Source organism: Pseudomonas sp. AP19, from assembly GCF_001728855.1.
Classification (GTDB): Bacteria; Pseudomonadota; Gammaproteobacteria; order Pseudomonadales; family Pseudomonadaceae; genus Aquipseudomonas; species Aquipseudomonas fluorescens.
Map to the genome: position 1 here is coordinate 1 of NZ_LXJP01000037.1, position 57,671 is coordinate 57,671.

Here is a 57,671-nt window from a genome sequence, read left to right on the forward strand (position 1 = left end):
GAGATAAACATAGACGATGGCATTGGGCGCGGCTTTGCCGGTCAGTAAGGGACGCAGTGAATTGACGGTGGTGGGGCTGGTGAGTTGAGGCGCGCTGCCGGAAGGCAAGGCGTTGCCAGAACCAGATAGTGCGATGTTAAGCGTATGGGCCGTATCGGCCGATAGCCTAGCGGATTGACTGAACTGGCCGAACTTCAACGTGACCTGGCCAGGAGCAAGATCTTGAGGAAATGGGTAGGTCCAGTTGCCGTTGGCGTCGGCATAACAATCGCCGTAGTAGACGTTGACGGCATCATTGTGCACACCAATCCTGGCGTTGGGCGCGGCTTTGCCGGTGAATGTTGGTCGGACTGTCTGGACGGAGCTGTTGTTGGCCGGGCTGTTGATGACAGGTGGGGTGCCATCGGCCATGGCGCCGTCCCCAGTGCTCGTCAATAAAACCGTCAACTGAACACCCACCCAAGGCGATAAAGCGTTGCCCCCGGCATCATTCGCGATCAACGCAAGGTCTACCCAGTTATTGGCATCAACGACAAGGTCAGTAGTCGGCGTGGCTTCCCAATAGCCATTACTGTCCGCACCCACTGAAGCGTAGTAAACGCTGCCACCCGAATGGGCAATCACCACAGTCGCATTCGGTGGTGCCGTCCCTGTAAGCCACGGGCGAAGGGAGTCAACGATAGTCAGGCTGGTGAGAACGGGGGAATTATCTGACTCGGAGGGGCCGTTTCCTGCCATTGGAGAAGGGTCGCCAACGTGAAAGGCAAGATTGGGTGCATACCCTTGGCTCAGGTCGTAATAGGCGGAGACAGAATAGGGGCCCAAAGGTAGCGCTATATCGGATTGAGTCAGCCAGTTACCGTTTTCATCGACGGTTGTTTGTGCAACGACTAGACCGGTACCTGATTGACATATGGAGACAGGTTGGCCTGGAGTTCCTTCGCCGAAGAAAATCGGGAAGCGCACAGGTGTCCATTCGGTAATTGGATAGAACAGAGTGGGAACGCCCATCATGTAAATCTCCGACGAGGGATAATTTCAGATGAGCTTTGTCCTTAATCGCTGGGACATCTACTGTTAGAAATACCAGTTACGACAGGCGGCCAGGTCATGATGTGAGTCGATACGTGCCCACTTTTTGGCACCGGCCGCGTCGCGACACAGGCATTCTGGACATACTCCTGGATCAAGACTGATATTGATTGAGCAACCGCTCCATCCGCGCATCCATCCGCCGTTTGATCTCGGCTTCAATATGCGGGGCAAAGTCGTCGATCACATCCTGCATGATCAGTTGCGCGGCGGCACGCAGTTCATTGTCCAGGTGCTGCAGCAACGCGTCGGGCGCTTTTTCTGCGGCGGGTGCCGGTTCGGCAGCGGGGGCTGGTGTGACAGGTTCAGGTGCGGCAGGTTTGCCACCGACCATGTCGAACAACAGCGGAATCTGTACCTCACCCTCGACCGTTTCGGTCAGCAGCGGCGGTTGCAAGTCGTCATCACCGAGCAATTGACGGATCGACTCCAGGTCGTCCAGCAAGTGGTCGTCTTTTTTAATCGGGTTGGGAGTGTCCATCATGTGCTCAAAGTCGTTGTAGCCGGTGATCTTGCAGAGGATAGCCCTGTTCGCGGTAGAAACGGAAACTCTCCCGCGCAGCCTGACGAATAGCCGGGTCTTCCACCACCACTTCCGCCACACGGGCAAAAGCCTTGGCAAAGGCCGGTACTTTCAGATCCAGGTTGACCAGCAGGTCATGGTGACTGCCGCAGTTGTCGCCCAGACCCAACACAATCAGGCCTTCGGGTTCGGACTCGGCGGGGCCGTGGGGCACGAAGCTTTCGCCCTTGAAGCGCCACAGGCGGGCGTCGAGGTCTTCACGCTGGGCGGCATCGCTGCAGTGCAGGTAGATGCGGTGGCCCATGCGCCAGGCTTTTTCGGTGAGTTTGCAGGCAAAGTCCAGGCGCGCAGAGGGATCGGCGCTGGGCAATATATAGAAGTCGACTTGGGTCATTGCGGTTCCTGAGACCGGAGCGGCGCGAGGGCCGCCCCGGAATCTTCAGTTTCAGGCTTTGGCGCGATCCAGCAGGTATTGGGTCAGCAGTGGCACCGGACGGCCAGTGGCGCCCTTGTCCTTGCCGCCGCTGGTCCAGGCCGTGCCGGCGATGTCCAGGTGGGCCCAGTTGAAGTTCTTGGCAAAGCGCGACAGGAAGCAGGCCGCAGTGATGGTGCCGGCTTTCGGCCCGCCGATGTTGGCGATGTCGGCGAACGGGCTGTCGAGCTGTTCCTGGTATTCGTCGAACAGTGGCAGCTGCCAGGCGCGGTCGTCGGCAGCCTTGCCGGCGCTGAGCAGTTGCTCGATCAACTCGTCGTTGTTACCCAGCAGGCCCGAGGTGTGGGAGCCCAGGGCGACGATGCAGGCACCGGTCAGGGTGGCGATGTCGATGACCGCTTGTGGCTTGAAGCGTTCGGCGTAGGTCAGCGCATCGCACAGCACCAGGCGGCCTTCGGCGTCGGTGTTGAGGATCTCGACGGTCTGGCCGCTCAGGGTGGTGACGATATCGCCCGGACGGGTGGCGCCGCCGCTCGGCATATTCTCGGCACACGCCAGGATGCACACCAGGTTGATCGGCAGCTTGAGCTCCAGCACGGCGCGCAGGGTGCCGAACACGCTGGCGGCACCGCCCATGTCGTACTTCATCTCATCCATGCCGGCGCCCGGCTTGAGGCTGATGCCGCCGGTGTCGAAGGTGATGCCTTTACCCACCAGCGCGTAAGGCTTCTCGGATTTCTTGCCGCCGTTGTATTGCATCACGATCAGGCGTGGCGGCTGGTCGCTGCCCTGGCCCACGGCGTAGAACGAGCCCATGCCCAGTTCCTTGATCTTTTTCTCGTCCAGCACTTCAACCTTCAAGCCCTTGAACTCTTTGCCCAGCGCCTTGGCTTGTTCGCCCAGGTAGGTTGGGTGGCAGATGTTCGGCGGCAGGTTACCCAGGTCGCGGGTGAACGACATGCCGTTGGCGATGGCAGTGGCGTGGGTGACGGCGCGCTCGACTTCAGCCTGGGCGGCCTTGATGGTCAGCAGGGTGATTTTCTTGATGGCGCGCGGTTCGGCCTTCTGGCTCTTGAACTGGTCGAAGACGTAACCGCCGTCCAACAGGCTTTCGGCCAGCAGGCGGGTCTTGCCGTAGCTGTCGCGGCCTTTTACTACGATTTCATCGAGGGCCAGTGCCGCATCGGCGCCGCCCAGGCCTTTAAGGGTGGTGAGAAGGGTGCTGATGATCTTGCGGAACGGGCGGTCGCCCAGTTCGGCGTCCTTGCCCACGCCCACCAGCAATACGCGGTCGGCTTTAAGGTTAGGCAGGCTTTGCAGCAGCAGGCTCTGGCCGACTTTGCCGGCCAGGTCGCCGCGCTTGAGGACCGCGCTGATGGCGCCGCCGCTCAGTTCGTCGAGTTGCTTGGCGGCGACGCCGAGCTTGCGCCCTTCGCCGACGGCGACCACGAGGGTGGCGGTTTTCAACGTTTCGGGGCTAACGCTTTTTACAACCAATTCCATTTTCGGGTCCCTTATATAAGGTCGGTGAGCCTGGAGTCTGTGTACCCAGGCTTAAAGCGAGGCAGCTGTGTAAACCGCCCGCGACAAAGGCCGCAGTTTGAACCTCGCCGGCGGAGCCTGACAACCCTTGCCGCACGCTTTGTGCACGTGCATGAGCAAGCACCGTGACAGGCGCGGTCAATCACAGGATAATGCGCCATCTTTTTAGCCGGCCCGTGTAAACGGGTCGACTCGGTATGCTTGCTTGTTTGGCCGCCTTAGCCTGACAACCCTGGAGTGTCTGGTTTGATCGTCTTCCGTTATCTGTCCCGCGAAGTCCTGTTGACCCTGAGTGCCGTGAGTGCGGTATTGCTGGTCATCACCATGAGTGGTCGTTTCGTCAAATTCCTCGCCCAGGCCGCCTCGGGCGCCCTGGACCCGGGCTCATTGTTCCTGATCATGGGCTTTCGCCTGCCGGGGTTTTTGCAACTGATCCTGCCGCTCGGCCTGTTCCTGGGCATTCTGCTGGCCTATGGCCGGTTGTACCTGGAAAGTGAAATGACCGTGCTTTCGGCCACCGGCATGAGCCAGCAGCGTCTGCTGGCCATGACCATGGTGCCCGCGACCGGCGTTGCCCTGCTGGTGGCGTGGTTGAGCATGAGCCTGGCGCCCCAGGGCGCCATGCAGTTCCAGCTGCTGCTGAACAAGCAGGATGCCATGACCGAGTTCGACACCCTCGAGCCCGGGCGCTTTCAAGCGCTCAACGACGGTACGCGGGTGACCTATACCGAAACCATGACCGATGACCGTTCCAACCTGGGCGGCGTGTTTATTTCCCAGAAAAACCTCGGGCAGAATCAGAAAGACCGTGGGATCTCGATTCTGGTGGCCAACAGCGGGCGCCAGGAAGTACGCCCTGACGGCAGCCGTTACCTGATCCTGGAAAATGGCTTTCGTTACGACGGCAGCCCAGGGCTGGCTGATTACCGGGCGATCAAGTACGACACGTATGGCGTAATGCTGGCCAAGCCGGAGATCAGCGAAGAGGTCACCGACCGCGACGCACTCCCGACGTCGTCGCTGTTCGGCAATACGGAACTGCGCTCCGTCGCGGAACTGCAATGGCGAATTTCCCTGCCGCTGCTGGTGTTTATCGTGACCTTGATGGCGGTGCCGCTGTCGCGCGTCAACCCGCGTCAGGGCCGTTTCCTCAAGCTGCTGCCAGCGATCCTGCTGTACATGGCCTACCTGACCCTGCTGATTTCCGCCCGTGGCTCCCTGGAGAAGGGCAACCTGTCGCCGGCGCTCGGCCTGTGGTGGGTGCACGGCGTCTTCCTGGCGATCGGCCTGGGGCTGCTCTACTGGGAACCTATCCGTTTGAACATGAAGAGCCGTCGTGGCCTGAAGGAGTTGGCTCGTGGCTAAGCTCGATCGCTACATTGGTAGCAGCGTACTGATCGCCATCCTGGCGGTATTGGGCATCATCCTTGGCCTGGCCTGCTTGTTCGCCTTCATTGATGAAGTCGGCAATGTCACCGACACCTATACGGTCACGGCCGTGCTGAGCTACGTGGCGCTGACCGCGCCGCGCCGTCTCTACGACATGATGCCGATGGCGGCACTGATCGGTTGCCTGATCGGCCTGGGCAGCCTGGCCAGCAGCAGCGAATTGACCATCATGCGCGCCGCCGGTGTTTCCATCGGCCGTATCGTCTGGGCGGTGATGAAGCCCATGCTGTTGCTGATGGCCTGCAGTGTGCTGATCGGCGAATACGTCGCGCCACCCACCGAAGCCACGGCCCAGGCCAATCGCGCCCTGGCCCAGGGGTCGGGGGATGCGCAGAGCGCCAAGCACGGCCTGTGGCACCGCCAGGGTGATGAATTTATCCACATCAACGCCGTGCAGCCGGGCGGTCTGTTGGTGGGTGTGACGCGTTATACGTTCGATAAAGAGCGGCACATGCTGACCTCCAGCTTCTCCAGGCGCGCGCAGTACGATGAAGGGAAGTGGGAGCTGTACGACGTCACCACGACTTATTTCCATAATGTAGGGCAGGGCAACAAGGCCAGCACCGAAGTCATCAATGTGCCGTCCGAGCAATGGGACATCGCCCTGAAGCCGGAGCTGCTCAACACCGTGGTGATGATCCCGGAAGCGCTGCCGATCTCCGGGTTGTGGAGCTATATCCACTACCTCAAGGACCAGGGGCTGAACAACGGCCGCTACTGGTTGGCATTTTGGGTCAAGGTGTTGCAGCCGGTGGTCACCGCCGCGCTGGTATTGATGGCTATTTCGTTCATCTTCGGCCCGTTGCGTTCCGTGACCCTTGGCCAGCGGGTGTTCACCGGCGTGCTGGTGGGCTTTACCTTCCGTATCGCCCAGGACCTGCTGGGCCCGTCGAGCCTGGTGTTCGGTTTTTCGCCGCTGTTTGCGGTGCTGGTGCCGACCGCCATCTGCGCCCTGGCCGGGTTCTGGCTGTTGCGTCGGGCCGGTTGATTCGGCGCTTATGAACAAAAAATGCCCCGTTCCCAGGAACGGGGCATTTTTGTTCTGGTCAGCAAAGATGACGCCCGGCCTGAGCATCAGGTACAATTCCCGGCTATTTTTCAGCGGGCAATCTGCCTGCAGCCTTTTTGAGTGTTGATCCGTGAGTGATTTGAGTCATATCCGCAATTTCTCCATCATCGCCCACATTGACCATGGCAAGTCGACGCTGGCCGATCGATTCATCCAGATGTGCGGCGGCCTTGCCGAGCGTGAAATGGAAGCCCAGGTCCTGGACTCCATGGACCTTGAGCGTGAACGCGGGATCACCATCAAGGCCCACAGCGTTACCCTGTACTACACCGCCAAAGACGGTATCAAGTACCAGCTGAACTTCATTGACACCCCCGGCCACGTTGACTTCACTTACGAAGTCAGCCGCTCGCTGGCGGCATGTGAAGGCGCCTTGCTGGTGGTTGACGCCGGCCAGGGCGTTGAAGCTCAGTCCGTTGCCAACTGCTACACGGCGATCGAGCAGGGCCTTGAGGTCATGCCGGTACTGAACAAGATCGACCTGCCCCAGGCCGATCCGGACCGTGTTAAAGAAGAAATCGAAAAGATCATCGGCATTGACGCCACCGACGCCGTCGAGTGCAGCGCCAAGACCGGCCTGGGCGTCGATGAAGTGCTCGAACGCCTGGTCAAGACCATTCCTGCGCCTACCGGCAACTACGAAGATCCGCTGCAAGCGTTGATCATCGACTCCTGGTTCGACAACTACCTGGGGGTTGTTTCCCTGGTACGTGTGCGCCACGGCCGGGTGAAGAAGGGCGACAAGATCCTGGTTAAATCCACCGGCAAGATCCACCTGGTGGACAGCGTCGGCGTGTTCAACCCCAAGCACACCGCTACCACTGACCTGAAGGCCGGTGAAGTTGGCTTCATCATCGCCGGTATCAAGGACATTCACGGTGCGCCGGTCGGTGACACCCTGACCTTGAGCTCCACCCCTGATGTAGACGTGCTGCCGGGCTTCAAGCGCATCCAGCCGCAGGTTTACGCCGGCCTGTTCCCAGTGAGCTCCGACGACTTCGAAGACTTCCGTGAAGCCCTGCAAAAGCTGACGCTCAACGATTCGTCGTTGCAGTACACCCCGGAAAGCTCCGACGCTCTCGGCTTCGGCTTCCGTTGTGGCTTCCTCGGCATGCTGCACATGGAAATCATCCAGGAGCGCCTTGAGCGCGAATACGACCTGGACCTGATCACCACCGCGCCAACGGTTATTTTTGAGCTGGCGCTGAAAACCGGTGAAACGATTTACGTCGATAACCCGTCCAAGCTTCCAGATCTGTCCTCCATTGAAGACATGCGCGAGCCGATCGTGCGGGCCAATATCCTGGTCCCGCAGGAACACCTGGGCAACGTCATTACCCTGTGTATCGAAAAACGTGGCGTACAGCACGACATGTTGTTCCTCGGTACCCAAGTGCAAGTGACCTACGATTTGCCGATGAACGAAGTGGTCCTGGACTTCTTCGACCGTCTCAAATCCACCAGTCGCGGCTATGCTTCGCTGGATTACCATTTCGACCGTTACCAATCGGCTAATCTGGTGAAGCTGGATGTGCTGATCAACGGCGACAAGGTCGATGCGCTTGCGCTGATCGTGCACAAGGACAACGCGCACTACAAAGGTCGTCAGCTGACCGAGAAGATGAAAGAACTGATTCCGCGCCAGATGTTCGACGTCGCGATCCAGGCCGCCATTGGCGGGCAGATCATTGCGCGAACCTCCGTCAAGGCACTCAGAAAGAACGTACTGGCCAAATGCTACGGCGGTGACGTAAGCCGTAAGCGCAAACTGCTTGAGAAGCAAAAGGCCGGTAAAAAACGCATGAAGCAAGTGGGCAACGTGGAAATTCCACAAGAAGCCTTCCTTGCGGTGCTCAGGTTGGATAGTTAGGTCCTATGTCACTAAATTTCCCGCTGTTGCTGGTCATCGCCGTTGCCGTTTGCGGTCTCCTGGCGTTGCTCGATCTGGTGTTCTTCGCCCCGCGTCGGCGGGCGGCTATCGCGTCCTATCAGGGCAGCGTCAGCCAGCCCGATGTCGTGGTGATCGAGAAGCTGAACAAAGAGCCCTTGCTGGTTGAATACGGCAAGTCGTTCTTTCCCGTGCTGTTCATCGTACTGGTGCTGCGGTCATTTCTGGTGGAGCCGTTTCAGATCCCTTCGGGGTCGATGAAACCTACCCTGGACGTCGGCGACTTCATCCTGGTGAACAAGTTTTCCTACGGGATCCGCCTGCCGGTCATCGACAAGAAAGTCATTCCGGTCGGTGATCCGCAGCGCGGCGATGTGATGGTGTTCCGCTACCCTAGCGACCCGAACGTCAATTACATCAAGCGCGTGGTCGGCCTGCCGGGCGATGTGATTCGCTACACCAGCGACAAGCGTCTGTTCGTCAACGGGGAGTCGGTGGCCGAGAAATTGATCGGTGCCGAGCCGAACACCCTGGGCAGTGCCGAGTTGTACCAGGAAAAACTCGGGGCGGTAGAGCACCAGATCCGCAAGGAAATGACCCGCTACCGTTCACCGCCTGACACCGAATGGAAAGTGCCGGCCGGGCACTACTTCATGATGGGCGACAACCGCGACAACTCCAACGACAGCCGTTACTGGGATGACCCCAACATTCCCAAGGACCTGCTGGGCATGGTTCCCGACGAGAACATTGTCGGCAAGGCCTTTGCTGTCTGGATGAGCTGGCCGGAACCCAAACTCAGCCACCTGCCGAACTTCTCGCGGGTCGGGCTGATCAAGTAATACAGGCGGCGCTGTGAACACAGCGCCGAATGCTTTTCTGGGGTGGGGACAATTCATGGCCCGGCCCCATGCGACACCAATCAGGATTTGAATTTGAACACTGCGTCAATCGTCGATGGCCGCCGGTGCCACCAAACAGATATGGGTAAACCGTGAGCGTTTCTTTAAGCCGTCTCGAGCGTCAGCTCGGCTACACCTTCAAGGATCAGGAATTGATGGTCCTTGCCCTCACACACCGCAGTTTTGCCGGGCGTAATAACGAACGCCTGGAATTCCTCGGTGATGCCATCCTTAACTTTGCCGCCGGTGAGGCGCTGTTCGAGCGTTTCCCTCAAGCGCGTGAAGGTCAGCTGTCACGCCTGCGTGCGCGCCTGGTCAAAGGTGAGACCCTGGCCGTGCTGGCCCGTGGTTTCGGCCTGGGCGAGTACCTGCGCCTGGGGTCGGGTGAGTTGAAAAGCGGTGGCTTCCGTCGCGAGTCGATCCTGGCCGATGCCCTTGAAGCGTTGATCGGTGCGATCTACCTCGATGCAGGCATGGAGACCGCCAAGGAGCGCGTAGTCGCCTGGCTGGCTTCGGAGATCGAAAGCCTGACGCTGGTCGACACCAACAAAGATCCCAAGACCCGCCTGCAGGAATACCTGCAGTCGCGTGGTTGCGAACTGCCACGCTACGAAGTGGTGGATATCCAGGGTGAGCCGCATTGCCGCGTATTTTTCGTGGAATGTGAGATCACCTTATTGAATGAAAAAAGCCGAGGTCAGGGTGTGAGCCGTCGTATTGCCGAACAGGTAGCGGCCGCTGCAGCACTGATTGCCCTGGGCGTGGAGAATGGCCATGACTGATTCAACCGCAACACGCTGTGGCTATGTTGCCATCGTCGGCCGCCCGAACGTGGGCAAGTCCACGCTGCTGAACCACATCCTGGGCCAGAAGCTGGCGATCACCTCGCGCAAGCCGCAGACCACTCGCCACAACATGCTGGGTATCAAGACCGAAGGCACTGTGCAAGCGGTGTATGTCGACACCCCGGGCATGCACAAAGGCGGCGAAAAGGCCCTTAACCGTTACATGAACAAGACCGCTTCGGCGGCGTTGAAAGACGTCGACGTGGTGATATTCGTGGTCGACCGCACCAAGTGGACCGACGAAGACCAGATGGTTCTGGAACGTGTGCAGTACGTCACCGGCCCTTTGATCGTCGCGCTGAACAAGACCGACCGTATCGAAGACAAAGCCGAACTGATGCCGCACCTGAGCTGGCTGCAGGAACAACTGCCGAACGCCCAGATCATCCCGATCTCGGCCCAGCACGGCCACAACCTTGAGGCCCTGGAACGCGTGATCGCCGAGCACCTGCCGGAGAACGAGCACTTCTTCCCGGAAGACCAGATCACCGACCGCAGCAGCCGTTTCCTCGCCGCCGAACTGGTACGCGAGAAAATCATGCGCCAGATGGGTGCCGAGCTGCCGTACCAGATCACCGTTGAAATCGAAGAGTTCAAGCAGCAGGGCAAAACCCTGCATATCCACGCGCTGATCCTCGTCGAACGCGACGGCCAGAAAAAAATCATCATTGGCGACAAGGGCGAGCGCATCAAGCGCATCGGCACCGAAGCGCGCAAGGACATGGAATTGCTGTTCGATTCCAAGATCATGCTTAACCTGTGGGTGAAGGTTAAGGGTGGCTGGTCCGATGATGAGCGCGCGTTGCGCTCTCTGGGCTACGGCGACCTGTAAGGACACCGCAGGGCAAAAATGTGGGAGGGGGCTTGCCCCCGATAGCGGTGGGTCAGTTAGCAAGTACGTGACTGACACACTGCCATCGGGCGCAAGCCCCCTCCCACATTAGGTTTGTGTAGTTTTCAAAAATGCATGCCAGCAGTGAGAACCCATGTCCCAATCCCCACCTCCCAGCCAACTCGCCTACGTCCTGCACAGCCGCGCCTACCGCGAGACCAGCGCGCTGGTGGACTTCATCACGCCCCAAGGTCGCCTGCGCGCGGTTTTGCGCAGCGCGCGGGGCAAGGCGGGGACGCTGGCGCGGCCGTTCGTGGCCCTGGACGTGGAGTTTCGTGGCAAGGGCGAGTTGAAAAACGTCGGCCGGCTGGAAAGCGTCGGCAACTCCGCCTGGCTCAATGGCGAGGCGCTGTTCAGTGGCCTCTACCTCAACGAGCTGCTGATCCGCCTGCTGCCCGCCGAAGACCCGCACCCGGCAGTCTTCGATCACTACGCCGCCACCCTGATAGCCCTGGCCGAAGGGCGCCCTCTGGAGCCGCTGCTGCGCGCCTTTGAATGGCGCCTGCTTGACGACCTCGGCTACGGCTTTGAACTGAGCAACGACCTGCACGGCGACCCCATCGCCGCCGACGGCATGTACCGTCTGCAAGTCGATGCCGGGCTTGAACGCGTCTACCTGCTGCAACCGGGCCTGTTCCAGGGCACCGAGTTGTTGGCCATGAGCGAAGCTGACTGGAGCGCGCCAGGTGCCTTGTCCGCCGCCAAGCGTTTGATGCGCCAGGCGCTGGCGGTGCATTTGGGCGGACGGCCGCTGGTCAGTCGCGAGTTGTTTCGAAAGCCCTGACATCCCCGTGTATGCTGTGCACCGTTTCTTTCCCTTTTCAGGAGCGCTTCCGTGACCACCAGCAATCGCATTCTTCTTGGCGTCAACATCGACCACGTCGCTACCCTGCGCCAGGCCCGGGGCACCCGTTACCCTGACCCGGTCAAGGCTGCGCTGGACGCCGAAGAAGCGGGCGCCGACGGCATCACCGTGCACCTGCGCGAAGACCGCCGGCACATCCAGGAACGTGATGTGTTGCTGCTCAAGGACGTGCTGCAAACCCGCATGAACTTCGAGATGGGCGTGACCGAAGAAATGATGGCGTTCGCCGAGCGCATCCGCCCGGCGCATATCTGCCTGGTGCCGGAAACCCGCCAGGAGCTGACCACCGAAGGCGGCCTCGATGTGGCCGGCCAGGAAGCGCGGATCAAAGCCGCGGTGGAACGCCTGTCGAAGATCGGCAGCGAAGTGTCGCTGTTCATCGACGCCGACCCGCGCCAGATCGAAGCCTCGCGTCGTGTCGGCGCGCCAGCCATCGAACTGCACACCGGCCGTTACGCCGACGCCACCACGCCGACCGAAGTCGCTGACGAGTTGCAGCGCATCGTCGAGGGCGTCAACTGCGGCCTGAATGAAGGTCTGATCGTCAACGCCGGCCATGGCCTGCACTACCACAACGTGGAAGCGGTCGCCGCGATCAAGGGCATCAACGAACTGAACATCGGCCACGCGTTGGTGGCGCATGCGCTGTTCGTCGGTTTCAAAGGCGCGGTCGCCGAGATGAAAGCCCTGATCCTCGCCGCCGCCAAGCACTGATCACACACAGGATATTTCCTGTGTGTGCGGGCTTGTGTGGGAGCGGGCTTGCTCGCGAATACGGTGGGTCAGCCAATACATGTGCTGACTGGCACACCGCATTCGCGAGCAAGCCCGCTCCCACATTGGCCCATTCTCATCTTTATACCCCTGTGTTTTCGCCATGCGGCAATGCGAAGCCTTACTGTTTAGCCGGGTCAGGTGTATCGTATCTGCCCTTTGCGGGCCTCTGGCGCGCGGCAGATACGTGAGGTTGTTGTGTCCCGATCCTTTTCCCGTCGACAAATCCTGGGTGGCCTTGCAGGCCTGGCCGTCGTGGGCGTCGGTGCCGGTGGCGCCTATCGCTACTGGCTGGGGAAAGTCGCCGAGGCCGAAGCCGGGCACGATTATGAGCTGATCGCGGCGCCCTTGGACGTGGAGCTGGTGCCTGGGCACACGACCCAAGCCTGGGCGTTCGGCCCCTCCGCGCCAGGCACCGAGTTGCGCGTGCGCCAGGGCGAATGGCTGCGGGTGCGCTTTATCAATCACCTGCCGGTGGCCACTACCATCCACTGGCATGGCATTCGCCTGCCCCTGGAAATGGACGGCGTGCCTTACGTCTCGCAGTTGCCGGTGTTGCCCGGTGAATATTTCGACTACAAATTCCGCGTGCCGGACGCCGGCAGCTACTGGTATCACCCCCATGTGAACAGCAGCGAAGAACTCGGCCGTGGCCTGGTTGGCCCGCTGATCATCGAAGAGCGCGAGCCCACCGGTTTCAAGCACGAACGCACCCTGAGCCTGAAAAGCTGGCACGTCGACGAAGAGGGCGCTTTTGTGGCCTTCAGCGTGCCCCGCGAGGCGGCCCGCGGCGGCACGGCCGGGCGGCTGTCGACGATCAACGGCGTGTCCCAGGCGGTGATTGATTTGCCGGCTGGGCAGATCACCCGCGTGCGGTTGCTCAACCTCGACAACACCCTGACCTACCGCCTGAACATTCCCGACGTCGAAGCCCAGATCTACGCGCTGGACGGCAACCCCATCGAGCCGCGGCCACTGGGCAAGGAGTACTGGCTGGGCCCGGGCATGCGTATCTGCCTGGCGATCAAGGCACCGCCAGCGGGTGAGGAATTGTCGATCCGCAATGGCCCTGTGCGCCTGGGCACCTTTCGCTCGGTGGCCAATGCCGACGCGCCCAGCGAATGGCCACCGGCGTTGCCCGCCAACCCGATTGCCGAGCCAGACCTGGCCAACGCCGAGAAACTCAACTTCAATTTCGAGTGGGTCGGCACGGTGTCGGTGGATGACGGCAAGCCGCCGAGCCTGTGGCAGATCAACGGCAAGGCCTGGGACATCACTGACAAGACCTGTGCCGACCGCCCAATCGCCAAACTGGAGAAGGGCAAGAGCTACATTTTCGAATTGAAGAACATGACCCAATACCAACACCCGATCCACCTGCACGGCATGAGCTTCAAAGTGATCGCGTCGAACCGCCATAAGGTGATTCCGTACTTCACCGACACCTACCTGCTGGGCAAGAACGAACGTGCCCGCGTGGCGTTGGTGGCTGATAATCCGGGGGTGTGGATGTTCCATTGCCACGTGATCGACCACATGGAAACCGGCCTGATGGCCGCCATCGAGGTGGCGTGATGCGCCAGATTCGCCCCGCCGCGATTATCGACCGCAGCCGTGACCAGGCGTTTATGCGCGAAGCGCTGGCCCTCGCGGCCCAAGGCGCGGCACTCGGCGAAGTGCCGGTGGGCGCCGTGCTGGTGCAGGACGGTGAAATCATCGGCCGAGGCTTCAACTGCCCGATCAGTGGCAACGACCCCAGCGCCCACGCCGAAATGGTCGCCATCCGCGCCGCTGCGCAAGCGATCAGCAACTATCGGCTGGTGGGCAGCACGCTGTATGTGACCCTGGAGCCGTGCAGCATGTGCGCGGGCCTGATCGTGCATTCACGCATCGCGCGCGTGGTGTATGGCGCACTGGAGCCGAAGGCCGGCATCGTACAAAGCCAGGGCCAGTTTTTTACCCAGGGGTTTCTCAACCACCGGGTGTTGTTTGAAGGCGGGGTGTTGGCTGAGGAGTGTGGGACGGTGTTGAGTGAGTTCTTCAAGGCTCGTCGAGCCAAACCCACACTCTGACCAACACTGAACACCAATGTGGGAGCTGGCTTGCCTGCGATAGCTATCTTTCAGTCAATTCATCAGTGACTGATACACCGCTATCGCAGGCAAGCCAGCTCCCACCTTTGAATCTCCATTTTTCCAGGGAGATTGGGGTTACTTCCTGGCGATAATCACCGCGCGCATCGGCGCCGGCAGCCCCTCAATGGTCTTGCTGTGATCATCCGGGTCCAGGAAGTCACTCAGCGACTGATACTTCATCCACGCCGTGCCACGCTGTTCTTCGACCGTGGTCACGCTCACGTCCACACAGCGCACATCACTGAAACCGGCCCGTCGCAGCCACAGCATCAGCGCCGGCACCGACGGCAGGAACCACACGTTGCGCATTTGCGCATAACGGTCTTCCGGCACCAGCACCTGCTGCTGATCGCCTTCGACGACCAGGGTTTCCAGGACCAACTCGCCGCCTTTGACCAAGGTGTCCTTGAGCGCCAGCAAGTGCTCAATGGGCGAACGACGATGGTAGAACACGCCCATGGAAAACACCGTGTCGAAGCCTTCCAGGTTCGACGGCAGGTCTTCAAACGGGAACGGCAAGTGCCAGGCCTTTGGCTCGTTCAGGTAGCGCTGCACGGCCTGGAACTGGCAGAAGAACAGCCAGTTCGGGTCCACGCCAATGACGCTGTCGGCCCCCGCGCCGAGCATGCGCCACATGTAATAGCCGTTGCCGCAACCCACATCGAGGATGCGCTTGCCCTTCAAATCCAGGTGCGGTGCAACCCGCGACCACTTCCAGTCTGAACGCCACTCGGTGTCCACATGCACGCCAAACAGGTTGAATGGGCCTTTGCGCCATGGGCTCAGGCCCATCAGCGCGGTGTGCATTTGCGCGCGCGTGGCGTCGTCGCAGTCGGTATCAAGGGTCAGGCCATTGAGCAAATCGACTTCGCTGGGCTGGATCTGCGGCAGCGCATCCAACGCACTCTGCCAGCGTTCGAGGTCGCCATGACCCTTTTCCATTTTGCTATCGAGCTGCGCTTGCAGGCCCTGGGCCCATACGGCCAGGGGAGTGCCGACCAAATGGCGGGCGAGAGGGGACAGATCAATCATGGCAAGGCAATCAACGAGGCAAAGTTAAGACACTGGAACCACGGCACGACTTTCGAGAACCCGGCCGCCAGCAGGCGTGCGCGATGTTCTTCGAGGCTGTCGGGCTTCATGACGTTTTCGATGGCGCTGCGCTTCTGGGCAATTTCCAGTTCGCTGTAGCCGTTGGCGCGTTTGAACGCGATATGCAGGTCGGTGAGCAGCGTGTGTTCTTCAGGGTCATTGAAGCGCAGCTTTTCCGAGAGGATCAACGCCCCGCCTGGCAGCAGCGACTGGCGGATACGGCCGAGCAATGCCAGGCGCTCATCGGGGGCGATGAATTGCAGCGTGAAGTTCAGCGCCACCACCGAGGCCGGCTGGAACTGCAGCGCGAGGATATCGCCCTCGACCACCTCGACCGGCAGCAACTCCTGGAACATCGAGTCCTGGCCATTGAGGTATTCGCGGCAGCGCTCGACCATCGCCGCCGAGTTGTCCACTGCGATGACCCGGCAACCGTCGGTGCGCACATGGCGGCGCAAGGCCTGGGTGACGGCGCCAAGCGACGAGCCAAGGTCGTAGAGCACGCTGTGGGGTTGGGCAAATTGCGCCGCGAGCACGCCGAGGTTCTCGACGATGGTCGGGTAACCCGGCACCGAACGCTTGATCATGTCCGGGAACACCCGTACCACGTCCTCGTTAAAGGCGAAGTCCGGCACCTGGGGCAGGGGCTGGGCGAATAGGCGATCGGGTTCTTTGCTCACGGTTGGTCCGGCGACGAGGGGGGAAAGGCCGGCATTTTAGCCAAGTTGGCCCTCGTGTGCGCGGGTTGTCTGATGGAAAGCAGACGCAGTGATGCCCCACTGGCCCAGCCAATACGTGATGATCAGCCAATACGGTGCTGCTTCGAACGCCAGCACAAACCGATTGATGCCGATCAGCGTGTCGGAAAACACAAACGACACCGCCCCCGCCGCCGCCAGCAGCGCCGAACGTTTTGGCACGTCGCTGCCCAGCCGGGCCAATGCCCGCCAGAGCATGGCGCTGATCACCAGGGCATACACCACCACCGGAATCAGCAAATCGCCCAGGCCATGGGCGATCAGAATGCTCAGCAGGATCGCGCCCACACCCAGCGCCAATACCAAGGGCAACACCGCCAGGCGGCGGCAATCGCTGAAATAGGCTTTTAAATACGCCAGGTGCGCGACCAGGAAGGCGCCGAGACCGAAGATAAACAGGTCGCCCGGCCAGGCGAGCAAGACATCGCCGAGCAGAGAGAAAATCAGCCCGAGGCTGATCCAGCGACGATAGTCAGTGGGCGGCGCATCATGCAGCCAGCCCAGCAGCGCGAGTACCGGCAGCGGCTTGACCAGCAGGCACAGCAACGCCGCATGGGTGGTCAGCCCGTAGATAAAGGTCCCGGCGCCCATCAACGCAAGAATCAGCCATGGCATATCAGTTCACCGTGATGGCGCAGTCGAAGGTTTCGGCAGGCTCGGCTTCCGGCTCCCAAGGTTGTTGGGAGGTCAGGCGCAAACGGCCCTGGCCGGCCGCGAAGGCCTGGAAACGCCAGGTGGAGTGGCCACCGCCGCCGATCACCCCGGATTCCGCGCTGCTGTAGACCTCCGGGCTCAAGGCGCGCAGCACACCGCCGGCGGAATCCTGGATGGCCCAGCGATAGCCGGTGGTGGGGTTGCTCGGCAAGGTGAGGATCAGGTTTTGCCCGGTTTTAAGCTGCAGCGGGCAGGCGCTCTGGTTGTCCACTGTGACGTTTTGCTTGGGGGCACTGGCGCAGGCGCCCAGCAGGGCAAGGCTCAAGGGGAGAAGCAGGCGGGCAGCGGTCATGGAGGCTCCGTTGTGTGGCGACGAAGGGCGAGCATAACCGAAGATGAGACAGGGTGTGACAAGCGGGGATTTTGTGGCGAATGGGCTGGCCCTTTCGCGAGCAAGCCCGCTCCCACATGTTGACCGTGTTCCAAACGATCTACTCGGTCAAGTGTGGGCGCGGCTCACTCGCGAAGAGGCCGGCTCAGGCGCTGGGGATCTATCAGAACAACACCTTCGCCACATCCGCAAAGCGCTTGGCAAAGTGCACGGTCATGCCTTCCTTCAAATACTCCGGCAACTCCTCAAAGCTCCCGCGATTCGGCTCCGGCAAGATCAGCTCGTGAATCTTCTGGCGGCGCGCCGCAATCACCTTTTCACGCACGCCGCCAATCGGCAGCACATGCCCGGTCAACGTCAGCTCGCCGGTCATGGCCACGCCTTTTTTCGGTGGCTGGTTGCGCGCCAGGGACAGCAGCGCACTGGCCATGGTCACGCCAGCGCTCGGGCCGTCTTTGAGCGTGGCGCCTTCCGGCACGTGCAAGTGCACGAAGGCTTCGTCGAAGAACTTCGGATCGCCGCCAAACGACTTCAGGTTCGAGCTGATGTAGCTGTAGGCAATCTCGGCGGATTCCTTCATCACTTCACCCAACTGCCCGGTGAGTTTGAAGCCGCGATTGAGCGTGTGGATACGCGTCGCCTCGATTGGCAAGGTTGCGCCGCCCATGCTGGTCCAGGCCAGGCCGGTAATTACGCCGGTGCCGGACAGCACTTGCTCGTTGCGGAACACTGGCATGCCCAGTGAGCTTTCCAGGTCCTTGTTGCCGATCTTGATGACCGTGTTCGGCTCATCCAGCAGCTTGACCACCGCCTTGCGCACCAGTTTGCCCAGTTGTTTCTCCAACTGGCGCACCCCGGCTTCCCGCGCATACCCGTCGATCAACGCGCGCAAGGCGCCGTCGCTGATGGTCAGGCTGGTTTTCGACACGCCGGCTTTTTCCAGCTGTTTTGGCCACAGGTGGCGCTTGGCGATGGCGACTTTTTCTTCGGTGATGTAGCCCGACAGGCGAATCACTTCCATACGGTCCAGCAACGGACCCGGGATCGAGTCCAGGGTGTTGGCGGTGCACACGAACAGCACTTTGGACAGATCCAGGCGCAGGTCCAGGTAATGGTCGAGGAATTCGACGTTCTGCTCCGGGTCGAGGGTTTCCAGGAGCGCCGACGCCGGGTCGCCCTGGTAGCTCTGGCCCATCTTGTCGATCTCGTCGAGCATGATCACCGGGTTCATCACCTCGACATCCTTGAGCGCCTGCACCAGCTTGCCTGGCATGGCGCCGATGTAGGTGCGGCGATGGCCCTTGATCTCGGCCTCGTCGCGCATGCCGCCGACACTGAACCGATAGAACGGTCTGCCCAGGGATTCGGCGATAGATTTACCCACGCTGGTCTTGCCCACGCCCGGCGGGCCGACCAGCAGCACGATGGAACCGGCGACTTCGCCTTTATAAGCGCCGACCGCAAGGAATTCGAGGATGCGACTTTTGATGTCATCCAGGCCGGCGTGGTGCTTATCCAGCACTTTGCGCGCGTGTTTGAGGTCGAGCTTGTCCTCGCCATACACGCCCCATGGCACGGAGGTCGCCCAGTCCAGGTAGTTGCGCGTGACGGCGTATTCCGGCGAGCCCGTTTCCAGGATCGACAGTTTGTTCATCTCTTCGCTGATGCGCTTTTGCGCCTGGGCCGGCAGCACTTTGTCCACCAGGCGTTGTTCGAACTGCTCGACGTCCGCGCTGCGGTCATCCTTGGTCAGGCCCAGCTCTTGCTGGATGACCTTGAGTTGTTCCTTGAGGAAGAATTCGCGCTGGTGCTCACCGATCTTGCGGTTCACCTCGGCGGAGATTTCCTTCTGCAGGCGCGCAACTTCGACTTCCTTGCGCAGCATCGGCAGCACTTTTTCCATGCGCTTGAGCATGGGCACGCAGTCGAGCACTTCCTGCAATTCGTTACCGGTCGCCGAGGTCAACGCGGCGGCGAAGTCGGTGAGCGGCGACGGGTCGTTGGGGCTGAAGCGGTTGAGGTAGTTCTTCAACTCTTCGCTGTACAGCGGGTTGAGGGGCAGCAGTTCCTTGATCGCATTGATCAGCGCCATGCCGTAGGCCTTAACCTCGTCGGTCGGCTGGGTGGGCTGGTGCGGGTATTCGACTTCCACCAGGTACGGTGGGCGGTGGTGCTTGAGCCAGGTCTTGATTCGCACGCGGGTCAGGCCCTGGGCGACGAATTGCAGCTTGCCGTTCTCGCGGCTGGCGTGGTGCACCTTCACCAGGGTGCCGTACAGCGGCAGGGCCGAGGTGTCGAAGTGGCGCGGGTCTTCCGGCGGCGTTTCCATGAAAAACAGCGCAAGGGAGTGGTGGTCGGATTTGCTCACCAGTTCCAGGGTTTCGGCCCACGGTTCTTCATTGACGATCACCGGCAGCACTTGCGCCGGGAAGAACGGGCGGTTGTGGATCGGGATGATGTAAACCTTGTCCGGCAGGTTTTGCCCCGGCAGGGCCAGGCCGGTGCTGGAGGAGGTTTCGTGTTCGGCGTTTTCGGGGTCGGCGTAATCGTTGAGGTCGATATCAGGGAATTCTTGCTGGTCGCTCATGGGGCACCTGCATAAGGAAGTATGCAGGTTAGATGGGGCGCGGCAGCGGTGGTTTCAATGGCGGGGGTGAGATAGCAACATATTGCATAATATTTTCGAAACGCCGCTTGACCCGGTGGCAGCGGGCTCGCCTGCACGGCGGTGCATCAGCCACTGATCAGTGGGCTGGCAGACCCACCTGCTTGACCGCGCGCGCTCAGCTGATTTTGTGGAGATAGGCGGGCAGGGGCTGCTCCGGCAATACCGACAGAACCTTAAGGCGCTGCAACATGCGCTGCCGTGCCCGCTGCAAATGCTCGCGCAAATTCAGCGCAGCCGCATCAAATGCACCGTGCAGCAACAACTCCAGAATCAAGCGATGTTCGGCGAGCATGGCCGGATCGGCACCGATCCCCAGCAAACGGTAGAAAATACGACTGATGATCATCGGGCTCTGGCCCTGGCGGATCAGCGCGGCGATCTTGCGGTTTTGCAGGCCGGCCAGGCAGCGCTGGTGCAAGTCTTCTTCGATCTGTTCGATAGCCTGCAGGCTGCATTGCGGGCTTTGCTGGGCGTCCACTACGCGCTGCAACATGGCTTCGAGCATCTCGCGGTCGAGGTTCGGTGCGCTCTGGCGCAGGGCTTCGGGTTCCAGGCAGGCGCGCAGTTCGTAGTCTTCGGTGACTTCCCGCGCGGTCAGCGGCCCGGCGAGCCACTGTGAGTAAGGTTCTTTTTCCACCAGGCCACGATCGCGCAGGCGCATCAGCGCTTCACGCACCACCGCGCGGCTGACGCCATAGTGGTCGGCGGCGGCTTGTTCATCCAGGCGGTAGTGACCGAACGCGATACAGGTGGACAGCGCCGCACCAATTTCCTCAACGATCCGCTCGCCCAGGGGCCGCGTATCCACCAACTCGTCGTCGCCATTGAGGCCCAGGTGCGCAGGGCTCAAGGGCAGGCGCAGCGGCTCCATGGCCAGGCCGTCGGGGTTGATCAGGTAACCGCGACCGTTGAAGCGGCAGATCAAGCCTTCGGCATGCAGCAGGTCGAGCGCCTTGCGCACCGGGACGCGGCTGGTGCCGAACAGTTCGGCCAGCGGCGCTTCGAGCAAAACCAGCCCGTGGCGGGCGGTGCCGTTGACGATCGCATCACGCAATAGCTGGTGAATCATCGCGTAACGGGAGGCCGAGGCGGACACTGCTTTCATCGCGTTCTCTTTGGCGTGTAGGACGGTGGCCGGGGATTCTCTCATAGTTGCGCCTGTCACTCCGCGCCACGTCGGTGGCACTTTTTTGGGGCCTTGTGGATAGACATGTTACTTTTCTGCACCAAAATGTACTTATTAATAAAAGATACATTATTTCAATCGGCACCTGCTCACAGGCGTTCGCTCACTATTTTGGCGGCGCTTGGGACTCTCTAGCGCGTAGCTTTTGTCGATTAAGCTGAGTTCCACTCAAGGCAGTGATAGCAGACTGGCACGAAAGCTGCCTCTGTAAAACGTACATTTTATTAATATGTACGTTTTATGAGGTTCATGCTGATGTCAGACGCCACTTCCATGGCCGAGGCTTTCGCCAGCGGTCGCAGCGACCCGGTGCAGGTGCTCGAACAGGTCCTCCTGCACGCGAGCATGGCCCCCACGGTGTTTATCTCTCTGACTGCCGAGCGTGCCCGGCGTGAGGCCGAAGCCTCCGCTGCGCGCTGGCGGGCTGGCCAGCCCTTGAGTGTGTTCGACGGTGTGCCGCTGGCCTGGAAAGACCTGTTCGACGTCGCCGGCAGCATCACCACGGCTGGCGCCGCTTATCGTCGTGAGGCGCCGGCCGCCTTGCTCGATGCGCCGAGCGTGGGGCTGTTGTGCCGCGCCGGGATGGTCAGCGTGGGCAAGACCAACCTCAGCGAACTGGCGTATTCGGGCCTGGGGTTGAACCCGCATTTCGGCACGCCCTACAACCCGAGCGGCAGCGATCAACCGCGCATCCCAGGCGGCTCATCATCGGGTTCAGCGGTCGCCGTGGCCGCCGGGATCGTGCCGATCGCCATGGGCACCGACACCGCAGGCTCAATCCGCATTCCCGCGGCGCTCAATGGTGTGGTGGGTTACCGCAGCAGCAGCCGACGCTACAGCCGCGACGGCGTATTCCCATTGGCGCACACCCTCGACAGCCTCGGCCCACTGACCCGCAGCGTGCGCGATGCGCTGGCAATCGACGACCTGCAAAATGGCCGCACGCAAACCCATGTCGCCCGCAGCCTCAAGGGCCAGCGCTTTGTGCTTGAGCAAGGCGCACTGGAAGACATTGAGCCTGCGGTACGCAATAACCTGCTGCGCGCGGTGGACCAACTGCGGGCCGCCGGTGCGCTGATCGAGGTGCGCCCGTCAGCGACTTTTCAGGCCACGCTGGAGCTGATCAAGCACCACGGCTGGCTCGGCTCCTTTGAAGCCTTTGCCCTCCATCAAACCCTGCTCGACAGCCGCGACGCCGAACAACTCGACCCGCGTGTGCGCCGCCGCCTTGAAGCCGCGCGTTCATTGCCGGCCAGCCAATTGATCCACCTGACCGACGCACGCCGACGCCTGCAACAACAGCTGATCGACGACCTCGACGGCGCTGTCCTGATAACCCCGACCGTTGCCCATGTCGCGCCGGCGTTGGCTCCGCTGGAAGCTGACGACGAGCTGTTCGTGCGCACCAACCTCGCCACCCTGCGCCTGACCATGCCCGGCAGTTTGCTGGACATGCCCGGCGTTACCTTGCCCAGCGGCCGTGATGCCCTGGGCCTGCCCACCGGGCTGCTGCTCAGCGCCCCGATGGGGGAAGACGCACGCCTGCTGCGCGCTGCGTTGTCCGTCGAATCCGTAATGACTATTTAAGGAGACATACCATGGCTAAAGACATTCTCTGTGCATTTGGCGTCGACGTTGACGCCGTCGCCGGCTGGCTCGGTTCCTACGGCGGTGAAGACTCGCCGGACGATATTTCCCGCGGCCTGTTCGCCGGTGAGATCGGTGCGCCGCGTTTACTGAAATTGTTCGAACGTTACGGGTTGCGCACCACCTGGTTTATCCCCGGCCACTCGATGGAAACCTTCCCGGAGCAGATGAAGGCGGTGGCCGATGCCGGTCACGAAATCGGCGTGCATGGCTACAGCCACGAAAACCCGATTGCGATGACCGCCGAGCAGGAAGAAATCGTCCTCGATAAGTCCATCGAACTGATCACCCAGGTCACCGGCAAACGCCCCACCGGCTACGTCGCCCCGTGGTGGGAATTCAGCAAGGTCACCAACGAACTGCTGCTGAAAAAAGGCATCAAGTACGACCACAGCCTGATGCACAACGACTTCCACCCTTACTACGTACGCAAGGGCGACAGCTGGACCAAGATCGACTACAGCCAGCACCCCGACACCTGGATGAAACCCCTGGTGCGCGGCGAAGAAACCGACCTGGTGGAGATTCCGGCCAACTGGTACCTCGACGACCTGCCGCCGATGATGTTCATCAAAAAAGCCCCCAACAGCCACGGCTTCGTCAACCCGCGCCACCTCGAAGAAATGTGGCGCGACCAGTTCGACTGGGTCTACCGCGAACACGAACATGCCGTGTTCACCATGACCATCCACCCTGACGTGTCCGGTCGCCCGCAAGTGCTGTTGATGCTCGAGCGCTTGATCGAACACATCCAGAGCCATGCCGGCGTGCGCTTCGTGACGTTCGACGAAATCGCCGACGACTTTATCCGCCGTCAACCCCGTTCCTGACCCCCACTGAAGCGGCCCAACCCACCCTCGAGGCGCGATTTATGTCCATCTACAACAAGCTTGACCTGACTGGCTGGAAACCCCGGCAACTGACGTCCCGGGAAGTGCGCTTTGCCACCTGGATCGCGTTTTTCGCCTGGGTGTTTGCGGTGTATGACTTCATCCTGTTCGGCACCTTGCTGCCGGAGATCGGCCGGCACTTTGGCTGGGGTGAAGTGGAGCAAGCTGAAATCGCGACCTGGGTGGCGGTGGGCACGGCGGTGGTCGCCTTTGCGATTGGCCCCGTCGTCGATAAGTTGGGGCGGCGCAAAGGCATTATTTTCACCGTGGCCGGTTCCGCGCTGTGCTCGGCACTGACCGCGATTGGCGGGGCGTGGGGCAAGTCGCCGCTGATTCTGATCCGTTCGCTGGGTGGCCTGGGGTATGCCGAGGAAACCGTCAACGCCACGTACCTGAGCGAGTTGTATGGTGCCTCGGAAGATCCGCGCCTGACCAAGCGCCGTGGCTTTATCTACAGCCTGGTGCAGGGCGGCTGGCCGGTCGGTGCGTTGATCGCCGCCGGGTTGACCGCGCTGCTGCTGCCGATCATCGGCTGGCAGGGTTGCTTCATCTTTGCCGCAATCCCGGCCATCGTGATTGCGATCATGGCGCGCAAGCTCAAGGAGAGCCCACAGTTCCAGATTCACCAGCGCATCAGTGAGCTGCGTAAAAGCGGCGCGGTGACCGAAGCGCAAAACGTCGCCGTGACCTACGGTGTGGACTATGACGAGCACAGCAAGGCAGGGCTCAAAGCCGCCTTCCGTGGCCCGGCTCGCCGCGCCACCCTGGTAATCGGCGCTGCGCTGTTGCTCAACTGGGCGGCGATCCAGGTGTTCAGCGTGCTTGGCACCTCGGTGATTGTCAGCGTGCACCACATCTCGTTCGAGAACTCGCTGATCATCCTCGTGCTCTCAAACCTGGTGGGTTACTGCGGTTACCTGACTCACGGCTGGATGGGCGACAAGATCGGCCGCCGCAACGTGATCGGCCTGGGCTGGATGCTCGGCGGCCTGGCCTTTGCCGGGATGCTGTTTGGCCCAAGCAATATGCCGATGGTGGTCGGGCTGTACAGCCTGGGCCTGTTCTTTCTGATCGGGCCGTACTCGGCGGCGCTGTTCTTCATCAGCGAGAGTTTCCCGACCAGCATCCGCGCCACCGGTGGCGCGATCATCCATGCCATGGGCCCGATTGGCGCGGTCGTCGCCGGCTTTGGCGCCACCCAGGTGTTGTCCGCCGGCAGCGATTGGCAGACCGCCGCGCTGTGGTTCGGTGCGCTGCCGTGCTTCTTGTCCGGCGCGCTGATGTTTGCCGCTCGCCATGTGCGTCCGGAAACCGTTCAGTAAGGAGTTTTAGATGAGCCGTAAAGTTGCCCTGATTACCGGTGCCGCCAGCGGCATCGGCCAAGCCCTGGCCGTGGCGTATGCACGTAACGGCGTGGCGGTGGTGGGCGGGTATTACCCGGCCGACCCGCATGACCCGCACACCACCGTCGCCCTGGTGCAGAAGGCGGGCGGCGAATGCCTGATGCTGGCGCTGGACGTGGGCGATACCGCTTCGGTGGACGCCCTGGCCGAGCAGGCCGTGCAGCATTTTGGGCGTCTGGATTACGCGGTGGCCAATGCCGGCCTGCTGCGCCGCGCGCCCTTGCTGGAGATGACCGATGAAGGGTGGAACGAGATGCTCAATGTCGACCTGACGGGGGTGATGCGCACCTTCCGTGCGGCGACCCGGCACATGACCGAAGGCGGCGCGCTGGTGGCGATTTCATCGATTGCCGGTGGCGTTTATGGCTGGCAGGAGCACAGCCATTACGCGGCGGCGAAGGCGGGCGTGCCGGGGTTGTGCCGTTCGCTGGCGGTGGAGTTGGCGCCGTTGGGGATTCGTTGCAATGCGGTGATACCCGGGTTGATCGAGACGCCGCAGTCGTTGGACGCGAAGCATTCGTTGGGGCCTGAGGGGTTGGCCAAGGCCGCGCGGGCAATCCCGCTGGGCCGGGTAGGGCGCGCGGATGAAGTGGCGTCACTGGTGCAATTTTTGACCAGCGAGGCATCGAGTTATTTGACCGGGCAGAGCATCGTGATCGATGGCGGCCTGACCGTACGCTGGCCCGATTGACTGGACTGGGTCTGAAAATGTGGGAGCGGGCTTGCGCGCGAAGACGGTGGGTCAGTAACAGGTGCATCGACTGAGACGACGCATTCGCGAGCAAGCCCGCTCCCACATTGGATCTATATTGACCTAAGGAGATGTGTGTATGTCCCAACTCACCCACCGACGCGCCGTGATTACCGGTGCCGGCAGTGGCATCGGCGCCGCTATCGCGCGTGCCTTCGCCGCCGAAGGCGCACGCCTGTTGCTGGCCGACCGCAACGCCGCCAGCCTCGCCGAAACCGCCATCACCTGCCGCAACCTCGGCGCCGAGGTCTTCGAATGCCTGGCTGACGTCGGCACCGTCGACGGTGCCCAGGCCAGTGTCGACCGCTGCGTCGAACACTTCGGCGGCATCGATATTCTGGTCAATAACGCCGGCATGCTGACCCAGGCACGCTGCGTCGACCTGTCCATCGAAATGTGGAACGACATGCTGCGCGTCGACCTCACCAGTGTGTTCGTCGCCAGCCAGCGCGCGTTGCCGCACATGCTTGCGCAGCGCTGGGGCCGCATCATCAATGTCGCCTCGCAACTGGGGATCAAGGGCGGTGCCGAATTGACGCACTATGCGGCGGCCAAGGCCGGGGTAATCGGTTTCACCAAGTCTCTGGCGCTGGAAGTGGCCAAGGACAATGTGCTGGTCAACGCTATCGCGCCCGGCCCGATTGAAACGCCGCTGGTGGGTGGCATCAGCGACGACTGGAAGCGCGCCAAGGCCGCCGAATTGCCCCTGGGCCGCTTCGGCCTGGCGGACGAAGTCGCGCCCACCGCCGTGCTGCTGGCCAGTGAGCCGGGCGGCAATCTGTTCGTGGGCCAGACCCTGGGCCCGAACTCCGGCGATGTCATGCCATGAGTGAGGTGTAGCCATGTGCGGACTCTGCGGTTTGCTCGGTGAAGACCTGCACTGGAGCGACCCTCTGGGCGATGAGCTGCCGCGACGCCGTGAACGCCTGCGCCGCATCGCGGCGATCAACCAGGTGCTGGCGGTGTTCCGGCTCAAGGTCGAAGACTTTCAGGGCGCTTCGTACCTGCTGATGGGCGCCACTGGCAAGCAAGCGTTGGCGAGTGGCCTGGACCCTCTCTGGCAGGCGGCAGAAAGCATGCTCGGCCGCCCGCTGGACCCGCTTGACCCGCGCGTGCTTGATCACCTGGAGTCGTCATGAGCATCGCCCTCAACGTCATCACCGGCTTCCTTGGCAGTGGTAAAACCACCTTGCTTACGCGCCTCTTACACGGCGAAAGCCTCGGCGACACGGCACTGTTGATCAACGAGTTCGGCGATGTCGGCATCGACCATCTGTTGGTGGAAGAGGTCGCCCCGGACACGGTGTTGCTGCCCAGCGGTTGCGTGTGCTGCTCGATTCGTGGCGAGTTGAAAGAGGCGCTGCTCGGCCTGTTGCAACGCCGTGAGCGCGGTGAAATCCCGGCGTTCAAACGCGTGATCCTGGAAACCACCGGCCTTGCCGACCCGGCGCCGATCCTCGCCACCTTGAACAACGACGTGCAACTGCGCGGCCGCTTTCACATTGGCCTGGTGATTACCCTGGTCGACGCCAGCCACGCCGAGCTTCAGGAGCGCCTGCACCCGGAATGGCTGGCCCAGGTTGCTGCGGCCGATCGGCTGTTGCTGAGCAAGACCGACCTCGCCGGCGACTGTGATTCGCTGCGCACGCATTTGCAGGCGCTGAATGCCGGCACACCGATCCTCAATACCCATGACATTCTCAGCGGCGACCAATTGTTGCTCGGCGAGGGGTTGCGCAGCGCCGAGCCCGCCGTTGAAGTCAGCCGCTGGCAATTGCACCAAACCACCACGGCCACCCACGGCGCCGCGCAAGTGTGCTGCCTGACCTTCGAACAGCCGTTGGACTGGGTCGGCTTCGGGGTCTGGTTGTCGATGCTGCTAAGATGCCACGGCGAACGAATCCTTCGCGTCAAAGGACTGCTTAACGTGAACGCAAGCTCGGCCCCCATCGTCATTCATGGCGTGCAGCACTGCCTGCATGCCCCGGTGCACTTGCCTGCCTGGCCAGGCACCGACCGCCAATCACGGCTGGTATTTATCCTGCGCGGCCTCGACCCGGCACTGCTGCGCCGCTCTTTTGAAGTGTTCTCGCGGCGGTTCGCCGCATGATCACCTTGCGTGTCCTCGGTACGTCGGTGACCTTGCTCGAATGCCTGCGCGTGCGCGCCGAACAGGAACTGGGCATTCGCCTGGTCTACCAGGTGCACGATGTCGCACAGGCGCAACGCATCGCGGTAATGCAGCCCGAGAGTTACGACCTGTACGACCAATGGTTCCACAACGTTGATTTTGTGTGGCCGGCGCGCGCGATCCAGCCGATCGACACGCGGCGTATCGCGTTGTGGCACGAGATCAACGAATTGCCCAAGCGCGGCCGGCTGTCGGCCAATGATCGCCTGGGCAGCGGCAGCGTGCCCAGTGAGCGCCTGTTCGTGCAGCATGACGGCAGCCTCGGCAGCACCGTGACCGAGCGCATCAGCATGCTGCCGCTGACCCACAATGCTGACAGTTTTGCCTATCGCCCCGAGCGTTTGCCCGAAGGATTCAGCCACGGCAATGAAAGTTGGGGCTGGCTGCTCGACCCGGCCTGGCGCGCGCGTACCGCGCTGCAAAGTGACGCGGCCATCGGCGCGCTGGATGCCGCTTTGGCGGTGCAGGGCGCGGGGCTGGCGCAGTTCAAGGACGTCGGCAATATGAGCATCGAGGAGATTGATGTGCTGGCCGACATCCTGGTGCGCAAGCAGAAGGAGGGGCACTTTGCGGCGTTCTGGTCGGATGATGAAGAGGCGGCGCAGCTGATGCTGAGCCCGAGCATTGATATCCAGAGCCTGTGGTCGCCGACCTTGATGCGCCTGCACCGGGCAGGGGTCAAGTACCGGTTGGCGGTGCCTCGCGAAGGCTACCGCGCCTGGTTTGGCGGGTTGTCGTTGTCGCGCCATGCCCAAGGGCCGGTGCTGGATGCGGCGTATGCTTACCTGAATTGGTGGTTGTCCGGTTGGCCGGGGGCGGTCATGGCGCGCCAGGGTTACTACATCGGCAACCCGGCGCGCACGCGCGATCATTTGAGCCACGCCGAGTGGGATTACTGGTATGCCGGCAAGCCAGCACGCGAAGAATTGCTGGGCAGCGATGGCTTGCCGTTGATCGACATCGGTGAAGTGCGGGATGGCGGCTCGTATGAGCAACGCATGGGGCACATCGCGGTGTGGAACTCAGTGATGGATGAACACAACTACCTGGTGCGCCGATGGGGGGACTTCATGCGCGCGCGCAGCGCTTAGGTCAGTGGTTGCGCACCTGTCAATAATGTGACGCAAAAGTTCCAGTGTTTGTTGAGTGTACTTATCCCAAGTCCCAGCTAATCTGCTTAAACCAAATATCCAATAAAATTGGATATTTTTTTGACGCCAGACCAGCCGCCGCCAGGGATGCGTATGAACAAGCAACGCAGTGGCACCGAGAGGCGAATCCTGCCGGAGGGCACGGCAATGACGTGGCGCCACACCTTCCAGACCCGCATCGCCGCGGTGTTGGCGCTATTGCTACTGGTGGTCGTGGCGGCGACTTACTTCGCGGTCAAGGTCGCCACCACCCGCGCCGTGGAAAACCAGGCCCAAGTCCAGCTCACTACCGGCATCCAGGTGTTCGAGCGCTTGCTGGAGCTGCGCGGGCGCCGTCTGCAATACGGGCTGGACTGGCTCACCGTCGATGCTCCGTTCAAACACGCAGTGATTGAAGGCCAGCCCGAATCGATTCGGGCTGCGCTGCGTCGGCGTGGCCCCGGCATCCACTCAACGGAAGTATTCGTGTTGAGCCTGGAGGGCAAGGTGATGGTTAGCACCTTGCCGGAACTGACCGGCGGTCAGCCGTTCCCCTATGCCGAGGCGTTGCGTCATGCGCGGCGCAGTGGCTTGCAGATGCTCATCGTTGCCATGGACGGCCAGCCGTATTTGCTGGTGCAGGATGAAGTGCTCGACCCGCTGCCTATTGCCCGCGTAGTCATGGGCTTTGCGATGGACAAGCTGTTCGCCAACGAACTGCGCTCCATGAGCAACCTTGAGCTGTCGTTCCTCGGCGTGCAGGACGGCCGCGTCGGCCAGTTGTTCAGTACCCAGCCTGAGGCCTACCAGGCTGCGATCATCCATATGATGCACGAGGCGCCGCTGGACCCTGCAGCGCGGATCACTGTGTTTTACGGGCAACGGGTGCTCAGCCAGGTGCTGCCGCTGGCCAATACCGGCGAGGGCGACGAGGTGCGCGTGTTGCTGCAAAGCCCGCTGGACCATGCGCTGGAGTCCTTTGCGCCGCTGGACCAGCAGTTTATGGGGATTGCCCTGGCGGTGCTGCTCGTGTCGCTGGCGGGCGCGTTGTTCCTGGCGCGACGCGTGTCACGCCCGCTCAACGCCCTGGTGCAAGCGGCGGAACGGATTGGTGCCGGTGACTACCACACGCCGGTGCAGGTGCGCAGCCACGATGAGTTCGGCGTGTTGGCCCGGGCATTCAACGCCATGCAAAGCGGAATTGCCGTGCGCGAGCGTCAATTGGCCCATAACGCCCTGCATGACCCGCTCACCGGGTTGCCCAATCGCGCCCTGGCCATGGAGCGCCTGGGCAGCGCGATCAGTGCCCGGCGGCCGGTGGTGTTGGTGTACCTGGGGATTGAAAACTACCGGGTGATCAACGAAGGCTTCGGCCCTCAGGGCGTCGAAGAAATGCTCCGCGAAGCCAGCCGATGCCTGTCGATGAGCCTGCAGGCCAGCGACACCGCCGCGCGCATCGCCGGCAGTGAATTTTTACTGTTGTTGGAAAATACTGATATCGACTGCGCCGTGGCGCGTGTCGACCGCCTGTATGGGCTGCTCACCGAACCCCAGCGTATCGGCCATGATGAAGTGCGCCATGAAGTGAGTATCGGCATCGCGGCTTACCCGGCCGACGGCCAGCAGGTGGATGAACTGATCAGCCGCGCCGCCATTGCCCGGCATGATGCGGCGAGCTTGTCCGGGTATTTGCAGATCTACCAGCAGGACCGCGACCTGGCGCATCAGCGCCAGATCACGCTGATTCGCGACTTGCGTCGCGCGGTGGTGGAGGGCGAATTGTTCCTCTGTTACCAGCCTAAACTCGATCTGGTTGACGGCCGTGTGCGTCAGGCCGAAGCCCTGTTGCGCTGGCAGCATCCGACCCTTGGCCAAGTGTCACCGACCGAATTCATTCCCCTCGCCGAGCGCACCGGCAGCATGGGCGCCTTGACCCTGTGGGCGATCGAGGAGGCTATTCGCCAAATGGCCGAGTGGGCACAACGCGGTTTGCACCTGCAGCTGTCGGTGAATATCTCGGTGGACGACTTGGCGGATGACGACCTGGCTATTCGTGTCACCGCCTTGTTGATGCACTACAACGTATCGGCCGAGCACTTGATTTTCGAAATCACTGAAAGCGCGATCATGCACAACCCGCAGCAGGCCCTCAGCGTGCTGGAGCAACTGCGCGGCTGCGGCATCAGCCTGTCGGTGGATGACTTTGGCACGGGCTATTCATCGCTCGCGCAATTGCAGCGCTTGCCGGTGCAGGAATTGAAGATCGACCAATCCTTCATCCGCAACCTCGACAGCGCCAGCGGCGATGGCGTGATCGTGCGGTCAACCATCGAAATGAGCCACAACCTGGGGCTCAAGGTGGTGGCGGAAGGGGTGGAGTTCGAGCCCAGCCTGATGCTGCTCAAACAGTGGAAGTGCGACACCGCACAGGGTTACCTGATCAGCCGGCCGTTGAATGCCATGGCGTTTGAACGGTGGATGCGGCGTGAGCATGTTGCCTTGTAAACCCGATCTCCAGCACACCACCTGAACCCGGTGGGAGGGGGCTTGCTCCCGAAAGCGGTGGGTCAGTGGAAGAATCGACAACGGGTACACCGCCATCGGGAACAAGCCCCCTCCCACAGGTCGCTCGCGGCAGGCACAAAAAAGGCGGCTACCCATCAGGTAGCCGCCTTGTGTTTACCACCGGTAATGCTTAATCCGGCAGTTTGAACGCCATCACGTAGTCACCCTGCTTGGTGCCCAGCGAGCCGTGACCGCCGGCCATGACCAGCACGTACTGCTTGCCGTCCTTGCCGGTGTAAGTCATCGGTGTGGTTTGCGCGCCTGCAGGCAGGCGGCCTTCCCACAGTTGCTTGCCGTTTTTCACGTCATAAGCACGCAGGTACTGGTCGAGGGTGCCGCTGAGGAAGGACACGCCACCGGCGGTGGTGAAAGTACCACCCAGGCTAGGCACGCCCATGGTCAGTGGGATTGGAACCGGCGAGCTGTCGCGCACGGTGCCGTTCTTGTGCATCCAGATGGTTTTGTGGGTGGTCAGGTCGACCGCTGCCACATAACCCCACGCCGGCGCCTGGCACGGCAGGCCCAGAGGCGACAGCAGGGCTTCGAGGATCACGCCGTATGGCGCGCCTTTGTTTGGCTGTACGCCTTCGGTCTCGCTGACGCGTGGACCTTGCTTGGCAATGTCGGCCGCCGGGATCAGTTTCGATTTGAACGCCATGTAGCTCGGGTTCACGAACGCAATCTGACGCACCGGGTCAACCGAAATGCCGCCCCAGTCGAACACGCCGAAGTTACCCGGGTAAACGATCGAACCTTGCAGCGATGGCGGAGTGAACGGACCGTCATAGCGCATCGATTTGAAATCGATCCGGCACAGCATCTGGTCGAACGGCGTCACGCCCCACATGTCGCGTTCTTTCAACGGCGGCGGCATGAAGTTCAGGTCGGACTTCGGTTGGGTCGGGGAGGTGTGATCGCCGGCCACTGCGCCTTGCGGTACAGGGATTTCGTTGATCGGCACCACCGGCTTGCCGTTGCTGCGGTCCAGCACATAGATGCTGCCTTGCTTGGTCGACGCCATCACCGCTTGCTTGACGCCGTCAGCGGTCTTGATGTCGATCAGGCTAGGCTGGCCGCCCACGTCCATGTCCCACAGGTCGTGGTGAGTGAACTGGAAGGTCCACTTCACATGGCCGCTGTCGATGTCCAGGGCCGTCAGGCCGGCGCTGTATTTTTCCGAATCTTCGGTACGGTCGCCGCCGTATTGGTCAGGCATCTGGTTGCCCATCGGCAGGTAGAGCATGCCGAGTTTTTCATCGACGCTGAACATGGACCACATGTTCGGCGAGTTGCGCGTGTAGGTCTTGCCCTCGGCCAACGGGGTGGTGTCGTCCGGGTTGCCGCTGTCCCAGTTCCACACCAGCTTGCCGGTGTGCACGTCGAACGCGCGGATGACACCGCTAGGCTCGTCGGTGGAGACGTTGTCGGTCACGTGACCGCCGATCACAACCAGGTTCTTGGTTACGGCCGGTGGCGACGTGGAGTAGTAACCGCCTGGGGCGAAGCTGCCGATATTGGCACGCAGGTCGACCTGGCCTTTGTCACCGAAGTCTTCGCACATCTTGCCGGTGTCGGCGTTCAGCGCGATCAGACGGGTATCGGCGGTCGGTACGAAAATACGTTTCGGGCAGACGGCACTCACCGGCGCAGCGCTGGCACTGCCGGTCGGGCTCTGCTCGGAAGCGTATACCGCGTCATCGTGATACGACACGCCACGGCAGGTCATGTGCGCCCAACCTTTGAAGTTCGCGGCACCTTCGGTGCTGATCTTCGGGTCGAAACGCCAGATTTCCTTGCCGGTGTCCGGGTCCAGGGCAATCACCTGGCTGTGCGGCGTGCACACATAGAGCATGCCGTTGACTTTCAGCGGGGTGTTTTCTGCGGTGGTTTCACCGGGATCGCCTGGGCCAGGGATGTCACCGGTACGGAAGGTCCACGCCGGCACCAGCTTGTGGGCGTTTTCCGGGGTGATCTGCGCCAGGGGCGAGTAACGATCACCGAACGCCGAACGGCCATAGGAGTTCCAGTCGCCATCGGCCTGGGTCGGTGCGGCGCTGGCCATGCCAGGCACCGCGTCACGGTCCAGTTGGCCGGTCTTGACCATTTCACCCGGGTTGGTGAATTGGCTGGCCAGGGCGGCAGCACCGGCCAGCACCACGGCTACGCTCAGCGCACCCGTGCCCAGTGGTGCGGCTTGACCACGCAGCAACGGACGGCGAAACCACGGCAGCAACAAGACGATGCCCAGCGCGAACAGCAGGGCCAGACGTGGCACCAGCTGCCACCAATCCAGGCCGACTTCCCACAGTGCCCACACGGTACTGGCGAACAGCACCAGTGCGTACAGGCCCAGCGCAGCGCGGCGGGTAGCCAGCAGCAAAACGCCGGTGAGGGCGATGCCGATACCGGCCAGCAGGTAGTACAGCGACCCGCCGAGCATGCTCAGCTTGACGCCGCCGGCCAGCAAGGCCAGCCCCATGATCAGCAGCAAGACGCCTAGCAACCTGGGCAGCAGGCGGCTTGGGCTTGAAGCACCATCAGTGCTCATAGTGTGTTTCTCCGTGACGTTGGAATTATGTAACCCCGTGCTTCACTGTAGATGACGATTTGGCGCGGGCTAGGTTCAGCGTTAATTCGAGTTTTTCTGGGGATAAGAGGGTTATCCACAAGCGGGCGATTTATTCCCAGGCGCAGGTCGGTGTAAGACAGCGCTGTCTTCGATGAAAGGTAAATTCGGCAAGATGGGATCGACCGCGGGCGTGAAACGTTTCAGTTTGTTGCCGACAAGGATAAAGCGCTGATGCGCCAAGAGAAAGCGCAAATCGCAAGATGCATCATTTCAGTTTTGGTAACAGTGACTAAGTGTCGCTGCAAAACAAATGTGGGAGGGGCTTGCTCCCGATAGCAGTGGGTCAGCCATGAACAGGTCGACTGACACACTGTCATCGGGAGCAAGCCCCCTCCCACTGGGGATTTTCGGTGTTTTTTAGAAGGTGGTACGCACCCCGAACTGCACGCTTCTGCCCGGTGCCGGCGCGATATCGCGCAGAATCGAGCTGGCGTAGCGCACGGTCTGGTTGGTCAGGTTTTCGCCATTAACGAACGCCAGCCATTGGCTGCCACCCACATTGAAGCGATAACCCGCGCTTGCGCCCAGCGTGGTGTAGCCATCGGTGCCACGCTCGTTATCCGGCACTCGCCCTTGACCGGCCGCGTGTTCCACATTGATGCGCGCCTGCCAGCGGTCGAATTCCCACAGCAACCCGCTGTTCAAGCGCAGGGGCGCAATGCGTGGCAAGGCTTCGCCCGTGTCGAGGTTGGTGGCGCGGGTGTAGTCCCCCGACAGTTCCAGGGCGAATTTGCCGTAGGCGCCTTCGCCGAGTTTCCAGTGATCCTGGGCCTCGAAGCCGGCGAAACGTGCGCGTACGCCGGAGTATGTGTACTCAGGAATGCCCGCCGCGTCTTCTTCACCTTCATCGTTAAGCGTACGACCTGTGCCCAGCAAGCCGATGTAATTGGAGAAGCGGCTGTAAAACACGCCAAAGCTGCCCTTGTGGGTGCCGTTGTCAAAGCGCAACGCCAGGTCGCTGGACACGGCTTTTTCTTTCTTCAGCTTGGCGTCGCCCAGCTCGTAAGTGCCGGTCGCGACGTGGGCGCCGTTGGCATATAGCTCGTAAAAGGTCGGCGCGCGTTCGGTGTAGCCCAGGGTTGCGGCCAGGGACCAGATCGGCGTAAGGGTGTAGACCGCGCCGGACGACAGGCTGCCGGCGGTGAAGTCATTGGCGTGGTCGGCGCCGGCAAAGCGCGCATTGCCCTTGGCGTTCGGGTCGATGTTGGTGTGTTCCAGGCGCCCGCCGAGGCTGAGCTTCAGGCGCTCGGTGGCCTGCATTTCTTCGAGGATGAACAGCGCGCCGGCGTTGGTGTCGGTCTGTGGCACGAAGGCTTCTTCGCCCAGTGCCGAGAACTCGTTACGGGTCACTTGTGCGCCCACCACGCCATCGAACGGGCCCAGCGGTTGGTGGCGGGCTTCAACGCGCGCCTCATAACCCTTGTTCTTGAAGATCGTGCCGGTTTCGCCGCCTTCGATTTCGCGGTGCTCGTAATCGGTGTAGCCCGCGTCGAGTTTTACCGAGGTAAACGGGCCTTGCAGGTTGCGGATCTCGGACGCAAAGGCGTAGTGATCCTGCTTCATGCGGATGCGCACGTCCTGTTCGGCGGGTGAGCCGTAGTTGGCGTCGTAGTTGCTGTAGGACAGCCCGGCATAACCGTCGTCCCAGGTGTAGGAACCGCCCAGCGCGCCGCCGTCCTGGCGCCCGTCGCTGTTGCCCAGGCGGCCATTCTTGCCAGGCCCGTCTTCGGTTTGCGGGGCATGGCGGCTGCGGGCCTGACCGGGGATTTTGAGGTCGTTGAATTGCCGCGCATTGGCGTCCAGATGCAGCGCGAAGGTGCCGTTGCCGGCTTCCAGTTTGCCGGCGCTGCTGCGGGTGGTGTCGGCGCCGCCATAGCGCAATTCACCTGCACCGTGGATGCCTTCGATGGCTTCGGTGGGGATGCGGTTATCGAACGTGTTGACCACGCCGCCAATCGCGCTGCCGCCATACAACAGCGCGGCCGGGCCTCGCACGATTTCAATGCGCTCGACGTTGACCGGGTCCAACGGCACCGCATGGTCATAGGACAGTGACGACGCGTCCAGTGCGCCCACGCCGTTGCGCAGAATGCGAATGCGGTCGCCATCCTGGCCTCGAATGATCGGGCGGCTGGCGCCTGGGCCAAAGTACGAAGACGACACACCTGGCTGCTTGTTCAGGGTCTCGCCGAGGCTGCCTTTTTGTTGCAGCGTGAGGTCATCGCCTTCCAGCACGGTGGTGGGCGAGGCGAGTTGTTCACTGCCCAGCGGGTTGCCGGTAATCACTTGGGGTTGCAGCTCAAGGGCGTGGGCTTCAGAGCAGATCAGCAGGGCGGCGGCAAGCGGGGTCAAGCGCCACAGAGAGGAGAGGGACATCGGACATTCCTTGGCAAAACGGCACAAAAAAGAGAAGGCTTAAAACGGTATCGGAAGCGTTACTTTTGATAAGTATCGTTACAATATAACATCTCTTTTTTTGCTGAAAAGGGGAACTTTTCTTCAGGGGCTATATTCAATGCGGTGCTTCCACCCGTACGCCCCGTCGGCTAAGGTGCGCGGCTGTGTTTCCTCTTTTTGCAAAAGGCCCGGCATGACCGCGACAAGCAACGACCCGCTCCACGGTGTGACCCTGCAGCACGTCCTCACCACCCTGGTGGAACATTACGAATGGAGTGGTCTGGCCGAACGCATCGATATCCGCTGCTTCAAGAGCGACCCGAGCATCAAGTCGAGCCTGACGTTCCTGCGCAAAACCCCGTGGGCGCGGGAGAAAGTCGAAAGCTTGTACGTCAAGCTGATGCGTACCAAACGCCCGCTGGACTGAGCCGATGAAACGCTTTGTCGCGGTCGCGGCACTGGCCGGCTGGGTGGGGCTGGCGATTCAGCAATACCTGATTTTCTATTCGCGCTGGTCGACCGACGCCAGCCTGTTGGGCGGGCTGATCAACTTTTTCAGTTTCTTCACCGTGCTCACCAACACCTTGGTCGTGGTGGTGTTGAGCTATGCGCTGGTCAGTCGCGATTCCACAGCCAAACGGTGGTTCCTGACGCCGGCGGTTACCAGTGGGGTTGCCGCGAGCATCGTCGTGGTCAGCCTGGCCTACAACCTGCTGTTGCGGCATTTATGGAGCCCGACGGGCTTTCAATTTATCGCCGACGAATTGCTGCACGACGTGATGCCGGTGCTGTTTTTAATCTACTGGTGGCGCTGTGTACCGAAGGGCCGCTTGCGTTTCAAACACATCGGCGCCTGGGTGATCTACCCGCTGGTGTACTTCGCTTATGTGCTGCTGCGCGGGCATTTGCTCGGGCAATATCAGTACCCGTTCATTGATGTGGCCACCCTCGGTTATCCACAGGTGTTTGTGAATGCCGGGGGGCTCCTGGCGGGGTTTGTGCTGATTGCGGTGGCCGTGGTGGGGCTGGATAAATGCTTAAAGCCACCCCGAGAATAAAGGTGGGAGCGGGCTTGCTCGCGAAAGCGGACGGTCAGTCAATGCATCTGACACTGAGCCACCGTTTTCGCCAGCCAGCCCGCTCCCACAATTGAGTTGCGTCCGGCTCAGTCTTCTGTGCTGCCTTCGGCGCGCCAGTAACCCACAGCTTTGAGATACTCTTCATTGACCTTGTGCGTGTCCAGCAGCACTCGCCGCACCTGGCGCGACAGCTTGGTTTCGGTCGCCACGAAGCTGTAAAGCGAGCCGCTCGGCAGCGTCAGTGAGCGCACGGTGTCGAGCAGGTCATCCTGGCCGCGCACCACCCACATCACGTCCACATCGGCAGCACTGTTCAGTGTTTGCTGTTCCGCCGCATCGGCGATTTCAATCACCGCCAGCACTTTACGGCCCGCCGGTAATTCCTCCAGGCGGCGCGCGATGGCGGGCAGGGCGGTTTCATCGCCGATCAGCAGGTAGCTGTCGAAGATATCCGGCACGATCATCGAACCGCGTGGCCCGCCGATGTACAGGTGTTGGCCGACCTGCGCCTGCTCGGCCCACGTGGAGGCAGGGCCGTCGCCGTGCAGCACGAAGTCGATATCCAGCTCGCCGATACTCAGGTCGAAGCGACGCGGTGTGTAGTCGCGCATGGCCGGTTGCGGGCCGTCGCCCTTGATAGTGAAGGTCGGGCTTTCCAGCGCGGCCTGTTCGGCGGCGTTCTGCGGGAACAGCAGTTTGATGTGGTCGTCGCTGCCCAGGCTGACAAAGCCCGCCAGTTCCGGCCCGCCCAAGGTGATGCGGCGCATGCGTGGGGTGATATCGACTACCCGCAGCACGTGCAGGCGACGACGTTTGATTTCGTGGGTGACGCGGTGGATAGCTTGCGTATTCATTGGTCTTTCCCGTCGGCAATGGCTTGAGCGGTGCGGTTGAGCAGCGCCGCGACACGCACGATTTCTTCCGGGCTCCAGCGCCCGTGGTGCGAATGCAAGGCGTGACGCAGGTTGTGTACCGCCTCGTGAATTTCCGGTGGGCGGTCGTGGCCGCGTAACGCGCGTTTGCTGACGTCGATGCGCATGCGCACACCGTCCAGCGCAACGGCTTGTTCGCTAAGGAAGAGACGACCGGCGTCGGTAATTGTGTAGCGTTTTTTTCCGCCATCGGCGTCGCCCTGGATCAGATCGCTTTCTTCCAGAAAAGTCAGGGTCGGGTAAATCACGCCGGGGCTTGGGGTATAGGCGCCGTCGAACAGGCTTTCGATTTGGCGGATCAGGTCGTAGCCGTGGCAGGGCTGCTCGGCGATCAACGCTGGCAGCAGCAGTTTCAAATCGCCGGGTGCAAACACCCGGGGGCCGCGACCGCGGCTGGCGCGTGGGTCAAAGCCGTCACGCTGGTGGGAATGGTCTCGCATGGCAGGAACCTCTGTGTGTTTCTAGATATAACTTAAGATATATCTTACGGCCTGCGCAAAGCCGCCCGACAGACGGTTGTTCGTCGCGCCCTCATTGTGAAACCTGTTAGTTGCCATGCCCGCGTCACAGCGCGCTTCTGTTAGTTGATGTAATCCACTTCTTACAGACTTATTAAGTTGTAAAGCATTCTCATTAGTCCTGACGTAGTCCGTGTCTTACAGCTGTTTTTAAAGTTTTGGCAAATGGCCATAATTTTCTGATGTGTCTTGGTATTGCAAGGCTACGCGATTCAGGGAAACAGACGGCTTACTCTTTCAAACTTGAAATGCACACTGGCCTGGCTTTGAGCGAACACTGATTTGCAATACAAGTTATTGGAAAGCTGTGCAATTCCTACGCAGGACTGCGGCAGGATTTATTTGATGAGTCATTACTCTTATTTGGATGTTTGCAAATGAAAACTAAGATGAAAACTGCGCTGTTGTCTGTCGGTCTGTTGATGGGTTCGATGTCTGTGGCTAACGCGTCGGATGGCACCATTACCTTCTTGGGGTCGGTCCACTCGGGTGCGTGCTCTATCAAGCCTGAATCCGTAGACCAGACCGTCCGCCTTGGCGCGATCGCCAAGCATCAACTGCAAGCTGGCGGCAAGTCTGAAGCCCGCAGTGTGAAGATTGAGCTGGAAGGCTGCGACCTGACCGGCCTCACCGACAAAACCGTGACCACCTCCTTCACCGCGTCGCCATCCGACGCTGTGCCGGGTGCGATCGGCACCGTCGGTGGGGCTGGCGGCATCGGCATCATGATGACCCATGGCGGCAAAGTCATTGAGCTGGGCACACCTACCACGCCGCAAGCGATTACCACGGGCAACAACACGCTGGAGTTTGGTGCCTATGTGCAAGGCGCCGCTACCGCCGACATCATCCCTGGCGATTTCAGCGCGGTCACCAACTTCACCTTGGCTTATCAGTAAGTTTCCCCCCGCCACCCAAGGGTGGCGGGGGACGCTGACCGGAGATAAATAGGTGAAGACACTCATAACTGTCGCTATTGCCTCTTCATTGATGATGCTCCTCAGCCCTGATGTGGCTGCACGCACGGCGTCGCAGGGCGAAGGGGTCGTCACGCTGGGTGGAGAGATAGTTGACTCCGCCTGTGGGTTGGAGCTGGCCAGCGTCAATCAAACCATCGAAATGCCTCCTGAACCGATAGGCCGACTTTTGCGCAACGCCGTCGGCGCTGTGCAGCCGTTCCAGTTACGCCTGGTCAATTGCTCCCTGACTCGCCCCGACCCGAATCGCCCCGGTGTAAACCTGCCTGATTGGGAACACCTGCGCGTCACGTTTGACGGGCCTCGCGACCGAGGCGGGATGTCCTTTGCGGTCTTTGGCGGTTCGCAGGGGGTGGCCCTGCACATTCAGGATGCGGCCGGTCAGGAGAGCGTTCCCGGTGTACCGATGGCGTTAATGCCCCTGGCCAATGGCGACATGACACTTCATTACACGCTTCGCCTGGTCGGTAATGGACTGCCATTGGTGACGGGTGCCCACGGTGCCGCAGTGCGGTTCAAGTTGGAATACTTTTGAACACGGGTTGCTTTAATGTTAAATACGTTGAAGGTCAAAAATACACTTCGTCCGAGTATCGTTGGCGGGTTGATGTCACTGGCAGGCACAGCAATGGGCGCCGCTGATATCGAGTTTAATACCGATGTTCTTGATCTTGTCGATCGCTCTAATATTGATTTGTCTCGGTTTGCGCGCAGCGGTTTTATCCTGCCCGGCACTTACTCGATGGTGGTACAGATCAATAGCCAGTCTATGGCTGAACATTCAATAGCGTTCTATCACCCTGATGACGACCCGAAAGGCAGTCAAGCCTGTTTGTCAGCGGAACTGGTGGAACAGTTGGGCCTGAAAGAGTCCGGTGCCGCCACACTTAAATGGTGGAAGGGCGGGCAGTGCCTGGACATTCAAAGTTTGCCGGGCATGGAAGTCAGTGGTGACCTGGCGACGTCCACCCTGAACATCAACCTGCCCCAAGCCTACCTTGAGTACAACGCGATCAATTGGGACCCGCCCTCGCGTTGGGATGAAGGCGTGCCGGGGTTGTTGCTGGACTACAACCTGACGGCGCAATCGAATTACCAAAAGAACGAGCGCACCCGCAATAACCTCAGTGGCAATGGCACCGTCGGGGCCAATGCCGGGGCCTGGCGCCTGCGTGCGGATTGGCAGGGGCGTGTGGAAAAAGGCCGTGAAGGGCCGGCGGGTGATCGCCAGATAGAGTGGAGCCGCTACTACGCATATCGCGCCATTCCAGCGCTGAGAGCGCGCTTGCTGGTGGGCGAAAACTACCTGTACTCCGACCTGTTTGACAGCTTTCGCTTTACCGGCGTGGCGCTCAATTCGGATGAAAGCCAACTGCCGCCCAACTTGCGTGGTTATGCCCCGGAAGTGGTCGGGGTGGCCAAGACTAATGCAAAAGTCGTTATCAGCCAGCAGGGGCGTGTACTGCATGAAACCCTGGTGGCGGCAGGCCCGTTTCGCATCCAGGACCTCAACGACGCCGTGACCGGCAAGATCGACGTGCGCGTTGAAGAGCAAGACGGTTCGGTGCACACCTTCCAGATGGACACGGCAGGCGTTCCCTACCTGACGCGCCCCGGGCAGGTTCGCTACAAGGTCGCGACAGGGCGCCCGACCAATCTGCAGTACGGCGCCGAAGGCAACGCGTTCGGCACCGGCGAGTTCTCCTGGGGCATCAGCAACGGCTGGTCGCTGTTTGGCGGCGGCATGACCGACAACAACTACCGCGCGCTCACGGTCGGTGCGGGGCGTGACCTGTTGGCGTTCGGGGCTGTCTCGCTGGACGTTACCCAATCCCATGCCAATGTGTGGAACGAGTCACTGTCGGGTAAATCCTATCGCCTTCAATACTCCAAGAACTTTGAACAGTACGACAGCCAGGTGACCTTTGCCGGTTACCGGTTTTCCGACAAGAACTACTTGAGTATGGCTGAGTACCTGGATGCCCGGCATTACGGTTTGAGCGGCGAACTCGGCGGGCGTGGGCGCTTCAACGAGAACGGTGAGTACAGCGAGGACTGGCGGCCGATCGGCGGCAATAAAGCCCTGTACACGGTGACGGTGAACAAACAGTTTCGTGATATGGGCACCACTGTCTACGCAAGCTACAACAAACAGACGTATTGGGACCGGCCGGACACCCAGCGTTGGAACCTGACAGTGTCCCGCTACTTCAATGTGGGCAGCGTCAAGAACATGAGCTTGTCACTGAATGCCTACCGCACTCAGGAATACAGCTACAAAGATAACGGCTTGGCGCTGACGGTGAGTTTACCGTTGGGGCGCACCGGCACCTTGTCGATGGATGCTAACAGGGCCGCAGGCGAAAACACCTTTTCAACGCGCTACGCCGATCGCTTTGATGAGCGTAATAGCTACCAGCTCAGTGCAAGTGACAAATCCGCCAGTGGTTACCTCAGCCATATCGGTGACCAGGCCGACATCGACGTCAGCGTCAGTACGCAACAGGGGAATGGCCGGACCCTCGGTGCGACGGTTCGCGGCGGTGGCACGCTCACGCCTTACGGTGGCGCACTGCACCGAACCAGCAGCACCGGCGGCACCCGCCTGATGGTCGACACCGCAGGTGTGGCCGATGTGCCGGTGCGCGGTTATGGCACACCTACGCGCAGCAACGCCTTCGGCAAAGCGGTGATCTCCGATATCAGCAGCTACCAGCGCACGGCAGCCAGCGTTGATCTGGAGAAATTGCCGAGCAATGTCGAAGCCACGCAATCGATGACGCAGCTGACGCTCACCGAAGGCGCCATCGGTTATCGCGCGCTGGACGTGGTTGCCGGCGAGAAAGCCATGGCTGAACTGCGGCTGCCCGATGGCACGTCACCGCCGTTTGGCGCGACGGTGCAGAACCTCAAACAACAAGACACCGGCATTGTGAATGACGGCGGCAGCGTCTACCTGAGCGGCATTCAGCCGGGCGGGCAGATGAGTGTCAGTTGGGGCGGCGATGCGCGGTGCATCTTCACGCTGCCCACGGTGTTACCGCCAGATAGCCTGACCCATGCCCTGAAACTGCGCTGCCAAATGGTAGCCGCCACTGATCAAGCCCTGCCCGAGCCTGAAGCACTGACCGGCCAGCGCACCCCTATGGAGAACCCATCCTCATGATGCTCACGACACGCCTTACCTTACCGACCTTCGCGTTGCTGGCGCTCGGCTTGAGCCAGAGTGTCAACGCCGCTGTCGGCCTGGACCGCACCCGAGTGATTTTTGATGGTGGCAAGGATGCAACCAGCGTCAACATCACCAATAACAACACCCAGTTGCCGTACCTGGCCCAGGGTTGGATCGAAGACGAAGACGGTAAAAAAATCAATTCGCCCCTGATCGTACTGCCGCCGGTGCAACGCCTGGAGCCGGGCAAGCAAAGCCAGGTCAAAGTCCAGGCGCTGCCGGCAGCCAAGTCGTTGCCGCAGGATCGAGAGACGGTCTACTACTTCAACCTGCGGGAGATTCCGCCGCGCAGTGACAAGTCCAACACCCTGCAGATTGCCCTGCAAACCCGAATCAAATTGTTCTACCGCCCGCAGGCGATTACGCCAAGCCAGCAAGACCTGTCCACCCCCTGGCAGGAAAAGCTGACGCTGACCCGCGACGGCGATCGTTACCAGGTCAACAACCCGACGCCTTACTACGTGACCCTGGTGGATGCGCGCAGCAGCAAGGACGGCAAAACCGTGGCCGGGTTTGTACCGGTGATGGTTCCGCCCAAAGGCACGCTGGCCCTGGGGCCAACCGCCCGGGAACTTGGCAACACGCCTTACCTGGCCTACGTGAATGATTACGGCGGACGCCCGCTGATGCCCTTCACCTGCACAGGCTCAACGTGCCAGGTGAATGTGCAAGCGTCAGCGTCTACCCAGTAATGCTGGCTGCCGGAGAAAACCATGAATTCGCACAACGTGAAGGTCTTGGGCGGCCTGCTACTGGCCTTTATGGGAAGCGCATACGCCGCCGAGGACGGCGAGGATGTGGAGGGCATGAACGGCATGCTCAACGTGCTCGGGACCCTGCATGAAACCCCTTGCAGCCTGGAGATGACATCACTGCATCAAACCGTTGAGTTGGGCGCCGTCACCACCAGCCAGTTGCAACGGCCGGGTGACCAGGCCACATCCGTGGCGTTTCAGCTGCGTTTCAGCGATTGCAACCGCACCGCCGGCAGCATTCGCAACGAACGCACGGGCAACCTGACCTGGAGTGCTTTTCAGCCTGTGCTGTCGGTCGCGTTCATGGCGCCGGCCGATGCTGATGATCCACGCCTGGTCAAAGTACAAGGCATCACCGGCATGGGCCTGCGCTTGACCGACGACCTGGGGCGCGATGTACAGCTGGGCTCAAGGGGCCAACCGTTATTTTTGACGTTGGGCAAAGACACCCAGACCTGGAATGTCCAGCCCACGCGTACGTCTGCGCCGTTGAGCAGCGGGGCATTCAAGGCCGTGGTGGATTTCAGGCTCAACTATGAGTGAGGGCAGAACTATGGCTAAGCCAACCGGCCCGTGGGCCATGCTTATCGGTGGCGGCCTGCTGTGGGCCGCCGGCCAGGTGGTGCAGGCCGATACCAACCTGACCATCCGCGCGACGATCATCGCGCCGCCACCGTGTGTGATCAACGGCGGCAGCACGCTGGATGTGCCGTTCGGCAATGACCTGCTGACGTCGCGGGTGGATGGGGTGAATTACCGTCGAGAGGTGCCTTACACCGTCGTCTGTGATTCGCCGTTCAGCAACGCGATGAAACTGGAACTCAAGGGCACAGCGGCGGCGTTTGATCCTGACGTGCTCTTGACCCGCAAGGCGGACCTTGGGGTCAAGCTGTTCATCAATGGGGCCGACTGGCCGCTGAATACGGCGGTGAATTTTACCCACCCGAACTTCCCGGTCGTGCAGGCGGTGCCAGTCAAACGTGCGGGCAGCCGCCTGACAGGAGGCGTCTTTGATGCGGCCGCCACCCTTGTGGTCGATTACCAATGAAGACGTTTACCCATAAAGAGAAACGCCCCATGACCTTTTGGCAGCAGCGAGCATTGCTCGCCTTGTGTTCCATCGGCCTGTGCAGCGGTGCGTCGGCCAACCTCACGTTCAGCGGCACGCTGAACGAGCCGCCGCCCTGCACGATTGATGCGGGCAACACCATTGAGGTCGACTTTGGCGACGTCGGGGTCAAGCGCGTCGATGGCGTGAAGTACCGCAAGGGCGTCGGCTACACCATCACCTGTGGCGCCGACACGCTGCCGTGGGAGTTGAAGTTGAGTGTCAACGGCACCGCCACGGCGTTTGACGGCTCGGCGGTGCAGACCAGCGTGCCGGAGCTGGGCATTCGGCTGTTCCAGAACAACCTGCCGTTTGCGCTTAACACGCCACTGGATATCAACCTGTCGTCACCGCCCGTCTTGGAAGCCGTGCCCGTCCAACGGCTGGGTGCCGTGCTGACGCCCGCGCGGTTTACGGCGGTGGCCACGCTGTTGGCCGAATACGAGTAGGAGTCGAGTCTATGCGAGATCAAATGGTTCACAGGGCCTGGCCCGGTGCAGGGCTGGCCGTACTGCTGGTGTTCGGCCTGCTCCCCGAGGCGTATGCCGCTGACAACCTGAGTTTCAAGGGCAACCTGGTGGAAGAAGCCTGCACGATTCGTCCGGGGGACGAGGCGATCAAAATGGAACTCTGGGACGTGACCAGCAAGCACCTCTACATCAACACGCGCTCACAGGGGCGCAGGTTCGAACTGCACCTGGAAGACTGTGACACCACGATCGGCAACACGGTGACCATCTCGTTTGGCGGCACGGAAAGCGCGGCGCTGCCCGGGTTGTTCGCACTGGACGGTGGCAGTGGCGCCACGGGCATCGGCGTTGGCATCGAGACCCTGAGCGACAAGCCGTTGCCCATCAACGCCGTGAGTGACGAGCAGCGCTTGGTGGATGGCAACAATGTGATTGAGCTCAAGGCCTACGTGAAGGGCGAGCCTCAAGCCATCCGGGACCAGACCATCGGGCCTGGAGCGTACACCGTGACCTCGACGTTTACGCTCGACTACCCGTGAAGATGAGCGGTTATTCGGAGGCTGAAAAAACGCCTCCTTCAAACCTCAACTCTCTTCTGCGCAGCCACCTTATGTACGGGAACGTCCCGGGGGCGGCGCCTGCGCAGAAGAGTAACGAGAGATCAAAATGAAACGACTATATACAGCCATTGTGCTTCTCGTTTTTATGGGTATTACACCGGCCGTAAGGGCAGTTGATTGCCGTGTGAATGGTGCAGGGTGGACAACGGTCGGGGGCGGAAATTTAAACCTGCAAGTTCCCGTCAATGTCCGATTGGATACCAGCCAAAACCGGGTTTTCCTCGAAGGGGCGAGGCTTGAATGTCGCTACACGCCAGGCCCTTGGACTCCATCGGTGAGTGAGGACTACTGGGCAACGGGCAATTTAGCGGGCACGCCTTGGACACCGGGCCCCAAGTTCGTCTCGGAAGGCACGGGCTTGCGAGTCAATGGGACGAACATGAACACCCCGGTTCCCACTGGGATCCGGGTAGCCACCATGCCCGATAACGCAATAGGGTATCCGATTGATGTAACCCCTTATATTTTGATGCGTAACAGCCCAGGGAATCCGATCGACGTTCGAATTGGGGACAATCTCGGGCTATTGCGTATGACCCAGACGAATAATGGCGGGACGGGCTCCACACAGCTCTTGGTCACTTACATCGCCAACAACAATTTCACTGTGTCCCCGTCCACCTGCACCATCAACAATAACAACCCGCTCGAGATCAACTTCGGCACCGTGCACCAAAGGGCGATCGGCACCGATCCGTTGACCACCACCATCCGCAGCGATCGCAGGCTCGCGTACTCATGCCCGGACGGCGGGATTACTACGCCGATCACCATCACCTACAAAGGCAGCCCGTCGGCGTTCGACACACGCCTTTTGGTGATGACCAACCCGGACGTGGGCACAGCACTGGTGCGTGGGGGCGCGGCGGTTCAAGTCGGTGGCTCGTTCCGCACCAATATTAACAACAGCACCGGCGGCGACGATGTGACGTTTGCTCTGGTTCGGCGAGCGGGGTCGCTGCCGACCACGGGGGCCGTCACTGGCAGCGGTGTGCTCGTGATGGGAGTGCCATAAATGAAACGATGCTATGTAGCCGTGGTGCTTCTTGGCCTGATAGGTATGACGACGAACGCGCACGCCGCTGATTGCCGTGTGAATGGCGGAGGGTGGCAATCCGTCGGTCACGGCCAAACGATAAATCTGCATGTGCCCGTTACGGTCCGCGTGGGTTCGGACAGAACCCGGCTGCTCCTGGAGGGGGCGTCGCTGCAATGTCGATTCTCTCTCGGTCAGCCAGGCGCTCCTCAATATACCGACTATTGGGGAACCGCGGTGCAAGCCGGAAACCCTTGGGTACCCGGCCCAAAATTCAACAATCAAGGCACCGGCTTACGCATTAACGGGAGCTTCTATAACACCCCGGTTCCGTTTGGTATCCGGCTAGCGAGCATGCCCAACAACGGTGTCGGATACCCCATCGAAGCAACCCCCTATATTTTGTTACGCAACGATCCGAGCAACCCGATCGACATTCGAATAGGGGACGTATTGGGTACGTTAAATCTCCACCAAACCAATAATTACAACCTGACGAATACGCGGCTAATACTGACGTACTCCGCCGCGAATAACTTCGGCCTCACCCCGTCAACGTGCACGATCAACAATAACAACCCGCTCGAGATCAACTTCGGCACCGTGCACCAAAGGGCAATCGGCACCGATCCGTTGACCACCACCATCCGCAGCGACCGCAGGCTCGCGTACTCGTGCCCGGACGGCGGGATTACTACGCCGATCACCATCACCTACAAAGGCAGCCCGTCGGCGTTCGACACGCGCCTTTTGGTGATGACCAACCCGGACGTGGGCACCGCAATGCTGCGCAACGGCGCAGCGGTTCAAGTCGGTGGCGCGTTCCGAACCAACATCACCAACAGCACGGGCGGCGACGATGTGACGTTTACTCTGGTGCGGCGAGCGGGGTCGCTGCCGACCACGGGGGCCGTCACTGGCAGCGGTGTGCTCGTGATGGGAGTGCCATAAATGAAACGATGCTATGTAGCCGTGATGCTTCTTGGCCTGGTAGGTATGACGACGAACGCGCACGCCGCTGATTGCCGTGTGAATGGCGGAGGGTGGCAATACGTCGGTCACGGCCAAACGATAAACCTGCATGTGCCCGTTACGGTCCGCGTGGGTTCGGACAGAACCCGGCTGATCCTGGAGGGGGCGTCGCTGCACTGTCGATTCTCTCTCGGACAGCCAGGCTCCCCTCACTTTACCGACTATTGGGGAACCGCGGTGCAAGCCGGAACCCCTTGGGCACCCGGCCCGAAATTCACCCATCAGGGTACCGGCCTACGCATTAACGGGAGCTTCTATAACACCCCGGTTCCGTTTGATATCCGGCTGGCGAGCATGCCCAACAACGGGGTTGGATACCCCATCGAAGCAACCCCCTATATTTTGTTACGCAACGATCCGAGCAACCCGATCGACATTCGAGTAGGGGACGTATTGGGTACGTTAAATCTGCGCCAGACCAATAATTACAACCTGACGAATACGCGGCTCATACTGACGTACTCTGCCGCGAATAACTTCGGCCTCACCCCGTCAACGTGCACGATCAACAATAACAACCCAATCGAGATCAACTTCGGTACGGTGAACCAAAGGGCAATCGGCACCGATCCGTTGACCACCACCGTCCGCAGCGACCGCAGGCTCACGTACTCCTGCCCGGACGGTGGGATTACCACCCCGATCACCATCACCTACAAAGGCACCCCGTCGTCGTTCGACCCGCGCCTGCTCGTGATGACCAACCCGGACGTGGGCACCGCAATGCTGCGCAACGGCGCAGCGGTTCAAGTCGGTGGCGCGTTCCGAACCAACATCACCAACAGCACGGGCGGCGACGATGTGACGTTTACTCTGGTGCGGCGAGCGGGATCGCTGCCAACCCCAGGTGCCGTCACCGGCACTGGCGTGCTGGTGATGGGCGTGCCATGACACCGACAGCCTGTGCGCGAAAGCGGCCTATCGACACAGGGTTTGGCTGCCCGGCTGCAGGTACGGCAGCAAAATCGGCGCCATGCCCTTGAGTACCTGCACCGGCAGCGCGGAGGTGAATTTGAAGTTTTGCGCTGAGCTGCCCGGTACAAACGCCGTCAGCGTGCCGAAGTGCCGATCACCGATATAGAACACAAAGGTCGCGGTGCGGTTGATCGCTTTGGAACTGATCACCCGCCCACCGGCGCCGATTGCTTCGATGCGGTTGTCCCCGGTGCCGGTTTTGCCGCCCATGGCCAGCGGCGTGCCGTCGGCCAATTTGAAACTGCCCGACACACGCTTGGCCGTGCCTGCATCCACGACTTGCGACAACGCCCCGCGCAACGCGGTGGCAACCTCGGACGGCATCACCCGTTTGCCTGGCTCAGGGTTGTTGACCACGCGGGTTTCATAGGGGGTGTCGGCGGCAAAATGCAGGCTGTCGATGCGCAGCACTTTGCCGCGCACGCCGTCGTTAAGGATGATGCCCATCAGTTCAGCGAGCGCGGCGGGGCGATCGCCAGAGCTGCCAATCGCGGTGGCGAGCGAGGGCACCAGATGGTCGAAGGGGTAGCCCACCGCCTGCCAACGCTGATGAATATCCAGAAAGGCTTCGATCTCCAGCATGGTGCGGATGCGGCTGTCGCGCGCACGTTGATGGCGGCTCTTGAACAGCCAGCTGTACACCTCCTGGCGCTCGAACTGGCTGGCCTTGACCACCTCGGCCAAGGACGCGTCGGCGTGGTTGAGCAGGTAGCCGAGTAACCACAGGTCCAGCGGGTGCACCTTGGCGATGTAGCCCTGGTCGGGCAAATCATAGGTGCCGGGGCCGTAGTCTTTGTAGAGGCGCTGCAAACGCTCGTCGGTGAGTTTTTCGCTGGTTTTGGCGCTCACCAGGTGTGAGCGCACAAAGCGGTTGAAGGTGTCCTGGTTGGCTTCGGGAAACAGGTAGCGGTGGACGGCGGCCAGGCGGATAGCCGTGGGGTGCAGGCCGTCGAGAAAGGTTTCCAGGCGCGCCTGGGTGTCTTTTTTCTGGTACTTCTTCCAGAACTTGAGCAGGAAGGTGGTGCCTTCGCGGTCAGCAAATTTGGCCAGGTACTCCTGGCGACGTGGGTCGTCGTCATCCTTGAGCAACTGCGCGCTGTTATTGGCGCCGGCATAGGTGACGTAACGCTCAAGGTCACGCATCAGGCGAATGAACGGCAGGTTGATCGACTCGCGCAGCGCGTCACGCAGCGACGGGCTGCGGCCGTTGTCTTCATTGCGAAAGTTGTGGAAGTGATGCAGGCCGCCGCCGGTAAAAAAACCTTCGTTGGGGCTGGCCGAATACGTGCGGTCGAGGGCGGCATCGAGCATGTGGGCAAGGGATTTATCCGGCGTCTGAATCAGGTAGTCGACGGCCCAACGGCTGATGCGGTCCTGGTCGGCGATGTCGACTTTTTTCAGTGCGGCCGGCGTTTGCGTGCCATAGCGGTCATGCAGTTCGCTGATGATCTGCAGGTAAGTGGTGAGCACGCGCAATTTGGCGGTGGAGCCCAGTTCCAGTTTGCTGCCTTCATTGATGTCGAAGGGCTGGTCGGTATTGTCGGTTTGCACGCGCACCCGCGAGCCATCCGGCGTCAATTCGAACAGGGTGAAGCTGTAGCGCACTTGCGGCGTGCTGGCGGGCGTGAGCAGGCGCTCGCCGAGCAGGCCCATGCTGCCCGCGAAGACAGGGTCGGCCAGCTGCTTGAGGTAGTCGGTGGCTTGAGTTTGCAACTTGGCTTGCAAGGTGCTGGTGGCCGAAAGGTCCAGGCGGTCGAGGTCGTACAGCGGCCGGTTAAGCAGGGCGGCGACGCGGCTGCGGGCCACGCTGATGCCTTTGTTGGTATCGATGGGTTGGAGCGTCGGCTGTTGCTGCCAGTCACGATACGTGACGTGCGAGGCGAGGGCCGCGTTGAGCAGTGCCGAGTCGATTACCGCGCTCTGCCCCAACAAGCGCAAATGGCTGTCGGTGAGTTGGGCAAGCTCCGCGCGACCATTGGCCAGGTAATGCGAAGGGCGGCGCTGGGCGATCATCAGCGACAACACCTGACGCAGGGCCAGGCCACGTTGCGCCAGGTGGGGCGCATCCGTTTCGCTGCCGCTCAGGGCCTGATTGACCTGCTTGAAGTCGGCGCCGTACCACACGCGCAACCCCTCAGCCAGGCCATGCACTTCACCATGCCCGGGCACGGCGGACAGCGGCACGCTGTTGAGGTAGTCGCGCACGATGTTCTGGCGCGCGACCAACGTGTCCGGCCCGGCCTGATAAGCCCGCACGCCGGCGGAAAACATCTGGCGCAGCTTCTCGCTGCCGGACAAGGTCAGGCCGTCGGGCGAGTGCCGGTATTTTTCCAGCTGGGTCGCCAACGTACTGCCGCCGGCACTCTGGCCGGGCAGGTGCAGTACCCGCGCGGCTTGTGACCAGGCCGCCTTGGCAAAGCGCGGCCAGTCCACCGCCGGGTTGGCCTGCGGCTGTGCCGGGTCGAGCAGGTCGCGGTTCTCGATGAACAACAGGCTGTTGACCACCAACGGCGGGATCGCGGCAAAACTTGAGTACAACTGCTGTGGGTACTCGAACTGGTACAGGGGCAAGGCGCGGCAGTCGGTGAGGGTCAGGCCGGCCTGGATTTTTTCCGGGTAAGGCACGAACAGGCCGTGCTCGGCGTAATTCATCAGCGCGGGGGAAAACTGCACCTGGGACTGGATCACATACCCGCGCTTGAGCAGGCGCGGCAGGAAGGTGTTGAGGTCGCTGTAACCCAGGCGCCGGTCGAATGGGCCCGCGCCCGGATAAACCATGGCCGTGCTGGGGCCGGGCTGCAGTTGATAGGTGAGGTCGTGGGCCAGGCGGCTGAGTTGCTGGGCCTGCAGGCGCGAGGTGCGCATCTCTTTGGCGGCGGCAAACCCCAGGGCAATCAGCGCCATCAACCCGATCAACCCGAACAGGCGCCGTACATAGCGCGGCCTGGGTTTATTTTTGGGTAAAGGCGCTGGGTCCGAACTGCCGTGTAGTTTCGCAGCCTTGCTCGATTCGGTTTGCCACAGTGCGCCCATAGTCGATTGATCCTTAACGCAGATTGATCGGACTTGCCTGAAGCTTAGTCGCTGGGGGCGGGGTGTGAGGGATTTGTGTGTCGGTGGCACGCGCGCGCGTTGTGGTCAGCCGCGTTGGTGTGAAGGGCGGGCCCGCTCGCCGCACAAAGGCATTTTCCAGGGAGGCGCGCCGCGACGTTTTGTCGCCCGTTGCAGGTCATATGCTCCTGTAAAATGCCCTGTTGACCGGCGCATCCCCTAAATTAGATGGTTTTTATAGTGAAAGACCCTGGTCCGAGCTTTTTATACTGCATGCCCCGCTGATCTTGCCTGGCAAGAAGGGCCCGTCCATGAGACGGCCCGGTTTCGACCAGGGCGCAGGCTTACCGGCCAGCCCCTGGAAACTCGACGGACAAACCAATAACAAAATGAGGTTGTACCCTTATGCCAGTCGGCAACCCACTGCCCCATGGCGAGACCGCTCAAGGCGGCCCGCTCAAACGCGAACTCGGTGAACGGCATATTCGCCTGATGGCCCTTGGTGCCTGTATCGGTGTCGGCCTGTTCCTGGGTTCGGCCAAGGCCATTGAAATGGCCGGCCCGGCGATCATGCTGTCCTACATCATCGGCGGCCTGGCCATTCTGGTGATCATGCGTGCGCTCGGCGAAATGGCGGTGCACAACCCCGTCGCCGGTTCGTTCAGCCGCTATGCCCAGGATTACCTCGGCCCGTTGGCGGGCTTCCTCACCGGCTGGAATTACTGGTTCCTGTGGTTGGTCACCTGCGTCGCGGAAATTACCGCCGTCGCCGTGTACATGGGCGTGTGGTTCCCCGACACCCCGCGCTGGATCTGGGCCCTGGCGGCGCTGATCAGCATGGGCACCATCAACCTGATTGCGGTCAAGGCCTTCGGTGAGTTCGAATTCTGGTTCGCGCTGATCAAGATCGTCACGATCATTGCCATGGTCATCGGTGGCGTCGGCATCATCGCGTTCGGCTTCGGCAACGACGGGGTGGCGCTGGGTATCTCCAACCTGTGGGCCCACGGCGGCTTTATGCCCAACGGCGTGCAAGGCGTGTTGATGTCGCTGCAGATGGTGATGTTCGCGTACCTGGGCGTGGAAATGATCGGCCTCACCGCCGGTGAAGCGAAGAACCCGCAGAAGACCATCCCCAGTGCCATCGGCTCGGTGTTCTGGCGCATCCTGCTGTTCTATGTGGGCGCGCTGTTCGTGATTCTGTCGATCTACCCATGGAACGAAATCGGCACCCAGGGCAGCCCGTTCGTGATGACCTTCGAGCGCCTGGGCATCAAGACCGCCGCCGGCATCATCAACTTCGTGGTGATTACCGCCGCGCTGTCGTCGTGCAACGGCGGCATTTTCAGCACCGGGCGCATGCTCTACAGCCTGGCGCAGAACGGCCAGGCCCCGGCCACCTTCGCCACCACCTCAAGCAACGGCGTGCCGCGCAAGGCGCTGCTGCTGTCGATCTTCGTGCTGTTGCTGGGCGTGCTGCTCAACTACATGGTTCCGGAAAAAGTCTTTGTGTGGGTGACCTCCATCGCTACCTTCGGCGCGATCTGGACCTGGCTGATGATCCTGCTGGCCCAGCTCAAATTCCGTAAGAGCCTGAGCCCGGCCGAACAGAAAGCGCTGAAATATCGCATGTGGCTGTACCCGGTCAGTTCGTACCTGGCGCTGGCATTCCTGGTGCTGGTGGTGGGGCTGATGGCGTACTTCCCGGACACGCGGGTTGCGCTGTACGTGGGCCCGGTATTCCTGGTGCTGCTGACGGTGCTGTTCTACGTGTTCAAGTTGCAGCCGAGCAATGCCGGGGTGCGTGCCCAAGCCTGACCGCTGAGCACTCAATCAATAGCCACTTAACAAAAAGCCACTTAACAAAAAGCCCCTTGATCGGGGCTTTTTGTTTTTCAGGCGGTAGCCCCGTGGGGCGCTTGGCTCAGGCGTTTGTTGAACGCCAGCCAGGCCCCCAGCGCTGCCATCAATGCAGCCCCCATCAGCGCGGTGAAAATCTGCACGGCAAAGGCATCGCCAGCCAGGGCGTTGATCATGTCCGCCAACGGTGCCAACAGTACGCCCAGGCAGAATACTTCCAGCGAGTAACGTCCCATCCGGCAGGTCTGCTGTGCCAGCCAGTTTTGCGTCCAGGCGCGCCCCGGCAACAGTTTGGCGGTGACGTAGGCCAGGGCCAGGAAGTGCAGCAGACGCACGGGTGACAGGTCGGTCTTGCTGATCGGATACAGCAGGTCGCTCAAGGCTGACGGCATCAGCGCATCGTGTATGTCGGGCCAGCGCCAGCCGATCGTGATGACGCCGGCGACCAGCACATAGGCCGCCGCCGCTACAAACAATGGCTGACGCAGCAGCGGCCGGTTGTCCTGTGGCCGTGGGCGTTGCGCGTAAATGGCCGCCGCGCCGCCCAGCACGAACAGCAACTGCCAGGTCACGGGGTTGAAGTACCACACACCGTCGGCAATCGCTGCCAGGTTCCAGCCCAGATGCGGCGCCAGCAGGTAGACCGCCAGCGACACCGCGACCACCGCCCAGGTGTGACGCAGCAGCGAGGGCAGCACCAGCGGCAGGCCGGCGAGCAACACGATATACAGCGGCAACGGGTCCATCAGGTTCGGCTTGAAGCGCAGCAGCAATTCATCCACCAACGCTTGCTGCGGGTGCGTCACGAAGTGGGTCAGGCCCATCTCCTCGACCAGGTCGCGGGTTTCTACATGGTTGTTGGCGAAGAACACAATGCCCATCAACATCGCGAGCAGGAAGATGTGCACCACGTACAACACCCACGTGCGCCGCAGGATCTTCAGGCTGGCCATCCAGTAACCTTCGCGCTGCAGGACCTTGCCGTAGGCCAGCACCGAGGCGTAGCCGGCCAGAAACACGAACACTTCAGCAGCGTCGCTGAAGCCGATATTGCGCAGGGTAATCTGGCCGAGAGGATTGTGGGGGACGTGATCCCAGAATATGAAGATCAACGCCAGGCCCCGAAAAAAATCGATGCGCGGGTCGCGTCCGTTCAGCATGGCAGCGGGCTCTTGAACAAATAGTTTAGTAATGACCGGCGCGCGAGCAGGTTATCGCACGCCGCACGTCGGGCGGGCGCAGGTTGGCGGTATTTGTAAGCAATTGCAAAGGCTGGGTATTACTGAATGTCTCTAGACATCAATGACCACCAAGGTGCCGTGGCTACCGGCAAGTACGGCATGCGCGGTGCCGGCTTCCACGAGGTACATCTGGCCGGCACCCACGCATATTTCGTGATGGCCGATGCTCAGGCGCAACTGGCCGCTGACCACCAGCAGCCCTTCGTTGTAAGTGTGGGTTTCTTCTTCGTAGGCCTGTTCATCCATGCGCAGCACTTTGATCCGCGCCGCGCCGACCTGGCCGAGGCGCGTGGATTTCCAGCTGTCAGGCAGTTGCGCGGCGATGGCGGCGAAGTCCAATAACGGCATGATGAATCTCCTTGTTTCAACGATGCCGTCGGTGGTCCGGTTCAGCGCACAGAGGGTTGTTTGCCGATCAGGCAGCCGCGACGTCATTGGCCTCAAAACTGTCCGCCCGCGCCATCTGCCACATGCGCGAATAGAACTCGCCGTTCACTTCACCCGTGAGCAATTCACCGGGCTTGAGGAACACATGCAGCTGCGAGAACAGTTTGATTTCAGTCGCGGACATGCGGCGCACCAAATGCTTGGCCGACAGCTGCGCCGGATGGTCCAGGCCGGCCGCCGCGAGCATTTCCGCCAGGGCCTTGAGGGTGTTGCGGTGGAAGTTGAACACGCGTTGGGCCTTGTCCGGCACTACCAGGGCGCGCTGGCGCAACGGGTCCTGGGTGGCGACGCCGGTCGGGCATTTGTTGGTGTGGCAGCTTTGTGACTGGATACAGCCGATGGCGAACATGAAGCCGCGTGCCGAGTTGGCCCAGTCGGCGCCGATGGCCAGGACGCTGGCGATATCGAACGCACTGACGATCTTGCCGCTGGCGCCGAGTTTGATCTTGTCGCGCAGATTCAGGCCGACCAGGGTGTTGTGCACAAACAGCAGGCCTTCACGCAGCGGCACGCCGATATGGTCGGTGAACTCCACGGGCGCGGCGCCGGTGCCACCTTCCTTGCCGTCGACCACGATAAAGTCCGGGAGAATGCCGGTTTCCAGCATGGCCTTGGCAATCCCCATGAACTCCCACGGGTGGCCCAGGCAGAACTTGAAACCCACCGGCTTGCCGCCGGACAGTTCGCGCAACTGGGCGATGAACTGCATCATTTCAATCGGCGTGGAAAAGGCACTGTGGCGCGACGGCGAGACGCAGTCCTCGCCCATCAGAATGCCGCGGGTGTCGGCGATTTCCTGGGTGACTTTGTGCTTGGGCAGGATCCCGCCATGGCCGGGTTTGGCGCCTTGGCTCATCTTGATTTCGATCATGCGCACTTGCGGGTTTTGCGCTTGTACGGCGAAGCGTTCCGGGTCGAAGCGGCCGTCGCTGGTGCGGCAGCCGAAGTAGCCGCTGCCCAGTTCCCAGGTCAGGTCGCCGCCGTTTTCGCGGTGGTAGGGGCTGATGCTGCCTTCGCCGGTGTCATGGGCGAAGTTGCCGAGCTTGGCGCCCTGGTTCAACGCGCGAATAGCGTTGGCGCTCAGGGACCCGAAGCTCATGGCCGAGATGTTGAACACCGACGCCGAGTACGGCTGCTTGCATTGCGGGCCGCCGACCATCACGCGAAAAGCGCTCGGGTCACTCAGCGGCGCAGGGCGCATGGAGTGGCCGATAAATTCGAAACCCGACTGGTATACGTCGATCAAGGTGCCGAAGGGTTTGTCGGCGGTTTCGTTCTTGGCGCGCGAGTAAACCAGCGAGCGCTGGGCCCGGGAGAAGGGCAGGGCGTCGCTGTCGGACTCCAGCAGGTACTGGCGGATTTCCGGGCGGATGGCTTCTACCAGGTAACGGATATTGCCCAGGATCGGGTAGTTGCGGCGCACCGCATGGGGGCTTTGCAGCAGGTCGAAAATCCCGATCAGGCTGAGAATGCCGGTGACCACGGTGATCGGCCACAGCCAGTCATGTTCGATAAAGGGCAGGCTGGCGAGGGTAAAAATGACGCACACGGCAAAGAAGGCGTAACGGCTTAGTAAC

51 protein-coding genes (1 of these 51 running past the window's edge) are annotated in these 57,671 nt (G+C 61.2%); 33 read left to right on the forward strand and 18 right to left on the reverse strand.

Annotation, left to right across the window (positions count from 1 at the left end):
• From A7D21_RS35495 to A7D21_RS22710, 4 genes are all read right to left on the reverse strand, one after another.
• Nucleotides 1-1,014: hypothetical protein (locus A7D21_RS35495; protein ID WP_141718258.1), on the reverse strand; the 1,014-nt coding region annotated here is incomplete at its 3' end.
• 172 nt (nucleotides 1,015-1,186) lie between these two features.
• Entirely contained in the window at nucleotides 1,187-1,573 is a 387-nt protein-coding gene (locus A7D21_RS22700; RefSeq protein WP_069552755.1) for a DNA polymerase III subunit chi, read from the reverse strand.
• Between the two features lie 7 nt (nucleotides 1,574-1,580).
• A complete protein-coding gene (locus tag A7D21_RS22705; RefSeq protein ID WP_053254570.1) occupies nucleotides 1,581-2,009 on the reverse strand; it encodes a DNA polymerase III subunit chi in 429 nt (142 codons plus the stop codon).
• 51 nt (nucleotides 2,010-2,060) lie between these two features.
• Nucleotides 2,061-3,551, reverse strand: coding sequence for a leucyl aminopeptidase (locus A7D21_RS22710; RefSeq protein WP_069552756.1), 1,491 nt, complete (start codon nucleotides 3,549-3,551; stop codon nucleotides 2,061-2,063).
• A 285-nt stretch (nucleotides 3,552-3,836) separates the two neighbouring features.
• Here A7D21_RS22710 and lptF point away from each other — a divergent pair, with 285 nt between their 5' ends.
• The 10 genes from lptF (at nucleotide 3,837) to tadA (ending at nucleotide 14,346) form a co-directional block, all read left to right on the forward strand.
• Complete coding sequence (lptF, locus tag A7D21_RS22715; RefSeq protein ID WP_053254572.1) at nucleotides 3,837-4,955, forward strand: LPS export ABC transporter permease LptF; 1,119 nt, start codon at nucleotides 3,837-3,839, stop codon at nucleotides 4,953-4,955.
• Complete coding sequence (gene lptG / locus A7D21_RS22720) at nucleotides 4,948-6,027, forward strand: LPS export ABC transporter permease LptG (RefSeq protein ID WP_069552757.1); 1,080 nt, start codon at nucleotides 4,948-4,950, stop codon at nucleotides 6,025-6,027. The genes lptF and lptG overlap by 8 nt, the downstream gene beginning before the upstream one ends.
• A 151-nt stretch (nucleotides 6,028-6,178) precedes the next feature.
• Complete coding sequence (gene lepA / locus A7D21_RS22725) at nucleotides 6,179-7,978, forward strand: translation elongation factor 4 (RefSeq protein ID WP_003210439.1); 1,800 nt, start codon at nucleotides 6,179-6,181, stop codon at nucleotides 7,976-7,978.
• A gap of 5 nt (nucleotides 7,979-7,983) precedes the next feature.
• On the forward strand, nucleotides 7,984-8,838 hold the full coding sequence (gene lepB / locus A7D21_RS22730) for a signal peptidase I (protein ID WP_053254574.1): 855 nt from the start codon (nucleotides 7,984-7,986) through the stop codon (nucleotides 8,836-8,838).
• Nucleotides 8,839-8,990: 152 nt separating this feature from the next.
• Nucleotides 8,991-9,680, forward strand: coding sequence for a ribonuclease III (gene rnc, locus A7D21_RS22735; RefSeq protein WP_017136295.1), 690 nt, complete (start codon nucleotides 8,991-8,993; stop codon nucleotides 9,678-9,680).
• Complete coding sequence (gene era, locus A7D21_RS22740; RefSeq protein ID WP_038851274.1) at nucleotides 9,673-10,575, forward strand: GTPase Era; 903 nt, start codon at nucleotides 9,673-9,675, stop codon at nucleotides 10,573-10,575. The genes rnc and era overlap by 8 nt, the downstream gene beginning before the upstream one ends.
• A 154-nt stretch (nucleotides 10,576-10,729) precedes the next feature.
• The gene (gene recO, locus A7D21_RS22745; protein WP_053254575.1) at nucleotides 10,730-11,419 is read left to right on the forward strand and encodes a DNA repair protein RecO; all 690 of its coding nucleotides are present in this window, start codon (nucleotides 10,730-10,732) and stop codon (nucleotides 11,417-11,419) included.
• Between the two features lie 51 nt (nucleotides 11,420-11,470).
• The gene (pdxJ, locus tag A7D21_RS22750) at nucleotides 11,471-12,214 is read left to right on the forward strand and encodes a pyridoxine 5'-phosphate synthase (protein WP_053254576.1); all 744 of its coding nucleotides are present in this window, start codon (nucleotides 11,471-11,473) and stop codon (nucleotides 12,212-12,214) included.
• Between the two features lie 258 nt (nucleotides 12,215-12,472).
• A complete protein-coding gene (locus tag A7D21_RS22755; RefSeq protein WP_104814078.1) occupies nucleotides 12,473-13,849 on the forward strand; it encodes a multicopper oxidase family protein in 1,377 nt (458 codons plus the stop codon).
• Nucleotides 13,849-14,346 carry a tRNA adenosine(34) deaminase TadA gene (gene tadA / locus A7D21_RS22760; protein WP_053254578.1) on the forward strand — a complete coding sequence of 166 codons (498 nt, stop codon included), beginning with the start codon at nucleotides 13,849-13,851 and terminating at the stop codon, nucleotides 14,344-14,346. Before A7D21_RS22755 ends, tadA begins: the two co-directional genes overlap by 1 nt.
• Nucleotides 14,347-14,484: 138 nt before the next feature.
• Here tadA and cmoB read toward each other — a convergent pair whose 3' ends face one another.
• The 6 genes from cmoB to A7D21_RS22790 all read right to left on the reverse strand — a co-directional run bounded on the left by cmoB (nucleotide 14,485) and on the right by A7D21_RS22790 (nucleotide 21,077).
• On the reverse strand, nucleotides 14,485-15,441 hold the full coding sequence (gene cmoB / locus A7D21_RS22765; RefSeq protein ID WP_069552758.1) for a tRNA 5-methoxyuridine(34)/uridine 5-oxyacetic acid(34) synthase CmoB: 957 nt from the start codon (nucleotides 15,439-15,441) through the stop codon (nucleotides 14,485-14,487).
• A complete protein-coding gene (gene cmoA, locus A7D21_RS22770; RefSeq protein WP_069552759.1) occupies nucleotides 15,438-16,181 on the reverse strand; it encodes a carboxy-S-adenosyl-L-methionine synthase CmoA in 744 nt (247 codons plus the stop codon). Before cmoA ends, cmoB begins: the two co-directional genes overlap by 4 nt.
• Before the next feature lie 36 nt (nucleotides 16,182-16,217).
• Nucleotides 16,218-16,874, reverse strand: a complete 657-nt coding sequence (locus A7D21_RS22775; RefSeq protein WP_053254581.1) for a lysoplasmalogenase — start codon at nucleotides 16,872-16,874, stop codon at nucleotides 16,218-16,220.
• A 1-nt stretch (nucleotide 16,875) separates the two neighbouring features.
• On the reverse strand, nucleotides 16,876-17,265 hold the full coding sequence (locus A7D21_RS22780; RefSeq protein WP_053254582.1) for a protease inhibitor I42 family protein: 390 nt from the start codon (nucleotides 17,263-17,265) through the stop codon (nucleotides 16,876-16,878).
• 202 nt (nucleotides 17,266-17,467) lie between these two features.
• Nucleotides 17,468-19,891, reverse strand: a complete 2,424-nt coding sequence (gene lon / locus A7D21_RS22785) for an endopeptidase La (protein ID WP_069552760.1) — start codon at nucleotides 19,889-19,891, stop codon at nucleotides 17,468-17,470.
• A 196-nt stretch (nucleotides 19,892-20,087) separates the two neighbouring features.
• Nucleotides 20,088-21,077: a GntR family transcriptional regulator gene (locus tag A7D21_RS22790; RefSeq protein WP_069552761.1), complete on the reverse strand. Its 990-nt coding sequence runs from the start codon at nucleotides 21,075-21,077 to the stop codon at nucleotides 20,088-20,090.
• 336 nt (nucleotides 21,078-21,413) lie between these two features.
• On the opposite strand from A7D21_RS22790, the gene A7D21_RS22795 reads away from it, so the two are divergent.
• The 9 genes from A7D21_RS22795 to A7D21_RS22835 all read left to right on the forward strand — a co-directional run bounded on the left by A7D21_RS22795 (nucleotide 21,414) and on the right by A7D21_RS22835 (nucleotide 31,675).
• Nucleotides 21,414-22,745, forward strand: coding sequence for an amidase (locus tag A7D21_RS22795; protein ID WP_053255345.1), 1,332 nt, complete (start codon nucleotides 21,414-21,416; stop codon nucleotides 22,743-22,745).
• Nucleotides 22,746-22,756: 11 nt separating this feature from the next.
• Entirely contained in the window at nucleotides 22,757-23,635 is an 879-nt protein-coding gene (locus A7D21_RS22800; RefSeq protein WP_053254585.1) for a polysaccharide deacetylase, read from the forward strand.
• A 41-nt stretch (nucleotides 23,636-23,676) separates the two neighbouring features.
• Entirely contained in the window at nucleotides 23,677-25,017 is a 1,341-nt protein-coding gene (locus tag A7D21_RS22805) for an MFS transporter (protein WP_053254586.1), read from the forward strand.
• A 10-nt stretch (nucleotides 25,018-25,027) separates the two neighbouring features.
• Entirely contained in the window at nucleotides 25,028-25,789 is a 762-nt protein-coding gene (locus A7D21_RS22810; protein WP_053254587.1) for an SDR family NAD(P)-dependent oxidoreductase, read from the forward strand.
• Between the two features lie 139 nt (nucleotides 25,790-25,928).
• Nucleotides 25,929-26,678, forward strand: a complete 750-nt coding sequence (locus tag A7D21_RS22815) for an SDR family NAD(P)-dependent oxidoreductase (RefSeq protein WP_053254588.1) — start codon at nucleotides 25,929-25,931, stop codon at nucleotides 26,676-26,678.
• 13 nt (nucleotides 26,679-26,691) lie between these two features.
• Nucleotides 26,692-26,988 (forward strand): hypothetical protein, encoded by a 297-nt coding sequence (locus A7D21_RS22820; protein ID WP_053254589.1) that lies wholly within the window; start codon nucleotides 26,692-26,694, stop codon nucleotides 26,986-26,988.
• Entirely contained in the window at nucleotides 26,985-27,959 is a 975-nt protein-coding gene (locus A7D21_RS22825; RefSeq protein WP_053254590.1) for a GTP-binding protein, read from the forward strand. Before A7D21_RS22820 ends, A7D21_RS22825 begins: the two co-directional genes overlap by 4 nt.
• Entirely contained in the window at nucleotides 27,956-29,131 is a 1,176-nt protein-coding gene (locus A7D21_RS22830) for a PotD/PotF family extracellular solute-binding protein (RefSeq protein ID WP_053254591.1), read from the forward strand. The genes A7D21_RS22825 and A7D21_RS22830 overlap by 4 nt, the downstream gene beginning before the upstream one ends.
• Before the next feature lie 207 nt (nucleotides 29,132-29,338).
• On the forward strand, nucleotides 29,339-31,675 hold the full coding sequence (locus A7D21_RS22835) for a bifunctional diguanylate cyclase/phosphodiesterase (protein ID WP_069552762.1): 2,337 nt from the start codon (nucleotides 29,339-29,341) through the stop codon (nucleotides 31,673-31,675).
• A gap of 190 nt (nucleotides 31,676-31,865) precedes the next feature.
• On the opposite strand, the gene A7D21_RS22840 is transcribed toward A7D21_RS22835, so the two are convergent.
• Nucleotides 31,866-34,283, reverse strand: a complete 2,418-nt coding sequence (locus tag A7D21_RS22840; RefSeq protein ID WP_069552763.1) for a glucose/quinate/shikimate family membrane-bound PQQ-dependent dehydrogenase — start codon at nucleotides 34,281-34,283, stop codon at nucleotides 31,866-31,868.
• A gap of 438 nt (nucleotides 34,284-34,721) precedes the next feature.
• The gene (locus A7D21_RS22845) at nucleotides 34,722-36,740 is read right to left on the reverse strand and encodes a TonB-dependent receptor (RefSeq protein WP_053254594.1); all 2,019 of its coding nucleotides are present in this window, start codon (nucleotides 36,738-36,740) and stop codon (nucleotides 34,722-34,724) included.
• Between the two features lie 214 nt (nucleotides 36,741-36,954).
• On the opposite strand from A7D21_RS22845, the gene A7D21_RS22850 reads away from it, so the two are divergent.
• The gene (locus A7D21_RS22850; RefSeq protein ID WP_043048686.1) at nucleotides 36,955-37,188 is read left to right on the forward strand and encodes a VF530 family DNA-binding protein; all 234 of its coding nucleotides are present in this window, start codon (nucleotides 36,955-36,957) and stop codon (nucleotides 37,186-37,188) included.
• A gap of 4 nt (nucleotides 37,189-37,192) precedes the next feature.
• Nucleotides 37,193-37,819 (forward strand): Pr6Pr family membrane protein, encoded by a 627-nt coding sequence (locus A7D21_RS22855; RefSeq protein ID WP_053254595.1) that lies wholly within the window; start codon nucleotides 37,193-37,195, stop codon nucleotides 37,817-37,819.
• 107 nt (nucleotides 37,820-37,926) lie between these two features.
• Here A7D21_RS22855 and A7D21_RS22860 read toward each other — a convergent pair whose 3' ends face one another.
• The gene (locus tag A7D21_RS22860; protein ID WP_069552764.1) at nucleotides 37,927-38,694 is read right to left on the reverse strand and encodes a siderophore-interacting protein; all 768 of its coding nucleotides are present in this window, start codon (nucleotides 38,692-38,694) and stop codon (nucleotides 37,927-37,929) included.
• Nucleotides 38,691-39,212, reverse strand: coding sequence for a PadR family transcriptional regulator (locus tag A7D21_RS22865; protein WP_053254597.1), 522 nt, complete (start codon nucleotides 39,210-39,212; stop codon nucleotides 38,691-38,693). The genes A7D21_RS22860 and A7D21_RS22865 overlap by 4 nt, the downstream gene beginning before the upstream one ends.
• Nucleotides 39,213-39,667: 455 nt before the next feature.
• Here A7D21_RS22865 and A7D21_RS22870 point away from each other — a divergent pair, with 455 nt between their 5' ends.
• The 11 genes from A7D21_RS22870 to A7D21_RS22920 all read left to right on the forward strand — a co-directional run bounded on the left by A7D21_RS22870 (nucleotide 39,668) and on the right by A7D21_RS22920 (nucleotide 49,411).
• A complete protein-coding gene (locus A7D21_RS22870; protein WP_169875923.1) occupies nucleotides 39,668-40,189 on the forward strand; it encodes a fimbrial protein in 522 nt (173 codons plus the stop codon).
• 52 nt (nucleotides 40,190-40,241) lie between these two features.
• Nucleotides 40,242-40,802, forward strand: coding sequence for a fimbrial protein (locus A7D21_RS22875; protein ID WP_053254599.1), 561 nt, complete (start codon nucleotides 40,242-40,244; stop codon nucleotides 40,800-40,802).
• 15 nt (nucleotides 40,803-40,817) lie between these two features.
• A complete protein-coding gene (locus tag A7D21_RS22880) occupies nucleotides 40,818-43,433 on the forward strand; it encodes an outer membrane usher protein (RefSeq protein ID WP_155512277.1) in 2,616 nt (871 codons plus the stop codon).
• Entirely contained in the window at nucleotides 43,430-44,191 is a 762-nt protein-coding gene (locus A7D21_RS22885) for a fimbria/pilus periplasmic chaperone (RefSeq protein ID WP_053254601.1), read from the forward strand. Before A7D21_RS22880 ends, A7D21_RS22885 begins: the two co-directional genes overlap by 4 nt.
• 21 nt (nucleotides 44,192-44,212) lie before the next feature.
• A complete protein-coding gene (locus A7D21_RS22890) occupies nucleotides 44,213-44,797 on the forward strand; it encodes a fimbrial protein (protein WP_053254602.1) in 585 nt (194 codons plus the stop codon).
• Between the two features lie 10 nt (nucleotides 44,798-44,807).
• Nucleotides 44,808-45,302, forward strand: a complete 495-nt coding sequence (locus A7D21_RS22895; protein WP_053254603.1) for a fimbrial protein — start codon at nucleotides 44,808-44,810, stop codon at nucleotides 45,300-45,302.
• A 29-nt stretch (nucleotides 45,303-45,331) separates the two neighbouring features.
• On the forward strand, nucleotides 45,332-45,811 hold the full coding sequence (locus tag A7D21_RS22900) for a fimbrial protein (protein WP_053254604.1): 480 nt from the start codon (nucleotides 45,332-45,334) through the stop codon (nucleotides 45,809-45,811).
• 11 nt (nucleotides 45,812-45,822) lie between these two features.
• Nucleotides 45,823-46,371 carry a fimbrial protein gene (locus A7D21_RS22905; RefSeq protein ID WP_053254605.1) on the forward strand — a complete coding sequence of 183 codons (549 nt, stop codon included), beginning with the start codon at nucleotides 45,823-45,825 and terminating at the stop codon, nucleotides 46,369-46,371.
• Nucleotides 46,372-46,498: 127 nt separating this feature from the next.
• Nucleotides 46,499-47,467 (forward strand): fimbrial protein, encoded by a 969-nt coding sequence (locus A7D21_RS34630; protein WP_078827801.1) that lies wholly within the window; start codon nucleotides 46,499-46,501, stop codon nucleotides 47,465-47,467.
• Nucleotides 47,468-48,439: a fimbrial protein gene (locus A7D21_RS22915; protein ID WP_053254607.1), complete on the forward strand. Its 972-nt coding sequence runs from the start codon at nucleotides 47,468-47,470 to the stop codon at nucleotides 48,437-48,439. It abuts the gene before it with no gap.
• Nucleotides 48,440-49,411, forward strand: a complete 972-nt coding sequence (locus A7D21_RS22920; RefSeq protein ID WP_069552765.1) for a fimbrial protein — start codon at nucleotides 48,440-48,442, stop codon at nucleotides 49,409-49,411.
• 27 nt (nucleotides 49,412-49,438) lie between these two features.
• Here A7D21_RS22920 and A7D21_RS22925 read toward each other — a convergent pair whose 3' ends face one another.
• Complete coding sequence (locus tag A7D21_RS22925) at nucleotides 49,439-52,528, reverse strand: biosynthetic peptidoglycan transglycosylase (RefSeq protein WP_069552766.1); 3,090 nt, start codon at nucleotides 52,526-52,528, stop codon at nucleotides 49,439-49,441.
• Between the two features lie 423 nt (nucleotides 52,529-52,951).
• On the opposite strand from A7D21_RS22925, the gene A7D21_RS22930 reads away from it, so the two are divergent.
• A complete protein-coding gene (locus tag A7D21_RS22930; protein ID WP_053254610.1) occupies nucleotides 52,952-54,364 on the forward strand; it encodes an amino acid permease in 1,413 nt (470 codons plus the stop codon).
• Nucleotides 54,365-54,441: 77 nt separating this feature from the next.
• On the opposite strand, the gene A7D21_RS22935 is transcribed toward A7D21_RS22930, so the two are convergent.
• The 3 genes from A7D21_RS22935 to A7D21_RS22945 form a co-directional block, all read right to left on the reverse strand.
• Nucleotides 54,442-55,566, reverse strand: a complete 1,125-nt coding sequence (locus tag A7D21_RS22935; protein WP_053254611.1) for an OpgC family protein — start codon at nucleotides 55,564-55,566, stop codon at nucleotides 54,442-54,444.
• A gap of 132 nt (nucleotides 55,567-55,698) precedes the next feature.
• Nucleotides 55,699-55,995 carry a cupin domain-containing protein gene (locus A7D21_RS22940; protein WP_053254612.1) on the reverse strand — a complete coding sequence of 99 codons (297 nt, stop codon included), beginning with the start codon at nucleotides 55,993-55,995 and terminating at the stop codon, nucleotides 55,699-55,701.
• A 67-nt stretch (nucleotides 55,996-56,062) separates the two neighbouring features.
• Nucleotides 56,063-57,671, reverse strand: partial view of an FMN-binding glutamate synthase family protein gene (locus A7D21_RS22945; RefSeq protein WP_053254613.1) — the 3' portion only. The gene runs 11 nt beyond the window's last position; the window shows 1,609 of its 1,620 coding nt (coding positions 12-1,620); its start codon lies beyond the right edge, outside the window — the gene reads right to left on this strand; it ends in the stop codon at nucleotides 56,063-56,065.

Excerpts from the sequence above, each read along its gene's own strand:
- A7D21_RS22700 (WP_069552755.1), bottom strand. The coding sequence starts at position 1,573 with ATGGACACTCCCAACCCGATTAAAAAAGACGACCACTTGCTGGACGAC.
- A7D21_RS22705 (WP_053254570.1), bottom strand. The coding sequence starts at position 2,009 with ATGACCCAAGTCGACTTCTATATATTGCCCAGCGCCGATCCCTCTGCG.
- A7D21_RS22710 (WP_069552756.1), bottom strand. The coding sequence starts at position 3,551 with ATGGAATTGGTTGTAAAAAGCGTTAGCCCCGAAACGTTGAAAACCGCC.
- lepB (WP_053254574.1), top strand. The coding sequence starts at position 7,984 with ATGTCACTAAATTTCCCGCTGTTGCTGGTCATCGCCGTTGCCGTTTGC.
- era (WP_038851274.1), top strand. The coding sequence starts at position 9,673 with ATGACTGATTCAACCGCAACACGCTGTGGCTATGTTGCCATCGTCGGC.
- recO (WP_053254575.1), top strand. The coding sequence starts at position 10,730 with ATGTCCCAATCCCCACCTCCCAGCCAACTCGCCTACGTCCTGCACAGC.
- tadA (WP_053254578.1), top strand. The coding sequence starts at position 13,849 with ATGCGCCAGATTCGCCCCGCCGCGATTATCGACCGCAGCCGTGACCAG.
- cmoB (WP_069552758.1), bottom strand. The coding sequence starts at position 15,441 with ATGATTGATCTGTCCCCTCTCGCCCGCCATTTGGTCGGCACTCCCCTG.
- A7D21_RS22775 (WP_053254581.1), bottom strand. The coding sequence starts at position 16,874 with ATGCCATGGCTGATTCTTGCGTTGATGGGCGCCGGGACCTTTATCTAC.
- A7D21_RS22780 (WP_053254582.1), bottom strand. The coding sequence starts at position 17,265 with ATGACCGCTGCCCGCCTGCTTCTCCCCTTGAGCCTTGCCCTGCTGGGC.
- lon (WP_069552760.1), bottom strand. The coding sequence starts at position 19,891 with ATGAGCGACCAGCAAGAATTCCCTGATATCGACCTCAACGATTACGCC.
- A7D21_RS22790 (WP_069552761.1), bottom strand. The coding sequence starts at position 21,077 with ATGAAAGCAGTGTCCGCCTCGGCCTCCCGTTACGCGATGATTCACCAG.
- A7D21_RS22795 (WP_053255345.1), top strand. The coding sequence starts at position 21,414 with ATGTCAGACGCCACTTCCATGGCCGAGGCTTTCGCCAGCGGTCGCAGC.
- A7D21_RS22800 (WP_053254585.1), top strand. The coding sequence starts at position 22,757 with ATGGCTAAAGACATTCTCTGTGCATTTGGCGTCGACGTTGACGCCGTC.
- A7D21_RS22805 (WP_053254586.1), top strand. The coding sequence starts at position 23,677 with ATGTCCATCTACAACAAGCTTGACCTGACTGGCTGGAAACCCCGGCAA.
- A7D21_RS22810 (WP_053254587.1), top strand. The coding sequence starts at position 25,028 with ATGAGCCGTAAAGTTGCCCTGATTACCGGTGCCGCCAGCGGCATCGGC.
- A7D21_RS22815 (WP_053254588.1), top strand. The coding sequence starts at position 25,929 with ATGTCCCAACTCACCCACCGACGCGCCGTGATTACCGGTGCCGGCAGT.
- A7D21_RS22820 (WP_053254589.1), top strand. The coding sequence starts at position 26,692 with ATGTGCGGACTCTGCGGTTTGCTCGGTGAAGACCTGCACTGGAGCGAC.
- A7D21_RS22825 (WP_053254590.1), top strand. The coding sequence starts at position 26,985 with ATGAGCATCGCCCTCAACGTCATCACCGGCTTCCTTGGCAGTGGTAAA.
- A7D21_RS22830 (WP_053254591.1), top strand. The coding sequence starts at position 27,956 with ATGATCACCTTGCGTGTCCTCGGTACGTCGGTGACCTTGCTCGAATGC.
- A7D21_RS22835 (WP_069552762.1), top strand. The coding sequence starts at position 29,339 with ATGACGTGGCGCCACACCTTCCAGACCCGCATCGCCGCGGTGTTGGCG.
- A7D21_RS22840 (WP_069552763.1), bottom strand. The coding sequence starts at position 34,283 with ATGAGCACTGATGGTGCTTCAAGCCCAAGCCGCCTGCTGCCCAGGTTG.
- A7D21_RS22845 (WP_053254594.1), bottom strand. The coding sequence starts at position 36,740 with ATGTCCCTCTCCTCTCTGTGGCGCTTGACCCCGCTTGCCGCCGCCCTG.
- A7D21_RS22850 (WP_043048686.1), top strand. The coding sequence starts at position 36,955 with ATGACCGCGACAAGCAACGACCCGCTCCACGGTGTGACCCTGCAGCAC.
- A7D21_RS22855 (WP_053254595.1), top strand. The coding sequence starts at position 37,193 with ATGAAACGCTTTGTCGCGGTCGCGGCACTGGCCGGCTGGGTGGGGCTG.
- A7D21_RS22860 (WP_069552764.1), bottom strand. The coding sequence starts at position 38,694 with ATGAATACGCAAGCTATCCACCGCGTCACCCACGAAATCAAACGTCGT.
- A7D21_RS22865 (WP_053254597.1), bottom strand. The coding sequence starts at position 39,212 with ATGCGAGACCATTCCCACCAGCGTGACGGCTTTGACCCACGCGCCAGC.
- A7D21_RS22870 (WP_169875923.1), top strand. The coding sequence starts at position 39,668 with ATGAAAACTAAGATGAAAACTGCGCTGTTGTCTGTCGGTCTGTTGATG.
- A7D21_RS22880 (WP_155512277.1), top strand. The coding sequence starts at position 40,818 with ATGTTAAATACGTTGAAGGTCAAAAATACACTTCGTCCGAGTATCGTT.
- A7D21_RS22885 (WP_053254601.1), top strand. The coding sequence starts at position 43,430 with ATGATGCTCACGACACGCCTTACCTTACCGACCTTCGCGTTGCTGGCG.
- A7D21_RS22890 (WP_053254602.1), top strand. The coding sequence starts at position 44,213 with ATGAATTCGCACAACGTGAAGGTCTTGGGCGGCCTGCTACTGGCCTTT.
- A7D21_RS22895 (WP_053254603.1), top strand. The coding sequence starts at position 44,808 with ATGGCTAAGCCAACCGGCCCGTGGGCCATGCTTATCGGTGGCGGCCTG.
- A7D21_RS22900 (WP_053254604.1), top strand. The coding sequence starts at position 45,332 with ATGACCTTTTGGCAGCAGCGAGCATTGCTCGCCTTGTGTTCCATCGGC.
- A7D21_RS22905 (WP_053254605.1), top strand. The coding sequence starts at position 45,823 with ATGCGAGATCAAATGGTTCACAGGGCCTGGCCCGGTGCAGGGCTGGCC.
- A7D21_RS34630 (WP_078827801.1), top strand. The coding sequence starts at position 46,499 with ATGAAACGACTATATACAGCCATTGTGCTTCTCGTTTTTATGGGTATT.
- A7D21_RS22915 (WP_053254607.1), top strand. The coding sequence starts at position 47,468 with ATGAAACGATGCTATGTAGCCGTGGTGCTTCTTGGCCTGATAGGTATG.
- A7D21_RS22920 (WP_069552765.1), top strand. The coding sequence starts at position 48,440 with ATGAAACGATGCTATGTAGCCGTGATGCTTCTTGGCCTGGTAGGTATG.
- A7D21_RS22925 (WP_069552766.1), bottom strand. The coding sequence starts at position 52,528 with ATGGGCGCACTGTGGCAAACCGAATCGAGCAAGGCTGCGAAACTACAC.
- A7D21_RS22930 (WP_053254610.1), top strand. The coding sequence starts at position 52,952 with ATGCCAGTCGGCAACCCACTGCCCCATGGCGAGACCGCTCAAGGCGGC.
- A7D21_RS22935 (WP_053254611.1), bottom strand. The coding sequence starts at position 55,566 with ATGCTGAACGGACGCGACCCGCGCATCGATTTTTTTCGGGGCCTGGCG.
- A7D21_RS22940 (WP_053254612.1), bottom strand. The coding sequence starts at position 55,995 with ATGCCGTTATTGGACTTCGCCGCCATCGCCGCGCAACTGCCTGACAGC.